The organism is Komarekiella delphini-convector SJRDD-AB1 (genome assembly GCF_014831675.1).
Taxonomy (GTDB): Bacteria; Cyanobacteriota; Cyanobacteriia; order Cyanobacteriales; family Nostocaceae; genus Komarekiella.
Genome location: NZ_VJXY01000016.1, coordinates 55,473 through 113,143, shown reverse-complemented (window position 1 = coordinate 113,143; position 57,671 = coordinate 55,473). Strand labels below are relative to the sequence as shown.

General features: G+C 41.2%; 54 protein-coding genes and 1 pseudogene (1 of these 55 only partly in view). 33 read left to right on the top strand and 22 right to left on the bottom strand.

The window, feature by feature from the left end:
• Together FNW02_RS16365 and FNW02_RS16360 are read left to right on the top strand one after the other, a co-directional pair.
• A protein-coding gene (locus tag FNW02_RS16365; RefSeq protein ID WP_191758570.1) for an aldehyde dehydrogenase family protein crosses the window boundary here: on the top strand, positions 1-965 show its 3' portion. Its footprint begins 532 nt before the window's first position; 965 of the gene's 1,497 nt are visible here — the last part of the coding sequence; its start codon lies beyond the left edge, outside the window; it ends in the stop codon at positions 963-965.
• 211 nt (positions 966-1,176) lie between these two features.
• The gene (locus tag FNW02_RS16360; RefSeq protein ID WP_191758569.1) at positions 1,177-1,542 is read left to right on the top strand and encodes a VOC family protein; all 366 of its coding nucleotides are present in this window, start codon (positions 1,177-1,179) and stop codon (positions 1,540-1,542) included.
• Positions 1,543-1,804: 262 nt separating this feature from the next.
• On the opposite strand, the gene FNW02_RS16355 is transcribed toward FNW02_RS16360, so the two are convergent.
• Positions 1,805-3,154 carry a hypothetical protein gene (locus tag FNW02_RS16355; protein WP_191758568.1) on the bottom strand — a complete coding sequence of 450 codons (1,350 nt, stop codon included), beginning with the start codon at positions 3,152-3,154 and terminating at the stop codon, positions 1,805-1,807.
• A 537-nt stretch (positions 3,155-3,691) separates the two neighbouring features.
• On the opposite strand from FNW02_RS16355, the gene FNW02_RS16350 reads away from it, so the two are divergent.
• The 3 genes from FNW02_RS16350 to argC all read left to right on the top strand — a co-directional run bounded on the left by FNW02_RS16350 (position 3,692) and on the right by argC (position 7,621).
• On the top strand, positions 3,692-5,014 hold the full coding sequence (locus FNW02_RS16350; RefSeq protein WP_191758567.1) for an acetyl ornithine aminotransferase family protein: 1,323 nt from the start codon (positions 3,692-3,694) through the stop codon (positions 5,012-5,014).
• Positions 5,015-5,149: 135 nt separating this feature from the next.
• Positions 5,150-6,061 carry a DUF1338 domain-containing protein gene (locus FNW02_RS16345; RefSeq protein ID WP_191758566.1) on the top strand — a complete coding sequence of 304 codons (912 nt, stop codon included), beginning with the start codon at positions 5,150-5,152 and terminating at the stop codon, positions 6,059-6,061.
• 591 nt (positions 6,062-6,652) lie between these two features.
• Positions 6,653-7,621 (top strand): N-acetyl-gamma-glutamyl-phosphate reductase, encoded by a 969-nt coding sequence (gene argC / locus FNW02_RS16340; protein ID WP_191758610.1) that lies wholly within the window; start codon positions 6,653-6,655, stop codon positions 7,619-7,621.
• A gap of 61 nt (positions 7,622-7,682) precedes the next feature.
• Here argC and FNW02_RS16335 read toward each other — a convergent pair whose 3' ends face one another.
• The 4 genes from FNW02_RS16335 to FNW02_RS16320 all read right to left on the bottom strand — a co-directional run bounded on the left by FNW02_RS16335 (position 7,683) and on the right by FNW02_RS16320 (position 9,769).
• Positions 7,683-8,240: a peroxiredoxin gene (locus tag FNW02_RS16335; protein ID WP_191758565.1), complete on the bottom strand. Its 558-nt coding sequence runs from the start codon at positions 8,238-8,240 to the stop codon at positions 7,683-7,685.
• Between the two features lie 57 nt (positions 8,241-8,297).
• Positions 8,298-8,540 carry a regulatory protein SipA gene (gene sipA / locus FNW02_RS16330; RefSeq protein ID WP_191758609.1) on the bottom strand — a complete coding sequence of 81 codons (243 nt, stop codon included), beginning with the start codon at positions 8,538-8,540 and terminating at the stop codon, positions 8,298-8,300.
• A 147-nt stretch (positions 8,541-8,687) separates the two neighbouring features.
• Positions 8,688-9,209 (bottom strand): Coq4 family protein, encoded by a 522-nt coding sequence (locus FNW02_RS16325; protein ID WP_191758564.1) that lies wholly within the window; start codon positions 9,207-9,209, stop codon positions 8,688-8,690.
• Positions 9,210-9,280: 71 nt separating this feature from the next.
• Positions 9,281-9,769, bottom strand: coding sequence for a Spy/CpxP family protein refolding chaperone (locus FNW02_RS16320; protein ID WP_191758563.1), 489 nt, complete (start codon positions 9,767-9,769; stop codon positions 9,281-9,283).
• A 311-nt stretch (positions 9,770-10,080) separates the two neighbouring features.
• Here FNW02_RS16320 and FNW02_RS16315 point away from each other — a divergent pair, with 311 nt between their 5' ends.
• Complete coding sequence (locus FNW02_RS16315; protein ID WP_191758562.1) at positions 10,081-11,349, top strand: sensor histidine kinase; 1,269 nt, start codon at positions 10,081-10,083, stop codon at positions 11,347-11,349.
• Complete coding sequence (locus FNW02_RS16310) at positions 11,346-12,008, top strand: response regulator (RefSeq protein WP_191758561.1); 663 nt, start codon at positions 11,346-11,348, stop codon at positions 12,006-12,008. The genes FNW02_RS16315 and FNW02_RS16310 overlap by 4 nt, the downstream gene beginning before the upstream one ends.
• A gap of 174 nt (positions 12,009-12,182) precedes the next feature.
• On the opposite strand, the gene FNW02_RS16305 is transcribed toward FNW02_RS16310, so the two are convergent.
• A complete protein-coding gene (locus tag FNW02_RS16305) occupies positions 12,183-12,608 on the bottom strand; it encodes a nucleoside deaminase (RefSeq protein WP_191758560.1) in 426 nt (141 codons plus the stop codon).
• An 88-nt stretch (positions 12,609-12,696) separates the two neighbouring features.
• Here FNW02_RS16305 and FNW02_RS16300 point away from each other — a divergent pair, with 88 nt between their 5' ends.
• Entirely contained in the window at positions 12,697-13,476 is a 780-nt protein-coding gene (locus tag FNW02_RS16300) for an ion transporter (RefSeq protein ID WP_191758559.1), read from the top strand.
• 167 nt (positions 13,477-13,643) lie between these two features.
• Here FNW02_RS16300 and FNW02_RS16295 read toward each other — a convergent pair whose 3' ends face one another.
• Positions 13,644-14,987: a hypothetical protein gene (locus FNW02_RS16295; RefSeq protein ID WP_191758608.1), complete on the bottom strand. Its 1,344-nt coding sequence runs from the start codon at positions 14,985-14,987 to the stop codon at positions 13,644-13,646.
• Between the two features lie 105 nt (positions 14,988-15,092).
• Positions 15,093-15,773: a hypothetical protein gene (locus FNW02_RS16290; protein ID WP_191758558.1), complete on the bottom strand. Its 681-nt coding sequence runs from the start codon at positions 15,771-15,773 to the stop codon at positions 15,093-15,095.
• Between the two features lie 1,773 nt (positions 15,774-17,546).
• Here FNW02_RS16290 and FNW02_RS16285 point away from each other — a divergent pair.
• Complete coding sequence (locus tag FNW02_RS16285; RefSeq protein ID WP_191758557.1) at positions 17,547-17,975, top strand: hypothetical protein; 429 nt, start codon at positions 17,547-17,549, stop codon at positions 17,973-17,975.
• A gap of 75 nt (positions 17,976-18,050) precedes the next feature.
• Here FNW02_RS16285 and FNW02_RS16280 read toward each other — a convergent pair whose 3' ends face one another.
• Positions 18,051-18,440 (bottom strand): hypothetical protein, encoded by a 390-nt coding sequence (locus FNW02_RS16280; RefSeq protein ID WP_191758556.1) that lies wholly within the window; start codon positions 18,438-18,440, stop codon positions 18,051-18,053.
• A 241-nt stretch (positions 18,441-18,681) separates the two neighbouring features.
• On the opposite strand from FNW02_RS16280, the gene rppA reads away from it, so the two are divergent.
• The 12 genes and pseudogenes from rppA (at position 18,682) to FNW02_RS38685 (ending at position 30,057) form a co-directional block, all read left to right on the top strand.
• Positions 18,682-19,356, top strand: a complete 675-nt coding sequence (gene rppA / locus FNW02_RS16275) for a two-component system response regulator RppA (RefSeq protein ID WP_191758555.1) — start codon at positions 18,682-18,684, stop codon at positions 19,354-19,356.
• Positions 19,357-19,383: 27 nt separating this feature from the next.
• Positions 19,384-20,670: a sensor histidine kinase gene (locus FNW02_RS16270; protein ID WP_191758554.1), complete on the top strand. Its 1,287-nt coding sequence runs from the start codon at positions 19,384-19,386 to the stop codon at positions 20,668-20,670.
• 349 nt (positions 20,671-21,019) lie between these two features.
• Entirely contained in the window at positions 21,020-21,271 is a 252-nt protein-coding gene (locus FNW02_RS16265) for a hypothetical protein (RefSeq protein ID WP_191758553.1), read from the top strand.
• A gap of 244 nt (positions 21,272-21,515) precedes the next feature.
• Positions 21,516-22,874 carry an amino acid permease gene (locus tag FNW02_RS16260; RefSeq protein ID WP_191758552.1) on the top strand — a complete coding sequence of 453 codons (1,359 nt, stop codon included), beginning with the start codon at positions 21,516-21,518 and terminating at the stop codon, positions 22,872-22,874.
• 125 nt (positions 22,875-22,999) lie between these two features.
• On the top strand, positions 23,000-23,650 hold the full coding sequence (locus tag FNW02_RS16255; protein ID WP_191758551.1) for a class I SAM-dependent methyltransferase: 651 nt from the start codon (positions 23,000-23,002) through the stop codon (positions 23,648-23,650).
• A 152-nt stretch (positions 23,651-23,802) separates the two neighbouring features.
• Complete coding sequence (locus tag FNW02_RS16250) at positions 23,803-24,612, top strand: glucose 1-dehydrogenase (RefSeq protein ID WP_191758550.1); 810 nt, start codon at positions 23,803-23,805, stop codon at positions 24,610-24,612.
• Positions 24,613-24,672: 60 nt separating this feature from the next.
• A complete protein-coding gene (locus FNW02_RS16245; protein WP_191758549.1) occupies positions 24,673-26,076 on the top strand; it encodes a glycoside hydrolase 100 family protein in 1,404 nt (467 codons plus the stop codon).
• A gap of 637 nt (positions 26,077-26,713) precedes the next feature.
• Entirely contained in the window at positions 26,714-27,268 is a 555-nt protein-coding gene (locus tag FNW02_RS16240; RefSeq protein ID WP_191758548.1) for a hypothetical protein, read from the top strand.
• 4 nt (positions 27,269-27,272) lie between these two features.
• A pseudogene (locus FNW02_RS38700) lies at positions 27,273-28,337 on the top strand (PAS domain S-box protein); the annotation flags it as partial.
• Between the two features lie 76 nt (positions 28,338-28,413).
• Positions 28,414-28,584: a PAS domain-containing protein gene (locus FNW02_RS39920; RefSeq protein WP_348535401.1), complete on the top strand. Its 171-nt coding sequence runs from the start codon at positions 28,414-28,416 to the stop codon at positions 28,582-28,584.
• On the top strand, positions 28,569-29,480 hold the full coding sequence (locus FNW02_RS38690) for a diguanylate cyclase domain-containing protein (protein WP_348535398.1): 912 nt from the start codon (positions 28,569-28,571) through the stop codon (positions 29,478-29,480). Before FNW02_RS39920 ends, FNW02_RS38690 begins: the two co-directional genes overlap by 16 nt.
• Positions 29,481-29,652: 172 nt before the next feature.
• Positions 29,653-30,057, top strand: a complete 405-nt coding sequence (locus tag FNW02_RS38685) for an EAL domain-containing protein (protein ID WP_225225691.1) — start codon at positions 29,653-29,655, stop codon at positions 30,055-30,057.
• A gap of 41 nt (positions 30,058-30,098) precedes the next feature.
• On the opposite strand, the gene FNW02_RS16225 is transcribed toward FNW02_RS38685, so the two are convergent.
• Positions 30,099-31,328: a TetR family transcriptional regulator gene (locus FNW02_RS16225; RefSeq protein WP_191758547.1), complete on the bottom strand. Its 1,230-nt coding sequence runs from the start codon at positions 31,326-31,328 to the stop codon at positions 30,099-30,101.
• 171 nt (positions 31,329-31,499) lie between these two features.
• Between FNW02_RS16225 and FNW02_RS16220 the strand changes: the two genes are divergently transcribed.
• The 4 genes from FNW02_RS16220 (at position 31,500) to FNW02_RS16205 (ending at position 35,149) form a co-directional block, all read left to right on the top strand.
• On the top strand, positions 31,500-32,357 hold the full coding sequence (locus tag FNW02_RS16220) for an acyl-CoA desaturase (protein WP_191758546.1): 858 nt from the start codon (positions 31,500-31,502) through the stop codon (positions 32,355-32,357).
• Between the two features lie 80 nt (positions 32,358-32,437).
• Positions 32,438-32,866, top strand: coding sequence for a hypothetical protein (locus FNW02_RS16215; protein WP_191758545.1), 429 nt, complete (start codon positions 32,438-32,440; stop codon positions 32,864-32,866).
• A gap of 182 nt (positions 32,867-33,048) precedes the next feature.
• On the top strand, positions 33,049-33,966 hold the full coding sequence (locus tag FNW02_RS16210) for a ribonuclease D (RefSeq protein WP_191758544.1): 918 nt from the start codon (positions 33,049-33,051) through the stop codon (positions 33,964-33,966).
• Between the two features lie 343 nt (positions 33,967-34,309).
• Positions 34,310-35,149, top strand: a complete 840-nt coding sequence (locus FNW02_RS16205) for a tetratricopeptide repeat protein (protein ID WP_191758543.1) — start codon at positions 34,310-34,312, stop codon at positions 35,147-35,149.
• Positions 35,150-35,277: 128 nt separating this feature from the next.
• On the opposite strand, the gene FNW02_RS16200 is transcribed toward FNW02_RS16205, so the two are convergent.
• From FNW02_RS16200 to FNW02_RS16190, 3 genes are all read right to left on the bottom strand, one after another.
• Entirely contained in the window at positions 35,278-36,933 is a 1,656-nt protein-coding gene (locus FNW02_RS16200) for a VC_2705 family sodium/solute symporter (RefSeq protein ID WP_191758542.1), read from the bottom strand.
• Positions 36,934-36,942: 9 nt separating this feature from the next.
• Positions 36,943-37,197 carry a DUF4212 domain-containing protein gene (locus FNW02_RS16195; RefSeq protein WP_191758541.1) on the bottom strand — a complete coding sequence of 85 codons (255 nt, stop codon included), beginning with the start codon at positions 37,195-37,197 and terminating at the stop codon, positions 36,943-36,945.
• Between the two features lie 499 nt (positions 37,198-37,696).
• Positions 37,697-39,088 carry a hypothetical protein gene (locus tag FNW02_RS16190; RefSeq protein WP_225225690.1) on the bottom strand — a complete coding sequence of 464 codons (1,392 nt, stop codon included), beginning with the start codon at positions 39,086-39,088 and terminating at the stop codon, positions 37,697-37,699.
• 345 nt (positions 39,089-39,433) lie between these two features.
• Between FNW02_RS16190 and FNW02_RS16185 the strand changes: the two genes are divergently transcribed.
• From FNW02_RS16185 to FNW02_RS16175, 3 genes are all read left to right on the top strand, one after another.
• Entirely contained in the window at positions 39,434-39,823 is a 390-nt protein-coding gene (locus FNW02_RS16185; RefSeq protein WP_191758540.1) for an agenet domain-containing protein, read from the top strand.
• Between the two features lie 160 nt (positions 39,824-39,983).
• Positions 39,984-40,373 (top strand): hypothetical protein, encoded by a 390-nt coding sequence (locus FNW02_RS16180; protein WP_191758539.1) that lies wholly within the window; start codon positions 39,984-39,986, stop codon positions 40,371-40,373.
• Positions 40,374-40,433: 60 nt separating this feature from the next.
• Positions 40,434-42,653: a tetratricopeptide repeat protein gene (locus tag FNW02_RS16175; protein WP_225225689.1), complete on the top strand. Its 2,220-nt coding sequence runs from the start codon at positions 40,434-40,436 to the stop codon at positions 42,651-42,653.
• Positions 42,654-43,086: 433 nt separating this feature from the next.
• On the opposite strand, the gene FNW02_RS16170 is transcribed toward FNW02_RS16175, so the two are convergent.
• From FNW02_RS16170 to FNW02_RS16155, 4 genes are all read right to left on the bottom strand, one after another.
• Positions 43,087-43,446 (bottom strand): DUF5615 family PIN-like protein, encoded by a 360-nt coding sequence (locus FNW02_RS16170; protein WP_191758538.1) that lies wholly within the window; start codon positions 43,444-43,446, stop codon positions 43,087-43,089.
• Positions 43,443-43,775: a DUF433 domain-containing protein gene (locus tag FNW02_RS16165; RefSeq protein ID WP_191758537.1), complete on the bottom strand. Its 333-nt coding sequence runs from the start codon at positions 43,773-43,775 to the stop codon at positions 43,443-43,445. The genes FNW02_RS16170 and FNW02_RS16165 overlap by 4 nt, the downstream gene beginning before the upstream one ends.
• Positions 43,776-43,949: 174 nt before the next feature.
• Positions 43,950-44,312 (bottom strand): DUF5615 family PIN-like protein, encoded by a 363-nt coding sequence (locus FNW02_RS16160; protein WP_191758536.1) that lies wholly within the window; start codon positions 44,310-44,312, stop codon positions 43,950-43,952.
• Positions 44,313-44,320: 8 nt separating this feature from the next.
• Complete coding sequence (locus FNW02_RS16155) at positions 44,321-44,551, bottom strand: DUF433 domain-containing protein (protein WP_191758535.1); 231 nt, start codon at positions 44,549-44,551, stop codon at positions 44,321-44,323.
• Positions 44,552-44,676: 125 nt separating this feature from the next.
• On the opposite strand from FNW02_RS16155, the gene FNW02_RS16150 reads away from it, so the two are divergent.
• Both FNW02_RS16150 and FNW02_RS16145 read left to right on the top strand, forming a co-directional pair.
• Positions 44,677-45,243 carry a Uma2 family endonuclease gene (locus FNW02_RS16150; protein ID WP_191758534.1) on the top strand — a complete coding sequence of 189 codons (567 nt, stop codon included), beginning with the start codon at positions 44,677-44,679 and terminating at the stop codon, positions 45,241-45,243.
• 321 nt (positions 45,244-45,564) lie between these two features.
• Entirely contained in the window at positions 45,565-47,493 is a 1,929-nt protein-coding gene (locus FNW02_RS16145) for an aspartate kinase (protein ID WP_191758533.1), read from the top strand.
• A gap of 180 nt (positions 47,494-47,673) precedes the next feature.
• Here FNW02_RS16145 and FNW02_RS16140 read toward each other — a convergent pair whose 3' ends face one another.
• Positions 47,674-48,762 (bottom strand): hypothetical protein, encoded by a 1,089-nt coding sequence (locus FNW02_RS16140; RefSeq protein ID WP_225225688.1) that lies wholly within the window; start codon positions 48,760-48,762, stop codon positions 47,674-47,676.
• Positions 48,763-48,943: 181 nt separating this feature from the next.
• Between FNW02_RS16140 and FNW02_RS16135 the strand changes: the two genes are divergently transcribed.
• Complete coding sequence (locus FNW02_RS16135; protein WP_191758532.1) at positions 48,944-50,995, top strand: tetratricopeptide repeat protein; 2,052 nt, start codon at positions 48,944-48,946, stop codon at positions 50,993-50,995.
• 1 nt (position 50,996) lies between these two features.
• Here FNW02_RS16135 and FNW02_RS16130 read toward each other — a convergent pair whose 3' ends face one another.
• The 4 genes from FNW02_RS16130 to FNW02_RS16115 form a co-directional block, all read right to left on the bottom strand.
• Entirely contained in the window at positions 50,997-51,635 is a 639-nt protein-coding gene (locus FNW02_RS16130; protein ID WP_191758531.1) for a restriction endonuclease subunit R, read from the bottom strand.
• A gap of 49 nt (positions 51,636-51,684) precedes the next feature.
• Complete coding sequence (locus tag FNW02_RS16125) at positions 51,685-52,044, bottom strand: DUF5615 family PIN-like protein (protein WP_191758530.1); 360 nt, start codon at positions 52,042-52,044, stop codon at positions 51,685-51,687.
• Positions 52,022-52,324, bottom strand: coding sequence for a DUF433 domain-containing protein (locus FNW02_RS16120; protein ID WP_225225687.1), 303 nt, complete (start codon positions 52,322-52,324; stop codon positions 52,022-52,024). The genes FNW02_RS16125 and FNW02_RS16120 overlap by 23 nt, the downstream gene beginning before the upstream one ends.
• Positions 52,325-52,478: 154 nt before the next feature.
• The gene (locus FNW02_RS16115) at positions 52,479-52,658 is read right to left on the bottom strand and encodes a hypothetical protein (RefSeq protein WP_191758529.1); all 180 of its coding nucleotides are present in this window, start codon (positions 52,656-52,658) and stop codon (positions 52,479-52,481) included.
• A gap of 208 nt (positions 52,659-52,866) precedes the next feature.
• Between FNW02_RS16115 and smc the strand changes: the two genes are divergently transcribed.
• Both smc and FNW02_RS16105 read left to right on the top strand, forming a co-directional pair.
• On the top strand, positions 52,867-56,490 hold the full coding sequence (smc, locus tag FNW02_RS16110) for a chromosome segregation protein SMC (RefSeq protein ID WP_191758528.1): 3,624 nt from the start codon (positions 52,867-52,869) through the stop codon (positions 56,488-56,490).
• Between the two features lie 58 nt (positions 56,491-56,548).
• Positions 56,549-57,538, top strand: a complete 990-nt coding sequence (locus FNW02_RS16105; RefSeq protein WP_191758527.1) for a PRC-barrel domain-containing protein — start codon at positions 56,549-56,551, stop codon at positions 57,536-57,538.
• Positions 57,539-57,671: the final 133 nt, after the last annotated feature.

Below are 57,671 nucleotides of genomic sequence, written 5' to 3'. Positions count from 1 at the left end.
CAGCTGAAGATACCCCTGCCTGTGCAACTAAATTGATTGAGATTTTTGCCCAAGCTGGTTTACCACCTGGAGTGATTAACTTGGTGCATGGGGTGGGTGAAGAAGCAGGGAAAGCTTTAGTTGAGCATCCTGATGTTAATTTAGTATCGTTTACAGGTTCTTCGGAAACAGGTGCTTTTGTCGGCGCAACTTGTGGACGCACTCATAAGCGTGTCTGTCTGGAAATGGGCGGCAAAAATGCTCAAGTGGTGATGGAAGACGCAGACTTGGAACTCGCTTTAGATGGTGCTGTTTGGGGAGCCTTCGGTACAACCGGTCAGCGCTGTACAGCCACTAGTCGTTTGATTTTACATCACGATATCAAAGAAAAATTCACTAATATGCTCCGTGAGCGTACCAGCAAGTTACGCTTGGGTGCTGGCACTGACTCCGATACAGATATCGGGCCGATAATTAATGAAAGACAACTCCAACAGGTGAGTAAGTATTTGGATATTGCTCGTGAGGAAGGCGCAAAAGTTTTAATTGGTGGGGATATTGCCAGTGAAGAGGCACTGAAAAACGGTTACTTTTTTCAACCGACAATTTTGGATGATATAACTCCGAATATGCGAGTTGCGCGGGAAGAAATATTTGGGCCAGTGGTGGCATTAATTGAAGTTAGCTCATTTGAGGAAGCGATCGCAATCCTCAACGATAGCAATTATGGTCTTTCTTCCTCTGTTTACACCCGCGATATTAACCGGGCTTTTACTGCTATGCGCGACATTGAGGCGGGTATCACATACATCAACGGCCCTACTATCGGTGCTGAGGTACACTTGCCCTTTGGTGGTGTAAAACACACTGGTAACGGACACCGCGAAGCTGGAACTACAGCCTTGGATGTGTTCACAGAATGGAAAAGTGTTTATGTTGATTTCTCTGGAAGTTTGCAACGTGCCCAGATTGACAATCGTGAGTAACAATATTTTTATCTTACTTCTCTTCAACGGTGGCACAATTAAGTAGTTGTCAAAATGTACTTATTTGAAAGCTTTTACTCATTTGGTGCAAGTACAGAAAAGATAAGTAAGATAGAAGAAAACTACACCAACGATAAACAAAAATATTTTTGTTATCGACTCTAATAAAGAATTGACTTAACTACTAACTAAATGAGAAGGGAGGTGTGACGTGACAATTACCCTAAATCACACTATAGTGCCCGCATACGACAAAGAAACATCGGCACGCTTTTTTGCACAAATTTTTGGTCTAAAAGTTGAGGCTCCCATAGGTCATTTTGCTGCTGTGCATGTCAATGATAAGCTGACGCTTGACTTTGCAGATAGAAAAGGATTTGAGTCGCATCATTATGCATTTCATGTTAGTGATGAGGAATTTGATGCTATCTTCGCACGGGTCAAAGAGGCAGGTTTAGAATATAGTAGCGATCCCATGCATCATAATAAAGGTCAGCTTAACTATAGAAACGGAGGTCGTGGCTTTTATTTCTACGACCTTGATGGGCATAACCTAGAATTGTTAACTCGTGCCTGATTGAATCTCTTGCAAGAATCAATATTTTGGAAATTAAATCACAGACGAACACAGATAAACACTAATGAATTATCTGTGTTCGTCTGTGTTTATCTGTGGTTAATTATACCAATTTAATTAATGATTGCAACAAATCCTTTGGTAGAGACGTTGCAATGTAACGTCTCTACATGTTCTGTCTGTCACTTATTTCAATACCTCACTGAAGTGAAAACCGCTAGCTATAATATTTTATTTTAGACTACTATATTCAGCTTAAGGTTCACTTTTTCACTAGGAAATAGGCGGTAGCATATTCAGGCAATTGTCTAATGTTTTGCCCAAAATCTTTTTGATTCCGAAAAATACCTGCTAAAAAATCGAGTTGATAAAGATTAGGCAAAAACGCTCCGCCTGTATCTGCAATAACTCCCATTTGTAGGTGTTTACGCCCACCTTTTGTATGTTCAATAATAACTACTCTACCTAAACCAATATTCAGAACATCTCCGGCAAAAGTAACTCCCGGTTTGATAGAAATTTTTGCATCTATCTTATATCCATAACCTTTGATAGCATCAACCTTTTTAAAATACCAATAACGCTTTTGGGCTGTTGCTTTTAACCCTCGAACGTAAGACATTCCATTGTTTTTATCTACATTAAAAAACGCCTTGGAGCCATCTGTAAAATTAACTAGTACAGTTCCCTGCATTAGCGCTTCTTCTAGTCCAGTACGGGTCAAATAAGCTAGAGGTTCAACTTTCCCAAATTCTTTTCCACCTGGTTCATAAATACCTGATAAAACATCCTGCTTTGTATATTTAGTATAAAATTTATTGTTATTATTTTGTTTTAAGCTATAAATTGGTGTGTTGTAAGTAGAAGTCTTTTTGCGAGAGCCTGTATGAGTAAAGACAGCATATTTTGTAATTCTTAATTGCTTTTGACTGCGAGCTTTTGGATTATAGGCAGACCATTTTATCACTCGGAAATGGGTATTAATAAAACTAGGATTTTGTAAACGAGTTGTTCGTTTATTGGAAATATCTTCTCTGAGAGTAGTAATCATAAAATCCAAGGTTTTGAGAATATCTTGGACAGTAACTCCTTTAGTAGTTAACAGACCTGGACGAAGAATATCTGGGTCTGCCGAAGCGTGGTCTTGGTAATATTTTCTGGTATTTACGAGAACAGTTAATAAATCTGTTTGATTAAAATTAACTTTAGTTGTTGGCAGTTTTATTTGATTTAAAATCTGACTGCCATTAACGCTATATTTATATTTTTTCCACTCATCAATGACTGGATAGGGTGTAGAAGCCGATATCGAATATTTTTCAGATGAAAATGCGGCTTGCTTACTTATAGCATCATTAGATTTTGGCTGAGAAATAGAATAATTTTGAAATGTGGATACAGGAGCAGTTTGATTTGAAGTCAGGGAAATCTGTGATTGAGGTGGTACAGAATTTTCCTGTTGAGTTAAGGATAAATTCTGTGGGGTCTGATGTTGTTGGGTTAGCTGTTTAGTTTTTGACTGCGTATATAAATTAAGAGTAGCTAAACTAATAACTGATAAGGCAGCAACACCTACTATGAGACGGAGTTTTTGGCTGAATAGGTTACTCATAAGTTGGCAAATAAATTACTGATACATAATAATTGTAGTGACCCAATATTAATATATTAATTTGCTCATGTATTAACGGTGAATACAATGGGAGCATCATTCTTCGTCTAGTTATATAGGGATCGGCTTAGCGGTGTATTATACCGCTGCACTTTAACCACGCTCGTAGTGAGAGATTCATCGCTCAAAACAAGGATTATCAGGACTAAAGTCCTTACCCTTTGGGTTCGTTAGTCGCTCATGGGGAGCCACCCCCTTGCGGAGGTTCCCTCCGTTGTGGGGAGTGGCGGGGAAACCCCCTTCGCGTAGCGTCTCGTAGAGAAGACCGCGCTAACTCACTACAAACTTTAATTTATTTACGCCTAGCTACTTACAAGGCTTGCTGCTAAATCTTACTGAGAGTTTCATAAAATTACTAACGTATATTTTGATTTTTCTATCAATGCGTAAATGTTACATAAATAGAATCAAATGATACTGTAAACGATCGCACTTCCCACTTTAATCACAAATAATCTTAAAAAAATGTAAAAAACTATGTTAAGTATCCCTGTTAGTCTAAATTTACCTCGTGTACCCCGCTTAGTGACTTCCTTGCCTGGGCCTCGTGCTTTAGCTATTGTAGAACGCGATCGCGCTGTAACTTCTCCTTCCTACACCCGCGATTATCCCCTAGTGGTGTCTCGTGGTGAGGGTTGTATGGTAGAGGACGTGGATGGCAATGTGTTCTTGGATATGACCGCAGGTATTGCCGTCACTGCTACCGGACACGCACACCCAGAAGTTGTTAGGGCAATTCAAGAACAGTCAGCGCGGCTGCTGCACATGTCGGGGACAGATTTTTATTATGAGCCGATGGTGGAACTAGCAGAACAATTAGCCATTCGCGCCCCCTTTCCCAATCCCCAAGATGGTAAAATTGCCTATCCAGCAAGGGTCTTTTTTACCAATTCTGGCGCAGAGTCCAATGAAGGGGCAATTAAACTAGCTCGATATTACACCAAGCGATCGCTAATTGTGGCATTCTTAGGAGCATTCCACGGACGCACTTATGGAGCAATGTCCCTCACAGGTTCCAAAGCAGTACAGCGAGCCAATTTTGGCCCTTTAGTTCCAGGGGTAACTCATATTCCCTACGGCACTCACGCTAGCCTAGATTATCTAGAAAAACAGCTATTTGCGACAATTTTACCACCGCAAGAAGTAGCGGCGATTGTTGTTGAACCGATTCAGGGAGAAGGAGGTTATATTGTCCCAGAAGATGGCTTCTTACAACGAATTCGGGAAATATGCGATCGCCACGGTATTCTGATGGTAGTCGATGAAGTGCAATCGGGGATGGGGCGTACTGGTCGCCTATTTGCGATCGAGCATTGGAGTGTACAGCCGGATATCATTACCACAGCTAAAGGTATCGCCAGTGGTCTGCCTTTGGGTGCGATTCTTGCCAGACCTGAGTTAATGACTTGGCCCCCCGGTTCTCACGCTACCACATTCGGCGGTAATCCCGTGGCTTGTGCCGCAGCTATTGCCACTTTGCAACTGCTAGAAAGCAATTTGATGGCAAACGCTTCTCAGATGGGAGAATTATTACAAGCTGGTCTTACCCAATTACATGGGAGATTTTTTAGAATGTCCCTGCCAAGAGGTAAGGGTTTAATGGTAGCTGTGGATTTATTAGATGAAGAAGGTAATCTTGATCATAAATTGCGCGATCGCATTATCCAAGAAGCTTTCTTGCGAGGTTTACTATTGCTAGGTTGCGGTAAAGCAGCAATTCGTTTTTGCCCGCCGTTGGTTATCGACAGCAACCAAATTCAGATAGCCCTTCAGATTATCAGCGAAATATTAAGTTCCTAAAAATAATTACTTACTTAGTGTCTTGGTGTCTCTGTGGTTAACAAATTAATTTTTGTCACCACAAAGACACAAAGACACAGAGGAAACTGAATGTTGAAGTTACACCTTGATAGGGCTATCCCTAACTCCTATCTTATGAAACCTGAAATTGCGCTTCATCTATATTCATTACTTTGGCAAGAATACAGCGCCAGAGTCAATTATGCGCGTACCTACCAGCAAATGATTACTGCTGCGGGTGGGACTGTCGCCAATGACCACATCGCCTTTCGGTCTTTGCGTCTATTAGTAGATAGCCCACAGGGTCAAGTTAACTTGGGAATTGATTACCTTGGACAACTTGCCGAAGCTTTGGGTTACGTGGTGGCTGGGGAGTATACTTTTGCTCAAACCCATCTCTACGCTCGACATTATTGCCATCCTCAGCAGGAAAAATTTGACTTACCCAAGCTATTTATCAGCGAATTGATTGTCGATGAATTGCCTGCTGATATTGCTCAACTCATTTTTAAAACGGTATCCTCATTTTCAAGCCAACCTGATATTACCTCTGTTTTACAATCAGAGGGGAACTGTGAAAGTATTGCCCAACAACTCCAGAAAATCTTTACTCGTCCTTGGCTACCTCCCCAGCGTTCTGTTGTAGAGGAAGTGAATCAGGTTACTCAGTATGGTGCTTGGGTGTTGCTGCATGGCTACGCAGTTAACCACTTCACAGGTTACGTCAACCGCCAAAATACAGCAGCATATCCAGATATAGATAGTACAGCCCGTGGTTTGGCTAATCTGGGTGTACCCATGAAAGCAGAGATAGAAGGAAATATTGCTTGTGGTTTACGTCAAACAGCAACTCAAGCAGTAACAGAGATGGTAACTGTGCTAGATAATATTAGTGGTGCAGAAATTCAGATTCCCTGGACTTACGCTTATTACGAAATTGCTCAGCGCTACCCAGTGGAAATAGAATCAGGAAAGCAGGTACTTTTTGATGCTTTTTTAGGAAGCAATGCCCAACAATTATTTGAAATGACTCGTTTGTCTAAGTAGTCAAGAGTTGTGAGTCAGAAAGTAGCCTTTCGTGTTCCGAACTCGGAGTTTCGTGTTCTGAACTCGGTCTTTTGTGTTCCGAACTCGGAGTTTCGTGTTCCGAACTCGGAGTTTGGTGTTCTGAACTCGGAGTTTGGTGTTCTGAACTCGGTCTTTCGTGTTCCGAACTCGGAGTTTCGTGTTCCGAACTCGGAGTTTCGTGTTTTGAACTCGGAATTTTGTGTTCTGAACTCGGAATTTCGTGTTCCGAACTCGGAGTTTCATGTTTTAAGAGTTTATATCAATTCACAAAAATCTTGATACATACAGATTTCTCGTAGGGGCACGGCATTGCCCATACGTGTCAACTTAACGTGAAATCCATATCCCGCAAGAAACTGAAGTTCCTTGCTGATAGCAAAAGTCATCTGAAGATGACTAAAAATATCCCCAAAAATCTTTAGTCTACTTTAGTAGACTTTCGCTATTAGCCAGAGAATTCATTCTCTTTTGGGTGAGGAGGTCAACAGTAAAGCTATTTTTGAAATGATATTATGTGCGAATACGGTTCAGTTAACGGTAGCCGTCACGCATAAGGATGCCGATCGCATGATTGCTAAACCTAAAATTTTTATTGATGGGGAATCGGGAACCACAGGCTTACAGATTCACTCGCGCCTCAAAAAACGGGATGATATTGAGTTAGTTAGTATTGAAGCATCTAAGCGTAAAGATGCAGCTGAGCGATCGCAATTAATTAATGCTGTCGATGTTGTCATTCTGTGCTTACCTGATGACGCCGCCCGCGAAGCTGTTAGTTTAGTTACCAATTCTACGGTTAAGATCCTTGATGCTAGTAGTGCCCATCGAACAACCAAAGGCTGGGTATATGGTTTCCCTGAACTAAATCCAGGACAACGAGAGAAAATCGTCAGCGCCCAGTTCGTCAGCAATCCAGGTTGTTATCCTACTGGATTTTTAGCTTGTATCCTGCCTTTAATCGCCAAGGGACTCCTTCCCAACGACTTGCCAATCACCATTAATGCAGTGTCCGGTTATTCTGGTGGCGGCAAAAATCTCATCCAAAAGTACCATACTTTCCATAAGCAGCAACCTGGAGCAACATCGCTTTATCCTTATGGCATCTATGGCTTGCAATTTGGACATAAGCACGTCAAGGAAATGCATCAGTACTCTGGGTTAGCATCACCGCCGCTATTCGTACCCGCAGTAGGCGACTTTGAGCAGGGGATGTTGGTTCAAGTACCTTTGCCGCTGCGGACTTTGAAGAATCCCCCATCAGGTAAGATGATTTATCAGGCGATCGCAGACTATTATCAAGGTGAAAAATTCGTGCAGGTTGCGCCCTTCCAATATTCTAATCTGCTACGAGATGGAATGTTTTTAGATGCAACAGCAATGAACGGCACTAATATTGTTCAGGTTTTCGTATTCGCCAATGACGCAACCCAAGAAGTGCTGTTAGTTGCTCGCCTCGATAACTTGGGCAAAGGTGCATCGGGAGCCGCTATTCAAAACCTCAACATCATGCTGGGTTTTCCAGAAGAGTTGGGATTGTGATGTTGAAGAGACGTTGCATTGCAACGTCTCTACGAAATAATCGGTTTTCTACCGCATATTACTAAGATTCGGTAGACTGCAACTTCTCTAATTGTGCCAGTACCTCTGTGCTGTGAATGGTTGGGTTGACTTTGACAAAAGTCTCACGCAAAATACCTTCAGGATCGATGATAAAACTGTGGCGCATAGACACAAAGCCGACCCAAGAACCATAAGCTTTACTCACTGAGCCATCAGTATCAGCCAACAAGGGAAATTTTAATCCCTCGGAATCGCAAAATTTGGCGTGGGAATCAATGTCATCAGCACTGACGCCAATAATCTGAGCTTTTTTTTCGAGATATTTGGGCAAGTCTTGCTGAAAACGACGAGCTTCGATAGTGCAACCAGAAGTGAAGTCTTTAGGATAAAAGTAGAGCACTACCCACTGACCGCGCAAGTCAGAGAGAGAAATTTTGCCATCGCCTGTGTTGGTTGGCAAAGTAAACTCTGGCGCTGGTTGATTAATTGTAGGAAGTTTGCCACCTAAAGCATCAGCAGCAGGTGCAAAATTCAACCAACTGATAACAGCAAAACAGCTGGCAAATAATGTGCTTAAAAAAGTGCGGCGAGAAATCATGGTGCAAACCAAAATTACAACTTGATAAAAGTTTACAATTCTTGGTTGCTGCTATTCTCATTCTGTATGAGATTCAGTAGGGGTGTCTGTACTTTCGATATACTGACTATCTAATAGAAAAGCTCCCCTAGCAAAGCGGATACCCCAATATCCACCCGGACGACGGTCAAGAACTATACCTTCTTCGCCAATATGAATTACATCGGGGGGACGCAACATGGGCATGGGGTCTGCGGTTTTGACGTAGGGCGGTAGTGCCACTACTCGGACTTTACTACCGATAGCAAATTCTTTGGACATTTTTAAACAATTAGGAGTTTTGATTAACTCATAACTCATAACCCCTAACTTTTACTAGGGGTTTGCTCAATTTTCTATTTTGGTGGGGAAAATAGGGAAAAGGAGAGGGAAAAAAATCTTCCCCTCTCCCCATCTTCTGCAAGAAGCCTATATCTTGACTGTGGAAAATGATGCTTGTACCTCAGTCAAGGGTAAGTGCCAAAGTAACTCAGGTTGCCAGGTATCTGGGTTGAAGAGGGAGTGACGACCGAGTTGGTATGCTTGCCAAAGTCTAGACCAGCTAAATTTTTGTTGATAATTCAAGTTTTTATGAATGACTCGCAACAGCCCTAACCCTAGCATCAAGTTAGTGAGTCTAAACTTTGCTCCTAACAAAAATGCTTGGACTTCCGCTTCACCAATGGGGTCTGTGCCATAACCTGTGAGAACATGAACGCCGTCATGGAGTTGTTTGCGACGGCTACCTGTGATGAAAGGTTTCAAGTTGTGTTCCTCAAGAAAATCTGCCCAGCTTCTACCAAAAGTACCAGTAGGAAGCGATCGCAATTTCTCTACATCCACAATTTGAGCAACACTTAATCCCTGTGCCTCAGCCATACTATCAAGTAAATCTAAAACTCGTTGTAGGCGAGGAGTGGGATTCAAAGAAGCAGTGAGGGGTTGCACCATAATCTATCTTGAGAGGAGATGGGCGATATTGCCCACCTCAGATTAATTAACTATTTTTGAAAGATTTGGGATTATTGGGAATTGCGTTGTTGCCAGCGCTGTCTTCTACTTTCCTGTAACTGCTTGAGTTTAGCTTGTTGTTCAGGAGTCAGCACTGCTTGCATCTGTTGTTTCGACGATTCCCAAACTTGTCGCATTTGAGTTTTTTGTTGTTCAGTTAGATTCAACTCAGCAAATTTATTCCTTGAACGTTGACCTGCTTGGCGCTGACCTTGACCTGCTTGGCGCTGAGCCTGACGTGCTTGTTTTGCAGCTTCCAATTGTGCCTTTTGCTCTGGGGTAAGAATACCTTCAATTTGAGCGCGAGTATTTTGGCGAATTGTTTGGATTTGATTTTTTTGGGCATCAGTTAGTCCCAGTTCTTGCCAACCGCCCTTTTTGGGAACTTGTGCAAGTAGCAGAGGTGAAGATGTGGTTGGTTCTGCCTGAACGGCAAAGGGAATTGTAGTTAAAGTTAAAGCGATCGCACCCGCTACCAGTGATAATGTCTTAAGTTTCATTGTTTATCTCGCGCTTCTTTCCTGCTTGGATGTCACCATCATAGAAACTTCTCTACACCAGCCACATGAGGAGAAAGTCACGGTTGTACCCATGACTTTAGTCACGATTTAATCTTGACAAATGTGACTGACAATAGTTAGGAGTTATGAATGACAATGTCATTGACAGTAGTTAAAAGTTATGAATGAGTAAGATTTTTATTACGATTAATTTATAACTCTACTCCGTAACGTTTCTGTACCTTGTACTTACTCTTAATTTTTTCCTTAAAACTAATAACTCATAACTCATAACTGGAGCGAAGCGACTAATGAGTCGTCCAATTAAAATTAAGAATCATCCTTTTCCATCTCTGCTTTATTTGGAATGGATACTACTAACAATCACTGCATTGACAGCATTTCTACCATCTCCATCGCCCCGATTTCGTCCTAAACCTCCAGAACTATCAATTTGTGGTATTTTCCCAGACTTATCCATTTGTAGTATATCCCCAGAAATATCAATTTTTAGCTTAGCTGCTTTCGCATTAATGGGCTTAATTTTGCCCAAAAAAAACAACATAACTAAGGTAATTTATACAGTTAGTGAAATTTTATTGATTTTAATAACTGGGCTTTTTGGTGGTAGGTTTGCTCGTCTTTTTCCCTTTCTTTACATCATCTTAGTTACTCGCAGTTGTCTAATTTTCCAGTTACCTGGACGTTTATTCGTTACAAGTCTATCCTTTACTTTATTTTTACTGACCACACAACTAAAATATCAGTTATTTAACTTTCAAGCATCACCGCAGGCTCAAGAGCGCTTTCGGTTTTTTAGCTTAAATTGGTCATTGGTATTTGGTTTAAGTTTAGTTTTTGTGTTGTTGATGATGAATGCGGTATTATCTGAACGCCAAAGTCGAGAAAAGCTAGCTATTGCTAACGAAAAACTCCGTCAATATGCCATGCGAATTGAAAATCAAGCTACCTTAGAAGAACGTAACCGTATTGCTAGGGAAATTCATGATTCTTTAGGACATTCTTTAACTGCTTTAAATCTCCAATTAGAAACCGCTTTAAAACTGTGGCAATCTAATCCAACTAAAGCTCAAACATTTCTAGCAAGAGCCAAGGAATTAGGTTCTAAAGCCCTAAAAGATGTTCGTCAATCTGTTTCGACTATGCGCTCTAATCCTTTGTCAGAGCAATCTTTAGAGCGGGCGATCGCAATTCTTTCAGAAGATTTTCACCGCTCAAATGGAATTTTACCAATTTGTCAAAACAATCTTGAATATTCTCTACCCCCTGAAATAAATACTGCTATTTATCGGATCATTCAAGAATCCTTAACTAATATTTCTAGATATGCTAGTGCAACAGAAATTAACCTATTAATAACTACGAATAAAGGAAATTTGCGCTTAATAATTCAAGATAATGGTAGAGGTTTTGATTTAAAGCAAAATACCACTGGTTATGGACTCCAAAGTATGCGCGATCGTACTTTAGCACTTGGAGGAGAATTTAATATTAAAAGTGCTCCTGGTTCTGGTTGCAAAATTACAGTTGATATTCCCTTACCTAGATTAACAGTATGATAAAAGTGTTGCTTGTAGATGACCAAAATTTGATTCGTCAGGGATTAAAAGCATTATTAGAATTAGAATCAGATTTAGAATTAGTGGGAGAAGCAGAAAACGGTCAACAGGCGATTAATCTAGTTGCAAAATTACAACCAGATGTAGTCTTAATGGATATTAGAATGCCCATTATGGATGGAGTTGCAGCCACACGAGAAATTCAAAAACGTTTTGCTGGAATTAAAGTTTTAGTGCTAACAACTTTTGATGATGATGAATATGTGACAGCAGCTTTGCAAAATGGGGCAATGGGTTATTTACTCAAAGATACACCCTCAGAAGAACTAGCTGTTGCTATTCGCGCCGTTCACAAAGGATACACCCAACTAGGCCCAGGAATAGTTAAAAAACTATTGACTCAGTTTTCTAACACCGCACCAACTCAGTCACCGCTTGCGCCACCTAGTTTAGCTGAACTGACTCCTAGAGAAAAAGAGGTTTTACGGTTAATTGCTACGGGTGCTAGTAATCGAGAAATTGCTCAGGAACTCTATATTTCTGAGGGGACAGTGAAGAATCATGTTACGAATATTTTAAACAGATTAGATTTGCGCGATCGCACTCAAGCGGCGATTTTCGCTAATACGTTTTTGTCCTATTTGAATGAGCTAGATTAAATAATTAAAATTTGTGATTTTACATCTAAATTGGCTACTAGATAAAATTTTGATATAGCATTACTAGAATATTTGTGACAGACAGAACATGTAAAGACGTTGCAATGCAACGTCTCTACCAAAGGATTTGTTGCAATCATTAATTAAATTGGTATTAAATAAAATTTTTAGAGATTATTTAAACAATTCCAAACATTCATTTTTTAAAATTCCTTTTGTTACCTTGATATTTCTAAATGATTGAGCGATCACCTCTTCACAAGAAATATTAATTTGCGACTGATTTACTGAAATTAAATCTTGAATTGAAGCACCATATACAATTTCTGAGACACCTGTCCAAACACAAGCAGTTGCACACATTGGGCAAGGTTCACCAGTTGTATATATGCTATAACCTTCTAAAGCAGGGTTTTTTAGTTTAGCTGTTAAACTGCGAATGACATTAATTTCCGCATGAGCCGATGGATCACTATCTCTCCTGACAGTATTATGAGCTACAGCAACAACTTCGTTATCTTTAACAATCACTGCACCATAAGGCGCATCGCCTTTTTTTGCTTCTGCCAGTGCTAAGCGCATAAAATATTCTTGGTTCATATTAGCGGGAGTTAAGAAAGATACTGGTTAATAATATCGTATTGCCAATGAAATTTATACAATATATTCTAATTGATTGTGGATAAATATGTTATTGAGCAGAAAACAAACAGAATTTTATTTAACAGACTTAGAAACACCAATAGGTAAAGTTATTAACTTAACTCTTGCTAGTTTTGTTCTATTATCATCAGTAATTTTTGTAGCAGAAACTTATAATATTCCTGATTCTGTTCGTTTTCAATTAGATGTAGCGGATACTGCGATCATTATAGTTTTCGCGGTGGAATATGTACTTCGTCTGTGGAGTGCAGAAAATAAAATTAAATATATTTTTAGCTTTTATTCAATTATTGACTTAATAGCAATTCTGCCATTTTTTCTGGGAGCAGTAGATATTAGCTTTATTCGTCTGCTACGATGGTTTCGGATTTTGCGGTTAATCAGGTTTATAGATAGAAAATTTTTATTCGCCAGTATCAGCACCGAAGATGGTGTGATTTTTGCAAGAATATTATTTACATTATTTGCAATTATTTTTATTTACTCTGGATTGATTTATCAAGTAGAGCATCCAGTTAATCCTCAAAATTACGGTACATTTTTGGATGCATTTTATTTCTCGGTTGTCACAATGACAACTGTAGGATTTGGTGACGTTGTTCCAATTTCAGAATTAGGTCGTTTGCTCACAGTATTGATGATTTTGACAGGGATTGCACTGATTCCTTGGCAAGTAGGGGATTTAATTAAGAGATTGGTGAAAACTGCCAATCAGGTAGAAACAGTTTGTTTGAGTTGTGGTTTGGCTTTCCACGATGTAGATGCTGGTTTTTGTAAAAGGTGTGGGACTAAGTTGCCTAATTAATTGAGGAGTTATGTAAGGCAGGCTTAAAAAACTGAATGTTTTAGGAAAACGCTACAAATATTAAAGAGTGTTTTAAAAAGAGATTGTAGGGTGGGCATTACAGTGCCCACCCTACTGTGGCTTATTCATATAAAACCCGCTGTAAAAAACTGAAAGAGTTATTTCACTTAACCGTTTGTCTTGATGGTTCGCTGTTTATAGCGAAGTATACTGAGCATAACAATTAGCAATATAAAAGCTTTGATCATTGATGGCTCTACCACCTTCTTCACTTCCGGTTGGGATGGTGGAACAACGGGGTTACATGGAACTTCAATAACCGGGTTATTACCAGAACCATTGCCACCGGGAGTAGGAATGCACTCATTTGGGTTAGGGACAAGCGGAGGTATATCCGTTACAGGGACAAGCGGAGGTATATCCGTTACAGGGATAGATGGAGGTATATCCGCCACGGGAACCGACGGTTGACCGGATGAGCTATCTCCACCGCCAGACAATAGAAGAAAAAGTAAAGGGACACCTAAAAGTAGAGGCCAGACTGGAAAGGATTCAGAACTACCAGCGACTAAGACATCTCCCAAAGAGCCGGGAGTGGCAATATCAAGACCTATCGCTTCTCCTTCTAATGCTAATGGATTAGCGCCCAGCACAGTATCTCCCGGAATATCTTCGCCAGAAAGCTGGCTCAACTCCTGCGGAATGGCATTATTTGGGCGTCCGAGTTCGCCACCATCTTCAGAATATGGATAAGAGAGTAGTTCAAAAATCCTTGTTTGGAGTTGGTTCTTATCTCCAGAACTCAGCGCATCTAAGCCTTTGGAGATGTTATTTAAATAAAACTTTGTCATATCTGGCGGCAGATTCAGAGATTGAATCTGTTGCTCAACGTTAGGAAGTTTTGAGGCTTCCTCATAAAGCAAACGTCCATAAGATAATTTCAAGTTCAGCAATCCATTACGGAGGCTGAGGGAGTCACCTACTCCCGAATACGGTGTCCAATAAAAATTTTTAGTTACAAGTCCAAGGCCTTCTACTGGGGTGCGTCCAAAATTTTGCCCCATGACGTATTGGTATCCGTCCATAATTCCAGGAGAATCTTGTCTCCAGAATGAAGCATACGGCGCTTGAGAAACATTGGGATTATTACCGTAAAAGCTAGCGAAATTCTGGAGGTTTTGTGTGCCGCCAGCTGCTCGCACTAGCAAGTCTTGATAACTAGGGCCGCCATTTAACTCAAGTAATTGCTGAACTACCGAGCCAGTTTTGTTGCAGCTCAGACCAAATCCCACATCACATGCAGGAATGACTCGCATCTGGTTGAGATTTTGGTTCTGGATTTGGTATTGAAGATACTCTGACTCCAGTCCTCGTTGGATACCATAGCGTCCAACATTTAGCTGTGCGGAAGCAGACTCGCATACAGCTAGTAATACTGCAACAGATGAGACGATGGTCGCAAAGCGAACCGCCTTCGGCATCGCAATCTTTTGGAAGGTTGATGACAACATCCATCTCCAGCAAACGAGGGAAGAAGCTTGTTTGGGCATCATGATTAGTCTTGGATTAAGTTTTCAAGTCTTTTTTCAAAGCAGTAGAAAGTTGATGTTAGAAGCTCAGGTTTTACTCTTGGGCAAGTAGATGTTAACTGTGATTGCAGTACCTTTAAGACTTCCTGATGAGAGCGTATGGTATAAGACCAATCCACGGTTCGGTTGGTCAAAAAGAAAGCCGCGACGCGTGGGTTTTATCTTTCCTTGCTCTACTAAGGAAATGAAAGCTTGCAGATACCTACGTATACCTTGACGATTCTCTTGGCTTGCATTCATATGACGCTCTATCAGCATCATAAATAAGTCCAAGCTACGGTTATCTTGTCCCTCAATCAGACTACCCTCGTCTAAAAAAGAACTTCCTATAAGCCTTCCATTCATCTCTTGAACTTTGAAGAGAGTAAAGTAACGCCCTTCCTTCTTCGGATCATTTGCATAACAGACCCAAGAACCTTCTTGATTTTGTGTAAAACCTTGCTCAGCTAGGTAGGAAAGCAAAGAATTACTTGATTTGCTTGGTAGTGGAGGTAATAAATCCTCAACTGGATCTAAAGAGCAAATCCTCTGAGTTGTTCTCTGTTGAGGAATAACAGGAATTGTTCTCTGTTGAGGAATAACAGGAATTGTCTGTGCATTAGCGATCGCGGAGCGTTCCGTTGGGAAGCTTACTAAAGGTATCGCCACCATAGAAAATGTGGATACTGGAAGAATAAATTCTCTAAACAAACGAACAATGATACTCATCTTTTTTCCTTTTACTCTTGCTGATGTTGTCAGTAATCAAGTTTTACTAAATAAATGTTGATATGTTAAATAGTTAGGCGCAAGTAAACATAATATTTTTAAGTCCCTATCCTATGGTTGAAAGTTGATAAATTTGTGTCACGCAGAGGAGGACACTTCCGTGCGGATAGAGGCGTAAAGGTTGAACGGAAGGTGTCACCCCATCTACCCCAATGGGGAAGCAAGCTTCGCGCAGCGTCTTTGTCAGTATAGGAAAGTGTCCCTCGCACAAATACGCAGAGAAAATAAGGAGTTTTAGACTTCAAGACATAAAATTTCATCCCTTGATTCAGCAACGCCCAATTTTTATTAGATGTATCTTCTTTGAGAATTGGTATAACGCTTATCCATGCTTAAACACTTAGATTATAGGGCAATACTTATACAAGTCAATCACAAATTAAATGCGTAACAGCTTAATGCAGAAAGTCAAATATTTTTGCTTTCAAAAATCTAGCTTTTCGAGATATTTGATATATCAAAAGCAAAGTAACATTCTGTCAAAATAATCTTATTTATCCTTGCTTTGCTATGTTAAAACAAGAATTTCTGGTTTACCTTATTGATTGGTATTATTTCTAAATAAGGACTTTGTTCCTATTTAGGGATTACCAAAAAATAAATCATCCAATCTTAATTTGTAGGGTGCGTTGTAGTAATAACGCACTATCTTGACTAATCTGTCACAGTGCGTTACCCAGAGGCATAACATACCCTACAAGTTGGATATTTTTTTAATTGGAAGTTCCTTAATAAATCGTTATATAACCATACTTGAAACAAAGGAATACCAATAGTTTGGCCAGGACTCTCTGTGTTGCAAGTTGGCGATCTTGTTGATTTCCCTGAGTGGGTTGAATAATTCTTTGTTTTTTGGAGATTGCACACCTAACTAACCCTTTCAGCACGTTTGCTATTTGATGTATAAAAGACATCTTTACTTAGTGGAATGATTCTACCACTAGGTAGAAGCACGAAACAATTATATGGACAGTTATAAAAGTTGAACACTGTGAATCGTCAATACCTCTCACACAAAAATATAGAGCAACTAGCTAAAACTAACTAACAGACAAAGTTAATTTATTTACACATTACTATGATTTTGGAACGTCATGTATTCATCATATACTTATCTTCTAACTAAGATTTGTGTTTAAATACTACTTAATTTTTAACCATTTTTACTTAGTATGAGGACACAAAAGAAGAAAAGATAGAAGTATTTAAAGCTGTTCTCAGCATGGATTTGAGGTTAAATTAACACTTATGCAGTATATTGTGCTCCTTGTGGTCTTTTCAATTGAAAACTGCTGTAAAACTAAAAGTTTAAACACATAGTGGCTTATCGTTAGACATCGCATCAAATAAAGCCGTAGCAAAATTTACAGTATAAACTTTAACATACATTAATTCGTTTCACTACACAGTATATAAGCGTTTGCTTTATTTTTTCTACATGATTTCTTTAACCTAACTTTATAAAGTCAGACTAAATTTCCTGGTGAGTTCCGAATTTAGGTAAAAGCGATGTTTCTGACAAAAACTTAGTTATACATAACACCTCGGTCAAATTCAGAGTATGTATAACGATTCTCATTTGAATGAGGTACATGGGTAAAGACGTCATAATGCCGTGTTTTGAGCAAATTTGCTATATCTAAAATTTAAGTTAGTAAGCTTTATTGACTAAGATTAAGATACGATTTCAGCAGCTTTCTAAGCATTAGTAATATGAATGTGGAATTTTTGCACAGGATGCCTCTGATGCCTCTGATATTACTCTGGCTAGCTTATGCTTTATTAGGCTGGGATCTTGCTGCTCATCACATTATTTGGCTGGCGGGAGCTTTTGTAGCCGCTGTTACTATAGCCATAGTGCGGAAAAGTTTTTCTTGGTTAGAGTATTTGGTTGCATTTGGGTCTAGAGCCTTAGTGCTCATTTTATTTTTAAGTGCATCAATTGCTTTAGTAGCAACTTGGTCGCTAATATTCAGCCTCTTTCTCATACCCATAGCAACTACATTGTTAGCTGATCTAGAAATGCGCTTTGCTGGCTTCAACAAACTAGATTCTTTTTGGATTTTAACAGTCTTAGCAGGATTGGGTTTGATTATGGGTGAAATAATTGATATTTTACTTTTACCCAGCAGCAGATACTAATCTAAATTTAACTTCAGGTTACTCAATAGAGCAGCGGAGGAGGTAATTTTTAGTTAGATTAAATATTCTTTATACCTATTCTATTATTTGATATCTCACAAGCTTTCGGATATCGTCAATTGACATTTCTAACCTTTTGGCGATCGCTATCTCTATCTGACTTATATCTGTGGTAGCAACTTGAAATTTCGATTTGTTTAGTGAGGCATTTATTGGTTGAACAAAAACTTTAGTAACTCCAGCATTTCTGTCAACTTCAGCTTGAATGAACAGCACATGCATTGACAGATAGAATTCTGGTTGAACATCTGCTTGAAGCTTATTCACCGTAGTGTAAGGTCTGCTCAACACCTTTTCTGTCAATTGGTTGCCGCCCAACCAAAAAGCAACACCCAAAATAGGAAGAGGAAGCCAAAACTCTAACCCCATAAAATGCAATAACTTCAACCAGTTACGTAAAAACATAAGAAGTTAAAAATTAAAAATTCATCATAGAAAAATTAAATTATGGAAGGTATCTAGGCAATTAATACTATTAAATACTTAAAAAGTTATGGTAACATTAACTAGTAATGAATCTGCTTGAGAGCCAGATTATCTATTACCAGTTATGCATTTTTTATTTGTTGAAAATCCCACTGTTGGAAGACGCATTATTGAGTCAGATATTCTATCTTAAATTTTAGAAAATCAAAACAAGCTAATAATGCGAATACTTCTAGTAGAAGACGATCAGGCACAATTAGAACCTCTGCAAACAGCATTGTCGCAAGCTGGACATATTGTAGACGGTATAGAAGATGGGGCGATCGCTCAGTGGGTTATCTCTCAAAGGGACTATGACCTATTAATTTTGGACTGGTTGTTACCGCAAATTAGTGGCTTGGATTTGTGTCGTCAATATCGGCAAGCTGGTAAAAAAGCACCTATATTGATGCTGACAGCAAAAGATACCACTATTGATAAAGTTATAGGATTAGATGCTGGAGCGGATGATTATCTCGTCAAACCTACGGATGTGTTTGAGCTATTGGCAAGAGTGCGAGCATTAGGTAGGCGATCGCCTCAATGGCAAGGTGAAACCCTCCAGCTTGCTGACTTGCAACTACACATTTCTACCCTAACGGTAGAACGAGGACAGGGGATTGTCGAATTATCTGCGCGTGAGTTTCAATTACTAGAGTACCTGATGCGTCACCCGCGTCATGTTTTAAGTCGTGACCAAATAGAACAGGCATTATGGCAGTGGGGAAATGAACCAGAGAGTAATGCAATGACAACCTTAGTACGTCGTCTACGGCAACGGTTACAGTTAGTAAGTGCAGCAGACTGGATTGAAACTATTTACGGTATAGGTTATCGAATTAGTCCTAAGAATTAATTTTTTATTATTAATTTTGCATTTTTCATGTTCAACCGTAGCCGTCGCAACTTGGCTCGTTGGTTTACCCTATCAATGGGTAGTATTCTAGCAGTTTTTGCTGGGACACTTTACTATCAAGAAGCGATTAAGCAGCTAGAGGTTATAGATTTACTACTTTATAAAAAAGCTAGAGTAATTGCCGGAAATGTGCAGTATAAAATGCAGCAAGGTCAAATGCGCGTGTTTATTAAAAACGTGCCACTCTTAGGAAGCAACCCACCACCGCCAGATAGTGAAATTATTTATGCCCGTTGGTACGATGCAAAAGGCAAACTAAAGCAATTTTTTGGCGTACCTCCACAAGAACATTTAAGTAAGACATTTGAATTTCAAACGATTAAGACCACCAATTACTTAATTTCCTCATCATCACCTGTTATTTGGCTGCGTCAAATCACCCTTCCAGTTCAGTATAGAGGTCAGTTAATCGGCTATCTGCAAATGGCAATACCAATGACTCGCGCTCAAGAGTCTCTAAGCAAGTTTCTGCTGTTGTTGGTGTTGACAGTGTTAATGGCTTTGGGAGTAACAAGTCTCACAGGTTGGTTCTTGGGAGGACTGGCCATGCAGCCAATCCGCTACAGCTACGAACAACTCCAGCGCTTCACCGCTAATGCTTCTCATGAATTACGCGCGCCTTTAGCGGCCATACTCAGTAATGCTCAGGTTGGATTGTTAGCAAACATTGACGATGCCGATAGCAAACATCTGCGTTTAGAAAAGATTGCAGAAGTTGCCAAGTCAATGAATACTTTGATTGGGAATTTGTTATTTTTAGCGCGTCAGGTGGGACGTTTAGCGCCTGAATCTCTACATGAAACTGACCTAAACGATTTGCTGCGGGAACTCATAGGCTCACAAACTACTCGAATTGCTGCTCAGCATTTGGATTTCAAGAGTGATTTACCAGAACAGCCAATTGTGCTCAAAGTAGACTCAGAACTGCTTTATCAGGCAGTTATGAATCTTCTTAGCAATGCCTGTAAGTACACTCCAGCAGGCGGTTTAGTGAATTTGCGCTTGTTTACAGAATACCATCGGGTAGTTATTCAAGTTGAAGACAATGGTATTGGCATCCCTGCGGCAGATTTACCCCACATCTTCGAGTGGTTCTATCGAGTGGATAAGCAGCGGACGCGTGCGGCTGGTGGCTTTGGTTTAGGATTGGCGATCGCTCAACAAATCATTGAAGCACATGGCGGACATCTGAGTGTTAAGAGCGAACTAGGACAAGGTTCTCTGTTTCAGATTGAGTTGCCATTAAATCAGTGAACAGTTATCAACAATAAAGAATGAAAATTTTACTCATCTTATGATGTTGCTTTTGTTAAGCAAAGTTTGATTACATACGAAAAATCTACTAAATGGTGGATTTAAAATCACGCATAAGATAGAAGACAAAAATAATTTACAAGACTATGTGTCATATTATTTTAATTTTGAATGCTTAAATGTCATTTTCACGTCACATTTATCTTCAATGATAAATATATAGATAAAACTCAGTACTCCCACCTCAAGTAAATAGATTAATGCTCTCTCAAATCTATTGCCTATAGATCACGTTCAAAAAACTTGTACCAACTTTCAGTTATTGACCAATGCTTCACAAGGATTATTCATGATTACTTATCTCCTTAAGAGAAGTTTTTATCTACTGGGTCTTACGACTGTAATAGTTGGTTTAAGTGGATTCCCCGCTACTGCTGAATCAACGAATACAGTTGTAACCAGCTCACAAGTAACGGTTCCTGACGCGAACGCGACTACCTCATCTACTGATTTGCAAGTTGACCCTAACGCTCCCCAAAATTCGACCCTGACTCCCCGCCTGCTCAGTAGTAGTGCAGACCAAGTTCCCTTAACGGGGTAAAGGGGTGCATATTTTTAATTCTTTTCCCTTTAACCTTTCCCCAGCCTTCACTCAGCATTTTTGAGTTGGCAGACCACCAGGCTAAATGTACCTGTTAAACGATTAACATGGCCCCAACCCAATAAAAAGTAGTGCTGAGTAGTGAGTTCCAAAGTCCTAATTATACAGAGGAGTAGTTTTTGAATGAAACAAAGCCAAGAGTTACCACTCAGCACTCAACAGTCAAAACTAGTGAGGAGCCAATGTGGGTAGACGTAAAGACCACAGTTTACTTGATCAAACAGTGACAACGGAAGCAGCAGCGCCTAAGCCATCGCTGACTTTACCAGACGCGATCGCGCTGATTGTCGGTATTGTCATCGGAGCGGGGATTTTTCAAACCCCTGCACTGGTAGCGGCTCAAGCAGGTAGTGATATTGCTGTACTGCTTTTCTGGCTACTTGGCGGTGTAGTGTCTCTTGTGGGAGCCTTATGCTACGCAGAATTGGCGACGGCTTATCCCAACGTAGGAGGTGTTTACTATTACCTGAAGCGGGCTTTTGGCAGAGGAGTCGCCTTTTTGTTTGCCTGGGCGCGGATGACAGTAATTCAAACTGGTTCCATTGCTCTGTTGGCATTTGTTTTTGGTGACTACGCCTCTCAAATATTGCGGCTCGGTACGCTTTCATCTTCTATTTATGCAGCCATAGCGATCGCTCTTTTAACTGCTCTAAACATCATCGGTTTGCAGCAGGGTAAGTGGACACAAAACTTGCTAAGTGCTGCGAAAGTCCTGGGTTTGTTGCTGGTGGTAATTATTGGGCTGATGGCTGTCCCTAATTCTGCCGCGCCTGTAGAATCTGCATCATCAGGAGCTTGGGGACTGGCGATGGTGTTTGTACTGCTATCTTACGGTGGCTGGAACGAGGCGGCCTATATTTCAGCAGAAATCCAGAATAAACAGCGGAACATCGTGCGATCGCTGCTCTGGAGTATTGGCATAATCACCGCCATTTACCTGCTAATCAATCTAGCTTACCTACGGGGACTAGGATTAGCAAACATGGCGCAGTCAGAAGCGGTAGCCGCAGATTTAATGCGATCGCTTTGGGGCGCGCCCGGAGCCTTGTTTATCAGCCTACTGATTGCAGTTGCTACTTTAGGAGCAACCAACGCCACGATTTTTACTGGAGCGCGTACTAATTACGCCCTGGGACAGGATTTTTCGCTATTCGGTTTTATGGGACGCTGGCAACAACGTCCCAGCACTCCTACCTATGCTTTACTGTTGCAAGCAGCGATCGCCTTATTACTGGTTTTTTTAGGCACTTTTACCCGTAAAGGCTTTGAAACGATGGTGGATTACACCGCCCCAGTTTTTTGGTTCTTCTTCTTGCTTTCAGGCATATCACTTTTAGTACTGCGAAACAAAGAACCCCAGATACTACGACCATTCCGTGTGCCATTTTATCCTTTCACCCCATTGCTATTTTGTGCCGTCTGCGGCTACTTGCTTTACTCCAGCTTGGTTTATACCGGCGTGGGGGCAGTTGTCGGGGTTGTAGTTGTAGCCGCAGGCATCCCAATGCTGCTTTGGAATAACTATCGCCAAGGCAGGGCGTGAGATGAGGGAAAAGGGGGGCAGGGGAAGCAGGGGGAGAATAAATACTGACTCAGGACTCAAGACTCAGGACTCAGCACTCTTAACCCTTAACCCTTGACCATTAACAGAGACAAAGGAGAAAATTCATGGGCTTCAGAAAAATTCTGTTTTTATTGGTTACAACAGCTAGCGTTACCAGCTTAGGAATTGCGGGATGTACGACGCAACAGCGCGACTTTGAAGCAGGGGCACAAGTACCTACTTCGACAACGGCTCCGACTACTGAAACACCAGCTTCCACAACTCAACCTCAAGAACGCCCTGGCGATGTTCCCTATGTACCCACACCCCAGCCAGTTGTGGATGCAATGTTGAAAGTGGCAAAAGTGGGCAAGAATGATGTACTTTACGACCTTGGTAGTGGTGATGGGCGGATCGTGGTTACAGCCGCGCAAAGGTATGGTACACGCGGAACTGGCATAGATATTAACCCCGAACGCATTCAAGAAGCTAACGAAAATGCCAAGCAAGCAGGAGTAACCGATCGCGTACGGTTTGTTCAACAAGACTTGTTCAACACTGATTTTAGTGATGCAACGGTAGTCACACTCTACCTGTTGCCTGATGTCAACCTCAAACTCCGCCCCAAAATCTTGAAAGAACTCAAACCCGGTACTCGAATTGTCTCCCACGCTTTCGATATGGGTGATTGGAAACCACAGCAGACATTAAACGTAGAAGGAAAAACCATTTACTACTGGGTGGTTCCCGAAAAAGTACCAGCGAATTTGCAATAGGGCTGACGCCATCAGCAATTTAAAATCACCGAAGTTCTGAGTGTCTAAAGTTAGCGCTCAGAATTTTCTTCAAATAATACAAATGCAATCATGACAAACTCTTGGCTTGTAACTGAATGCAAGTTAAAGCACAGACAGACGAGGGAAGAAATATGATAGGATTAAAGGGCAAAAACGCCTTAATTACAGGCGCAACGTCAGGTATTGGTCAGGCGATCGCTGTGAGACTTGCCCAAGAGGGGTGCAACATCGCTATTAATTACCGCAAAGACCCCGAAGGCGGGGTTGATACGGAAGAAATGGCAATGCAAAAAGCCTGCGGAAATATCGAAAATTGTGGTGTGAAGTCGTTTCTAGTCCAGGGAGATGTTTCCCAGGAATCAGACATTATTGAAATGGTCAACGCCGTAGTTAAGGAGTTTGGCAGTGTAGATATTCTCATCAACAATGCTGGTATTCAAACAGAAGCTTCATCTCACGAAGTTACTACGGCAGACTTTGATCGGGTAATTGCGGTAAATCTCCGGGGTGCTTACCTTTGCGCTCGTGAAACTATTAAACACCTCCTGTCCCAAAATCGTCCGGGGATAATCATTAACGTTTCCAGCGTCCACGAAATTATTCCTCGACCGATGTATATCAGCTATTCAATTAGCAAAGGCGGTATGGAAAACCTGACCAAAAGTCTGGCGTTGGAATATGCTAACCGAGGTATTCGTGTAAACGCCATTGGGCCCGGAGCCACAATTACGCCCATTAATCAAGACTGGACAGATAACCCCGAAAAAAAGGCGATCGTGGAAAGTCACATCCCAATGGGACGTGCAGGTACTTCCGAAGAAATGGCAGCAGTAGTAGCTTTTTTAGCTTCGGATGAAGCCGCTTACATCACTGGACAAACTTTGTTTGTAGACGGTGGACTAACTCTCTATGCTGACTTCCGAGAAGCTTGGTCAGCTTAAGAGTTCGGCTGGCGTGCTTTCCACAATTGAACCGAGACTAGTAGTGGAATTAAACGCTTTATGACTCGCGCGATCAACAAGAACAATTTACTAGAAACAGAAGCCTGGAAACTCCTAGAAAATTCCATAATTTATTACCAAGGAAAACCCATTGGTAGTGTAGCTGCACACGATCCAGAGTCAAATGCCCTCAATTATGACCAGTGCTTTCTCCGTGATTTTGTGCCTTCTGCTTTAGTGTTTCTCATGCATGGCAAAACAGAGATTGTCCGCAACTTTTTAATAGAAACACTCAAACTACAAAGCCATGAAAAGCAGATAGACTGCTTTGAACCGGGAGCCGGGTTGATGCCTGCAAGTTTTAAAGTACTATGCAGTGGAAGTGAGGAATTTTTGATCGCTGATTTTGGTGAGCAAGCCATCGCTCGTGTTCCGCCAGTTGATTCTTGTATGTGGTGGATTTTGCTGCTGCGGGCTTATGAAAAGGCGACAGGCGATTTAGATCTAGCGCGTCAGCCAAACTTTCAAGAAGGAATCAAGCTAATTTTGGATCTTTGCCTGGTACATCGGTTTTCTATGTACCCAACGATGTTAGTTCCCGATGGCGCGTTTATGATTGACCGTCGGATGGGAGTCTACGAACATCCTCTAGAAATTCAAGTATTATTTTATGCGTCTCTTAGGGCTGCTAGTGAATTGCTTTTGCCGGATGGAAATGGCGATCGCTATCTCCGCAACGTTGCTCAGCGATTGGGAACTTTAAAATATCACATCCGTAACTATTACTGGTTAGACTTGAAGCGATTGCGGGAAATATATCGCTACAAAGGTGATGAGTTTGGTAAAGAAGTTGCCAACAAATTTAATATCTACTCACAATCAATCCCCAGTTGGTTAACCGAATGGTTGCCCGAAACTGGAGGATATTTAGCAGGAAATCTAGGGCCGGGACGGATGGATTTTCGCTTTTTTGCCTTGGGAAATTTGATGGCAATTATATCTTCTTTAGCTTGTGAAGAAGAAGCTCAAAGCATCATGAATTTGTTTGCCCAACGCTGGGAAGACTTGATTGGCTATATGCCTGTTAAAATCTGCTTTCCTGCTTTGGAAGGTTTAGAGTGGCAGATTGTCACAGGATGTGACCCTAAAAATATCCCTTGGTCTTATCATAACGGCGGTAACTGGCCTGTTTTACTTTGGTTATTTACTGCGGCAGCACAGAAAACAGGTCGGATAGAACTTGCTCAAGAAGCGATCGCCATTGCTGAAAGCCGTTTATTTCAGGATCAATTTCCAGAATACTACGATGGTAATAATGGTCGTCTGATTGGTAAAGAAGCCCGGATTTATCAAACTTGGAGTATTGCTGGATTACTAGCAGCAAAACAGTTATTGGCAAACCCAGATTCCTTAGAATTAATCAGTTTTGCCGAGGGTCTTGAAGGGCCGGGATGTAGTCTGTAGGGACTAATATTAAATTTGGCATGTGGCTTTAGTGGGGGTGGAGCGATCGCTTTTCACCCCAAAACTATTTTAGAACTACCCCTTTCCAAAAATTTCCCAAATTTTGGGCTTTTCATCTTTGTGTCATTGTGCCTTAGTGGTGAAAAAATTTACTTTTGAACCACCAAGGCACTAAGACACCAAGGAAATATATTACACCTTAAAAGAGCTAGTCCTATATTTATTACAAATATTTGCCTCCTGCATCAACCCCAACAACCGCCTAAACGGTGAGGTTAATAAATCCACTATGCAACTGCGAAAACGGAAATTGTTAGCGTTGCAGTGGGTATGGGAATACTCAAGGAGGTAGGGGTAATGTTACTGAAACTCTTACAAGAGACAAAGTAACTTAATTTAACTTTTACAAGCATTTCAGGCTTAATACTGAACGAGAAATTTTCAATTTAACGATCATGTTTTGTCAAAACTAATTTATATGCGTTTGCCCTAAAGCATCAATCATTGGAAAAACAACCTCGCTCAGCCTTTCGACATCGCCTTGAAACTTTTAGAGGAGATGCGGCGAAAAGTGAGCGATTTTTTCAATGCGATTCGGCTTAACGCAGCAAATAATTTTTTTATAGGCATTTTCCAGATGAAAATTAGAGCAGCTACACAGGTGGAGATATACAACCAGATAGCGATCGCATTGGGTGGAATCGTCGCTTTAATTGGTTTGGTAGTCGTAATCGCGTGGCATTTCCACCTGACTCCACTTGTGCAGCTGCTACCTGGTGCTGCACCTATGCGTTATAACACCGCCCTTACTTTTCTACTCAGTGGGTTGGCACTGATGACGCTAGGATGCAAACAGCGAGCATTGGCAGGCGTACTCAGCATTATGGTTGCGGGATTGAGTCTGCTGATACTAGCTCAGTATGCATTTACAGTTGATTTTGGCATTGACCAACTGCTGATGCATGATTACCTTACTAAGACGCTCTATCCACCTGGAAGTGGTTCAGCAACCAGCGCTACAGACAGCAATCAACAATGGTTCATCCATATTAATCGCCCCCAACCAGGTCGCCCCGCGCCGAATACAGCTCTTGGCTTTGCTTTTGTGGGAATAGCATTAATGTTTGTAAATGTAGCCCTGCGAAAAAACCGCCCCTCTCTGGCTGGCAGCATTCGGTCAGTTTCTCTATGACCAGATGGGTCAGGCTGTACGCTGTGTTGGTATTCTCTTTGATATTAGTGATGTCTACGACGAGCTTCTCTACGAGAGGCTTTGCCAACGCTTACGCAAACAGGCAGAAGAAGCCTTACGACAGGCAAACGCCACCTTAGAAATCAAGGTAGCAGAACGAACTACTGAACTTGCCCAATCTAATTTTTACTTACAGGCAAGTGAAGCACGCTATCGTTCTGTGGTCAGCGCAATGGCAGAAGGCATTGTTTTACAAGACGAAAATGGAGTAATCCAAACCAGTAACGCCAATGCAGAGCGGATTCTGGGTTTGTCCCTAGACCAAATGATGGGACGAACTTACCTTGACCTTCGGTGGCGAGCGATTCATGAAGATGGTTCACCATTTCTCGGCGAGCAACACCCAGCCATGCTAGCGTTACGAACTGGAAAACCCTGTAATAACGTGATTATGGGAGTTCACAAGCCAGATGGTAACTTAACCTGGATTTCAATTAATTCCCAACCTCTATTTCCAACTGATGGCTCTGTTACTTATGCAGTTGTTACCTCCTTTGCCGATATCACCGAGCGTAAACGGGCAGAGGAACAAGTCCAGCTTTTACAAACCTTAGCGCTGGCTATTGGGGAAGCAGAGGATTTTAATGCTGCTTTGACAAGTATCTTGCAAACAATCTGTGAAACCAAAGGCTGGAACTATGGCGAAGCTTGGGTTCCTGATGGGAATGCAGCCGTTTTGCATTGTAGTTCAGCTTGGTATGGCGATCACGGCTCATCAGAACTCGCTCAATTCCGAACAGTGAGTGAGAAATTCACCTTTGGATTTGGGCTAGGGCTACCAGGACGGGTATGGGCATCTAAACAACTAGAGTGGTGTGAGGATGTATCACAATCAGAAACAGCTTTTTTACGTCACGAAATTGCTTTGGTGTGTGGCATCAAAGCAGGCTTAGGCATTCCCCTAATTGCTAACGACCAGGTGCTAGCAGTTCTGGTGTTTTTCAAGTTTGAATCCTGGCAAGATGACTCATATTTAATTCAAAGCATTACAGCGATCGCAGCGCAATTAAGTTCTGTGCTGCAACGTAAACGAGCCGAAGAAGCCCTTTTTCAAGAAAAAGAGCTAGCCCAAGTGACATTGCGAAATTGGCGATGCAGTTATTACTACAGATGTTCTAGGTCGAATCCAATATCTCAATCCCATTGCCGAAACACTGACGGGTTGGAGTCAGTCAGAAGCACAAGGATTGCCCATAAAAGAAGTTTTTCAGATCGTTAACGAAACCACTCTCGTGAGCCAGTGGCAAATCCGGTAGAACAAGCCCTACAAGAAGGTTGTATAGTCGGTCTTGCCAACTATACAATCCTGATTGCTCGCAATGGAGATGAGTTTGCTATTGATGATTCTGCTGCCCCGATTCGTGCTAGCGACAGTCAGGTGATTGGGGCAGTTATGGTATTTCATGATGTGTCTCACACCCGCAGTCTATCTCGGCAACTTACCTGGCAAGCTAGCCACGATGCTTTAACTGGACTGGTGAATCGTCACGAGTTTGAATATCACATAGAGCAGGCTATGAATCAAGCCAAGATGCATAATCAACAATATGCTCTTTGCTATCTTGACTTAGACCAGTTCAAAATTGTCAACGATACCTCTGGTCATTTTGCCGGTGATGAACTCTTGCGTCAAGTAACAGCATTGTTTCAAAGCCAAGTTCGTAAAACGGATACTTTAGCTCGTTTATGCGGAGACGAATTTGGCTTACTGCTCAATCAATGCCCACTGGAACAAGCACAACGAATTGCTAATACTCTGCGTGAAAAGGTTCAAGAGTTCCGATTTGTCTGGCAGGATAAACTTTTTACCATTGGAGTCAGTATTGGATTAGTCATCATTGACGCATACAGTCAAAGCATTACTAACGTCTTAAGTCTTGCAGATGCCGCTTGCTATGTAGCCAAAAATCGCGGGCGGAATCGGGTACATGTCTATCAAGCTGAGGATCTCGATTTAGCAAGGCAACAAGGAGAAATGCAATGGGTGACGCGCCTAGCTCATGCTCTGGAAGAAAATCGGTTTCGCCTCTATTATCAATCAATTGTTCCTGTTTCCCAGACTGAGTTGAGTGGGGAACATTATGAGGTTCTCCTGCGCTTGCTAGATGAAACTGGCATTGGTGTCACCGATAGCGTTTATTCCGGTGGCTGAACGTTACAACCTCATGCATTTAATTGATCGCTGGGTGATCCGCACTCTGTTTGCTACTCAAGGGTAACACTACCGGAACGCCTGGAACCATTGTCAAGCAGCAGATAATTGCCAAAGTTATCTTTATGCCATCAATTTATCGGGTGCGAGCATCAATGATGAGCAATTTGCTTTGCACCAAATCCCACCCCAAACGATCTGTTTTGAAATTACTGAAACTGTTGCCATTACTAACCTAAGTAAAGCTTCTCAATTTATCAGTGAATTAAGAAATATTGGCTGTCGTTTTGCTTTAGATGATTTCGGCAGTGGGATGTCCTCGTTTGCCTATCTTAAAAATCTGCCTGTAGATTTTTTGAAAATAGATGGCAGCTTTATTAAACATATTTTGGACAATCCTATTGATTCGGCAGTGGTTGAAGCGATTAATCAGGTTGGACAAGCGATAGGGATTCAAACTATTGCAGAATTTGTGGAAAATGATGCCATCTTAGAAAAAATTAAAGCGCTTGGGGTAAATTATGCTCAAGGCTATGGCATTGCGAAACCTTGTCCCTTTGACTTAGTTCTTTATTAAGCAATATTTTCTTAAAAAGTGTAGACAAATACCTTACACTCCTATCCAGTCTTATGATCTAAACGGATTGCTTGCTCTAGCGCTGCTTTTTCTCTGGCTCTTTTGGCATAGGGCTGTAACTGACTGCGATCGCAAGCAGTTAAAATACTCAAGTTTTCTAAGCTAATACCTCGCATTAACATTTCTACACACCAGGTTTGTTGGGCCTGAGCGATCGCTGGCGGTTGTCCTTGAGGAGTTAACAATCCCTCAGTCCATGTTCGCCAATGTACTTGAAGCTCTGATTCTGAAATTGGTTGACCAGATCCATTAAGGAACATGGCGGGTTGACTATCTTTACGGCTTTTCAACCATTTAGTTAAAGGATTGTTGGTGTAAGAACCGTAGCGGTTGCCCAAAATCCACTGATTCACAGGTACTTGGCGAACAAATCCTGGGGTTGTAATTTGCAGGAAATGCCCTTGAGTATCGTAAATTTGGTGCGATCGCTGTAAATTGACTATTTCTGTTACAGATAACCCACCACCAAACAACACATAAGCCAGTGCATAATCTTGTACTCCCGACTTCCTGGCTTGTCGCAAAATTTCGTGGACTAAACCAGCAGGTAAATCAGCCACTTCCCTAGTAATAAAGCTTCCTGATAAAGATTCCGTTGCTGATTCCGCTGAGAATGACATAGCACCGTGTAAAAACAACTCTACTAAATTCTCCAGAAAATCATCTCGATCTTCCCAAAGTTCGTGAAATTCACTGGTAAATTCAATTACGGCATATCCCAAAATCATCCCATTCAGCAAACTTGCTAATTTTTCTGCGGGTAAATAGGTATTTAAGTGTCCTTGCTGGATTACAGTAGCTAAATACTGTGCTACATAGCGGTTTGCTTCTGTTACTCCTCTTCCTAAAGCGCGGCGATTTTCTGCCGGGAATTGATCGGCTTCACCCACCACAGACCGGACAAACTCTGGTACTCGTTCTAATGCGTGTAAGCTATCACTTGCATAATCCTTTAGAGCTTGGTAGACATTCCCAGGAGGAGTTGCCCGTCGCACCAGTGACTCGCCTAAATTCTTGAAGGCTGCGGATTCTTCGAGCACAGCCAAAAGCAGTCCATGCTTATTACCAAAATTACGGAATAGCGTTACTTCGTTAACTTCGGCTTTTTCAGCAATTTGGCGGGTTGTGGTAGAACTTACTCCTTGAGCTGTAAACAACTCAAGTGCGGCTTCAATCAGACGTTGACGAGTTGAAAGGGGTTGAGACGACATAAAGAAAATGCAAGTGCCACTTGCATAAAAAAGGAAGAATTGGTAGCATAACAGATGTAAGTGATACTTGCTTTGCTTCACTGTAACAAACTAATATACAGAGCAGGTAAATCCCTGTAGGGTTGCACCCAAAAAAGCAAATCGCTTGATCATCCATAAACAGGAATTGTTATGACCGCAAATTTTCCGGCGATCGCCCCTGAGAGAGGAAATTCCCCTCGACTCAGATGGGTAAATGTGGTGTTTTTTACTGCATTTCATGCCTTAGCTCTCTTGGCTCCTTGGTTTTTCTCTTGGCCAGCATTAGGTTTATTGCTGTTTCTCCATTGGTTATTTGGCAGCATTGGTATTTGCCTGGGATATCATCGATTACTGAGCCATCGTAGTTTCCAGGTTCCCAAGTGGTTAGAGTATGTGATCGCCACCATTGGAGCTGTTGCTCTCCAAGGAGGGCCTATTTTTTGGGTTGGTGGACACCGCCAGCATCACGCTCACACCGAAGATATCAACCTAGATCCTTACTCTGCTCAGCGAGGCTTTTGGTGGAGCCACATGCTGTGGATTTTCTACCCTCGTCCAGAGTTTTTTGACTATGAAACTTATCAAAAATATGCACCTGATTTAGCCAGACAACCTTTCTATCGCTGGCTAGATCGCTACTTCCTACTCCTACAAATTCCCTTCGGGTTACTCCTATATGCCTTGGGAGGGTGGTCTTTTGTAATCTATGGCATTTTTGTCAGATCAGTCTTACTCTGGCACTCCACATGGTTCGTGAACTCTGCATCACACCTGTGGGGTTATCGCACCTTTGATGCTAATGACGGCGCTCGTAATCTTTGGTGGGTATCCCTAATGACTTATGGTGAAGGATGGCACAACAACCATCATACTTATCCCCACATGGCAAAATCTGGATTGTTATGGTGGGAAATTGATGTCACTTGGTGGAGCATCCAAGTCTTAAAGACTTTAGGTTTAGCTAAAAAAGTTGTCTCACATCCCCCTCAAGGCGCAGGGCAAAAATAAATTGCGACTGAACCATCATAGATTTTCTATGCCCATAGCGATCGCTGTGGGCTTAGCAATTTGTAACGAAATAGTGTAATATGACAAATCTTTTTAGCCTCCGTCAGAAGATTCTGCTAGCTATCATTACACTCAACCTGATTTCTACTTGGCTACACTACACAGACAATGCACTATTTTTGAGTCGATATCCTGGCCCAGAATGGTTTACTTCTGTTGGAGTAATTAGCGTTGTGATTGTGATGACTCCAGTAGGACTGTTGGGATATTGGTTATACACCAAAGGTATGTTTTGGTTAGCATATCTTTCTTTGGGATTGTACTCCATTACTAGTATTTCTAGCCCGGGGCATTATCTTTTCCCGATGCTTGCTCCAATGTCTTTGAAAATGCATTGTTTGATATGGCTAGATGGAGTTACGGGACTTTTACTTATAGGTTTTTTATTGTGGTCTGGTGTTGTATTAAAAGAGTGGCGTAGTACGTCTAATTGCCATCTAAATTTGTGATTCTACAACAGCCTCTCGCTATTATATTTGTAAGTAAACATCATCTGTAGTTGTTTACTAGCCTCAGCACGTCCAGATTCCGACTACTTCCTAGTAATGAATATGATTGTTTAGTTTTGAATGCTAATTTGGGAAACTATAACTGATTATCGATACCTCAAATTACGAGGAAATATTAGCCAATGCCATATATTAATTATCCTAATGAAATTCGTGCTATTGTTGCCGCATACACCACAGCTAAAACCTTGTGGATAGATACAGAAGTCGCTGATTATAAAAGTCGTAATCCCAGACTGTCGCTAATTCAGGTGTTAGATGATCCTCAAGATATGAGTGGCGATCGCGTTTATCTTTTAGATGTCCTAGATCAGCCTGATATCATCGCTGAGTTTATTCAGGAAATCATGATAAATCCTGCCATTGAAAAAGTATTTCACAATGCCAGTTATGATCTGAAATTTCTCGGCAATAAGCAAGCGAAAAATATTACTTGCACTTTGGACATAGCAAAAAAAATTCCCTATTATCTATTGCCATTACCAAACTATCAACTCAAAACCCTAGCTACAGCACTTTGTAACTTTAACAATATCGATAAACAAGAACAAGTAAGCGATTGGGGAAAGCGCCCCCTAACTGAAGAACAGATAGATTATGCTTATTTAGACTGTATTTATCTTGCTCAAGTACATTTGTGTTTGTTAAAATTACAAGCCCAAGTTAGCCCCAATCCTGCAACAGAAGACCTCACAATACTTGGTGCAAAATACATGCAACTTGAGGAGCAGTGGAAGCTGTTAAATTCAGAATTTGAGAATTTGCAAGAGCGAATTAAAAAAGCTATGCAGGCTCAAAATATCCCAGAAACTTCTTATTGCAAACTGACTAGTTACGATCGCACCACAGTAAAAGTTACGTTTACAGAATTGGCAAAACTAGCACAAACCCAAGATATTAATTTAGATTTTCCGATTACACTAACTCAAAAACTCCAAAAAGATTTAGGGCAAAATTTAGAACAACTATCTGTAGATATCGATAAAACTACTGCTTGGCGACTGACTCCAAAAACCCAAGAAAGTGATGTGGAGGATTGAAAAGATGCCCGACTTTTTTGAGAATTCGGGGATCTGGACACGCAAGAATTTGAAATATTTTTTAAAAAAGTATTATAAATAACATATTGAATACTTATAAGGTTCATAATGAACCTACTCCCAGAAAGCAGTAAGATAACAAGAGGAAAGATTAAATGAATAGTTTTATACTTAAAATTTATAAATCTATCTTATCGACGACCTTTAAATAAATCTAGTAAATATTAGGTAAGCTTATTAATTGATTTTATACTTCTACCGAAAGTTAGAATAATTCTTAAAATCAAGAAATAACTAATTGGTACTAATTTCATTCAGGTGTCATGGTGGTGTGTAGCAACTTATGAGATGGCGCTTATTTCAGCAAAAGCCAATAAGAGTAAGCAGAGCATTTACCATAGCTGTTTTTACCACATTAAGCGCAATTACAGGCTTTTCTTGTAGTAAAAACAAAGATGTATTGGTGACAGAAATAGGAGTTACTTCTCCTAACCCTCGCCCAGCTAAAACATCTAAAGCTGGGGAATTCTACATTCAGGGACAGAATCAACATGTTAAAGGCGACTTGCAAACTGCGATCGCTTCCTACAACCAAGCGATTAGCCTCAATCCTCAATATGGAGAGGCTTACAATAGTCGAGGACTAGCCTACTTTGATCTGGGAGACAAAAAAAGAGCGATCGCAGATTATGACCAAGCACTTAGTATCAATCATAACAATGCTGAAGCCTACAATAACCGGGGAAATGCGCGTGCTTCCCTAGGAGACAACAAAGCAGCGATTGAGGATTACAACGAAGCGATTCGCCTTGCTCCCAACTACGCCGAAGCCTACAACAATCGAGGGAATGCTCACGCCGCCAACAAAGACCAAAAAGCGGCGCTAAATGATTATGATCAAGCAATTCGTCTCGACCAGAAATATGTTATTGCCTACAATAATCGAGGAAATGCCCGCGCCGCCAATGGAGATCCACAAGGAGCGATCGCAGATTACAATCAAGCCATTCGCCTCAATTCCAACTTTGCCCCTGCCTACAATAACCGCGGAAACGCCCGCGCCGCCAACGGGGACAAACCGGGTGCGCTCAAAGACTTACAAAAAGCCGCAGCCATCTTTAAAAAACAAGGCAACAACGACTTATACCAACAAGTAATGAATAACATCCAAGAGCTTCAGTAAAGAAAACGCCGAGAAACACAGAGTTATCCCCCTTTGCGTTCCTCAGCGCTTCCCTTAGCGTTCCAACCCTGCGGTAAGGCGTTCGCGTAACGTCTCGTAGAGAAGCGCCTGTGCGTTGGCAAAAAACACTATTGTTCAATACCCGGACTACGTAAATCTTCCACCAACGCCTGAATGTGTGCTGGAGGGGGTGGCGTTAGCCGAGAAACTACCAGAGTCACTACTAAGTTAATAATCATACCTAAAGTCCCAATTCCTTCAGGAGAAACCCCAAAAAACCAGGGTTCCATACCCCCAAACTTGACGCCGACAATGTAGATGATTGTGAAAATCAAACCCGTCAACATGCCAGCGATCGCCCCTTCAGAATTGGTGCGCTTGTCGAAAATCCCTAAGAAAATCACTGGGAAGAAGCTAGCAGCGGCTAAACCAAAGGCAAAAGCCACCACCTCACTCACAAATCCCGGTGGATTTACCCCAAAGTATCCCGCGAGGACAAGAGACACCCCTACCATGATCCGCCCAACAAACACCCGTTTTTGTTCTGATGCTGTTGAATCTAATATGCGGTAGTAAATATCGTGGGCGACGGAACTAGAAATTACTAGCAATAGACCTGATGCTGTAGACAAAGCAGCTGCCAACCCACCAGCTGCTACCAAGCCAACCACCCAAGGAGCAAGTTTAGCCACCTCTGGGGTGGAGAGCACAATGATGTCTCGGTCAATCGTAATTTCGTTAGTTTCTTTATTTGGAGTTAATTGCAGACGCCCATCTTTATTTTTGTCATCGAAGGCTAGCAGTTTAGTTTTTTCCCACTTGGTCGCCCAGTCTAGCTGTTGCACTTCTGCGATTGTATGATTATGCAGAGAATCAATCAGATTATAGCGGGCAAACATTGAGAGGGCTGGAGCAGTTGTATAAAGAATGGCAATAAATAACAGTGCCCAACCCGCAGAGAAGCGAGCTGCACGCACACTTGGTACTGTATAAAATCGGACGATGATATGAGGTAAGCCAGCAGTACCTACCATCAGAGCAATGGTAGTGAACAGTACATCAAGCATCGACTTGTTCACAAATGGCTGAGTATACTCTTTGAACCCTAGGTCAAGCTGGATTTGATTGAGCTTGTCAGCAACATCACTAAAGGTAAATGCTAATTGAGGAACTGGATTCCCTGTGAGTAACCAGGCGATCGCAATAGCCGGAATCAAGTAAGCAAAAATTAACACACAGTATTGTGCCACTTGCGTCCAGGTAATACCTTTCATACCCCCCAATACGGCAAAAAAGCCCACAATCACCATACCGATGATCACACCCGTATTGATATCTACTTGCAGGAAGCGGCTAAAGACAATGCCTACACCCCGCATTTGTCCAGCAACGTAGGTGAGAGAGACGAAAATAGCTGCAACTACCGCCACCAAACGAGCAATGTTCGAGTAGTAGCGATCGCCCACAAAGTCCGGTACAGTATATTTACCAAATTTCCGCAGATAGGGAGCTAACAATAATGCTAGTAGTACATAGCCACCAGTCCAGCCCATCAGATAAATAGAACCGTCGTAACCCAAAAAAGAAATCAGCCCCGCCATAGAAATAAACGAAGCCGCGGACATCCAGTCTGCGGCGGTGGCTGCACCATTTGCAATTGAGGGTATTCCCTGACCTGCTACAAAGAAGTCTTTACTATTTTCAACTCGTGATTGCCAACCAATATAAATGTAGGCTAGGAAAGAAAGACCAACTAGCACAATAGTCCAAATTTCAACTGACACGATTTTCCCTCACTTCTTGAGATTATACTTGCGGTCTAGCTTGTCCATTTGGAAGGCATAAATGAAAATCAATGCCACAAATATTAGAATTGATCCTTGTTGTGCCATCCAAAAGCCAAACGGTACGCCAAAAAAACGTACCGCATTCAATGGTTGAACCAACAAAATACTGAAAACTAGGGAAACTAGTACCCAGACAATTAAAAGATTACGAATTAAAGCAGTATTAGCACGCCAATAAGAGCGATGTTGATGTTCATCCATTGTTTTTTATCGTTAGTGCATCACAAATAATACCAAGAAGCCGATATTATACTGTTTAATATGTGTTACTTTTTAATTATTTACTAAATAATATTTATAGTTAAAGTAATAAAAATAACTAAGTAATAAGCGTATTTTCAAAGCGATCGCGAGGCTAAAGCAACTTTACCCAGTTTGTCGCACTTTCACATTTTCGACAGTAACACTTTGCAATTGTGAGAAGCGATCGCATTTATAAAATTATGTTGTCGTTGCGGAATTTCTCGCAACTCGATAAAGCGGTATTGAAAGCAATGGATATTGATATAAGTACAAAATTGCTAAGAATACCTCAGAGGATGTTTGAAAAGTCCTCTTGTTGGTAGCAAAACGTTCTAGATCCCCCTAAATCCCCCTTTTTAAGGGGGTTAGGGGGGATCAACAAGTGCCTAAAATCACAGGTAACTACTTTTCAAACAACCTCTCAGCAATTTTGTATTTTTACTTGACTTTTTAAATCTTATGCTTCCACACTAACAGCAATCTTTTTGCTGTAATACTCAGTTTTTGCGTATACGCTGATAATACTATCGCCTACTACAAAAAATGTTCCCTTTTTCTCGTCTCTAGAAAACTGTAAATTGGGGTATTTGGCAGCTAATTCCTCAGCATTCATGGCTTTCACTGCCATTTCATCTGGCAACAATCCAGTAGAACCAATGTAGAATACCAAAGGACAAATTTTATCCCGGTAGATTTGTTTTGTATATTGCTCTAGCTTAGTATTCGCCATTGTTAAGGCTGCAATCATTTCCTGTTTGCTGAACTGCTTATCAGTGTATTTATCTTGCAATAATTGTGCCAAACTCTCAGCACCAACTTTTACGAGAATATCTGTAATAATGCCATTCTTTTCAAGTCCCAAAAATTCATCAAAAATTCGTTTCATGAACTCATCGACTTTAGCTAACTTGATACGGGATGATAGTAGCTTGTGCCTCAAGGCAAAATTTTCATTGAACGCTATATAAAAACTAGATTTAGTGAAAATCTCCCCAGTTTCTTGGTCATAAAGCCTATACATTTTGTTTAAGAACTTGTTCGCATAATGTAACTTACTGAGGTTGAGAATATCTTGGCTACCAATGTCTATTTTATAACTTACTCGTGAATCAAGAGTACCATTAGCAAGAGCTTCTGTGATGTCAGTGTATTCGTTGGTTGTAGGAAAGTTGATGTAGATGCTATTAGAAACATAGTGATTTTTTAACTCATCCAATTGTGCTGGTATAAATACATCTGACTCTCCTTTCAAGTGAGCAGAAATAATACTAGAAAGGACTTTGATTTCTGCTAGTTCATTGAACAAACCATCAATATTGCTGTAATGTCTATCAAAAGGGACAAGTGGCAAGTTATCTAGCTTGATGGTATATTCAATACAGAAATCGAATTCTTCTGTATCTATTACACCTTTTTGTTTGAGCAATTCAAAAAGGTTTTTACTACTAATTTTAACTTTTAAAGATTTTACGTTGATTTTTCCGTCACTTACAATCGTGTAATTATTAAAGGTATCTAAGTCATTTACTAACAAACCTGCAACTTCAAAAATAGGAGTTTGGTCTTCAATTTTGGCAAGTTTGACTTTACGTTTAACGAGCATATTGATAGTTGCGGTGTTGCGATTAAACTCAAACTCACCCATGCGAACATACTCGGCATTATCTATATTTTCTGTTCGCAGCCAAGGCTGAATGAGTTCCCCGTTTTTATCTCTAACACCTTTAACTCGCTTAATACTTGTTCTTTGATAATGTTCTTGTAGGTGTTTAATATTGATGATGATGTTATTGCGATATTCTGCAAAAATTTCGATAAGTTCTAGCAGAGATATTTGATTACTTGTCATATTGCCACCCTCCAGATAAAGGTTAAGTCAAATATTTTTTATAGTACAATTGTACTGCATATCATGGTTGCGATCGCTAACGAATTATTAATACATTGTAAAATTAAACTTTTTAATCACCGATATAGTGCAGATGAATATAAGTAATATCAAAAACTAGTGTTTAAATTAAATGCGGAACAGAACAGCGCTATCTTCACATACTGCGCGGTAAAATCGTGATTTTTGCTGAGGCGATCGCTAATTTAAATCCCTAAAAATAGTGAGAGTTAATGGCAATTTTTGAATTAGATTTCCATTAATCATCATTAAAATTTGATTTTCTCGATTAAGGATAAAAAAATAATGAAAAAGAACTTACTGTTTGCTGGGATTTTCATGGCAACCTGGGTAGGAACATTAATTCCCAGTGCTTTCGCTGCTTCACTATGTTCTGTGGGACAAAAAGCTGAGGTTCTTTGGAAAGGAAGATGGTATCCAGCAACGGTACTTAATGTTGATGTTAACAAGTGCTATATTACCTACGATGGTTATGATAGCTCCTGGAATGAATGGGTTGAAACTGCACGTTTCCGGGCATCCTTTAAAAAGGGAGATTCAGTAAGAATTTTGTGGAGAGGTAAATGGTATCAAGGGCGAGTTTTAGAAGTTAGTAAAAAACTTTATAAAATTACTTATGATGGCTACGATAGCTCTTGGGATGAGTGGGTTGAACCTGCAAGGGTAAGCAGATAAGTAATATTTCACTTTTAAAAGTTGAGAGGGACGATTTCACCTATAGAAGTCGTCCCTTAAATTGTTTTATAATTTCTTCTGCTATTTGCTCTTTATTTAACTGTTTAGAGACTGTTAGACTGAGAACCATAAGTAAAATCTTGTGTATTTTGGCAAACTTATGGAGCCAGTATCACTAACAGCAGCAGCGATCGCAACCTTGGTCATCACCAAAGCTTTTGAAAAAACTGGTGAAATCCTGGGCGAAAAGGCTTTAGAGCAAGGCGGTAAATTATTATCACTGCTGAAGCGCAAAGCACCCAACACGGCGAGTGCTATAGAACTAGCTCAAACACAACCGCTAGATTATGGTCAAGCTTCTCTGGTTGAGCAGGTAGAAGAAGTGGCAAACAAAGACCCTGAAATTGCTCAAGCTGTAGAGGCTTTGGCGGATACTGTTAAATCTCAACCTTCTATCATCCAGAATTTTACGAACACAGTTGATAAAAATTATGGTGGGAATGTCGGGAATGTTGCTAATGACAACCGCAATCAAACCTTTAATTTCTGACTAAAGTCGCCTGAAGGGGAACGGGTAAAGTTAAATCCCCCTACTGGAATACCGCAAAATTTGCCCCTGAGTGGGGTAGTTGATTTTGTCGGGCGTAAGGAAGAATTGCAAAAACTGCACCAACTTTTGCAGGATAATAAACAAGTTGCCATTGCAGCGATCGCTGGTATGGGTGGAGTTGGTAAAACAGAACTCGCCCTGCAATATGCCATCCAGCACCGCGAAACATACAACGGTGGACTTTGCTGGTTGCTTCCAAAAACTGGGGATGTGGGCATTCAAGTTGTGCAGTTTGCCAGAACGCAGCTTGATTTAAAGCCGCCAGAAGATTTTGATTTACTCGCGCAAGTGCAATATTGCTGGCGGCGTTGGCGTGAAGGTGATGTGCTGCTAGTGTTGGATGATGTCAGCGACTACGAGCAAGTCAAGCCTTACTTACAGTCGCTACCTTCTCGGTTTAAAGTGTTGATGACTACACGCCAGAAGTTGGGACGTATTGCACAGTTATTTTTGGATGTGTTGCAACCAGAGGCGGCGCTGGAGTTATTAAAGTCTTTACTGAAAGAAACACCGGGGCGAATTGAAAAAGAATTAGCTTTAGCAAATCAGTTGTGTGAATGGCTGGGATATTTACCTTTGGGTGTGGAATTAGTAGGGCGCTATCTGGCGCGGAAACAGGATTTATCTTTAGCAGAAATGTTGCGGCGGTTGGAGAACAAGCGACTAGATGAGTGTTCCCTCTCTAAATCTAAGTCGGAAGCTGACATGACAGCACAACGAGGTGTGTTAGCAGCCTTTGAGTTGAGTTGGCAGGAATTAGAGGAAGATGATAAGCAATTGGGTTGTTTGTTGAGTTTATTTGCCGCCGCACCCATAGCTTGGAAGTTGGTGGAACAGTGTTTACCAGAGGAAGATGTCGAAGATTTAGAAGAAATTAGAGATGATACCTTGTTGAATCTGCATTTAGTTCAACGCAAAGGTGAGGGAATTTATCAACTGCATCCACTGCTACGGGAGTTTTTTCAATATAAGCTTACAGGTTTAGACAAGGGGGAGGAATTAAAGCGATCGCTTTGCCGGGTAATGGTAGTAGTTGCTAAAAAGATTCCTGACACCCTCACCCTTAAGCAAATCACTGCTGTTTCCTCTGTTATGCCTCATTTAGCAGAAGTAGCTAAGAATTTGATTCAACACGTTAGCGATGAAGATTTAACCTGGGCTTTCGAGGGGAATGCTAAATTCTACAATGCTCAAGGGTTGTATGACCAGGCAGAACCTTGGGTTGAGCAATGTCTAGAAGTAACTAAAAAGCGCTTAGGAGAGGAACATCCTGATTTTGCACTTAGCCTCGATTACTTGGGGTTACTCTACGAATCCCAAGGACGGTACACACAAGCTGAACCGTTGTTACTGCAAGCTTTGCAAATAAGGCGACACCTGCTAGGAGAGGAAGATACCAATGTCGCCGCTAGCCTGGATAACCTGGCGTATCTCTACGACTCCCAAGGACGGTACACACAAGCTGAACCGTTGTTACTGCAAGCTTTGCAAATGAGGCAACGTTTGCTGGGAGAAGAACATCTTCATGTTGCACTTAGCCTTAACAACCTAGCGGAACTCTATAAGTCCCAAGGAGATTATAGCCAAGCTGAACCGTTGTTGCTGCAAGCTTTGCAAATGAGGCAACGTTTGCTGGGTGAGGAAAATCCTGATGTTGCAGCTAGCCTCAACAACCTGGCATCACTCTACTGCTTCCAAGGAAATTACGGCGAAGCCGAATCATTGTACCAACAAGCTTTGGAAATGAGGCAACGTCTGCTAGGTGAAGAACATCCTGATGTTGCAGCTAGCCTCAACAACCTGGCGTTTGTCTACTACTCCGAAGGAAATTACAGCGAAGCCGAACCCCTGTACCTACAAGCTTTGAAACTGTGGCAACACCTGTTGGGTGAAGAACATCCTCTTGTTGCAACTAACCGCAATAACTTGGCGGTACTCTACTCTTCCCAAGGACGTTACACTGAAGCCGAACCCTTTTACCTACAAGCTTTAGAACTAAGACAACGCCTGTTGGGTGAGGAACATCCCGACGTTGCAGTTAGCCTCAACAACCTAGCGAAGTTCTACTACTCCCAAAGAAGTTACAGCAAAGCTGAACCGTTGTACCTGCAAGCGTTAGATATTTTTGAGCGTCGGTTAGGGGTAGATCATCCTTCGACTATGAAGTGTTGTGAGAATTTGGCAAATCTTCGCGATCGCCTCTCCCCAAATCCAGAATAAGCTAATTTTGTGCAAAGCGTACCGTGATAAAACTGAAAAGCGCGATCGCTAAAATTTGGCTGTTGAAGTTCCAAGCAACAAATTTCATGTTTTGATCTCACAGTTTAGAGTTCAAAGTAAGAACTGTCGAGTTCAAAGTAAGAACTGTCGAGTTCAAAGTGAGAACTGTTGAATTCAAAGTGAGAATTGTCGAGTTCTGAAGCTCAAGCTTCGAGTTCAAAGTAAGAACTGTCGAGTTCAAAGTAAGAACTGTCGAGTTCAAAGTGAAAACTGTCGAGTTCTGAAGCTCAAGTTTCGAGTTAAAAGTGACAAAGTTCCGGGTTTTGATCTCGGAGTGTCGAGTTCTGAAGCTTAAATGATGTGTTGTAAAGACGATACCTTTGGTAAGCTGCGCTAACGCTCCCCTTTTGATTGTAAACTTACAAGCGATCGCCTAAAATGGAATCCACTCCAACTGATCTATCCATTCTTCTGCTTCGGTCGTCTCCCAAATTAACAAAAGTTCTTGTGCTAATTGTCCGATTGGTATTCTAGGACGCAGCCAAAATAATCCCCAAATATGTCCACCTTCTGCCCAATGTGCTTCTAGATGTGCTGGCATGCTAGCACGGTTATCTGTTACCAATAGCCGTTGAGATAATTGCAGATAACGCAACACATCAGGGTCTAAAGTTCCCAATGCTGATGCATTATTTTCGCCTACACGCAAAATATCTATCCCAGGATTAAGACGGAGAACAGCTATTTTCAGACGGGGTGACAAATTTTCATCGAGCAAAAAACGAACCTTCACAAAGCATTTACCTGACGTTCGTTTCTTTGAGCTTTTAAGATTCTCAGGCGTTGTACCAGGGATGAAGGATTTGCAACCGATTTTTGATAACGCTGTTCACGCCATGTTGCCAGACGCGACAAATAAGCTTCAATATTGGCGCGATTATGGAGATAGTAAGTAATAGTAGCGTGAATTTGCTCCAAACTCAAACTAGGTAGATTAGCAGCAATTTCTTCCGGCGTATATCCTTCCAAGTAATAATCAAGTACATTGTCGATGCCAATGCGGTGTCCTTTTAGGCGAATATCATCGGCTGATAAAAAGTCAAAATAATCTTCTAGTTGCATTGGTCTACCCCGAATGGAGTTTATAGCTATATTATCTCGCGTCCAAGCCAAGTTTAATGTTACGTTAAAAAATTGATTCCTCGTTGAATGATGGTGTTTCGCCACTTTGCGTTTACGCTCTACTTTAGAATGTAAATCTACAAGCGATCGCCTAAAATAAAATCCACTTTTTACTTATATGGGCAATCGCCTCACCCGGAAAGTTTCATTACTTACAGAAACAATTGCCCCTACCTCTAAATCTTTCTGACATTCACTCAAAACAGTTGTCAAACGTTCATTAATTGCATCATAGTTATCATTCCCTAACCTAAACAAAATGACACTGGGTAAACTATCCCCACTGACGGCTAAAAGTTGAGCAAAATCTAAATCTATAGTTAATAAAATTCTCCCTTCTGTACGGGCTTTAATTAAAATCTCATTATCGGGTAGTCTTTGCAAGCCTTCATCCCGCAAATGCACGACATCATAACCATCACCACGCAACCAAGATACAGTGCGTAGTGAAATTCCCATATCTGCCAAAAACTTCATTTTACTGGTTAAGCAATTTTGAATGGATAAACCCGTTCTTGAGTCAACCACGCTGCATAAAGTAAAGATTGACGAATATCCTCTGGTTCTAAATCAGGATATTCTTCTAAAATTTCTTCCACAAGTTTTCCATTAGCTACCAAATTAACCACTAAGGAAACTGGAACTCGCATCCCGCGAATGCAAGCTTGTCCACCCATAATACTAGGGTCAAATGTAATTCTGTCTAGACCTAACATAAAGTTCTCTCTCCAAAATCTCTTTTGTCTCTGTTGTTGGTTTTATTAATACTCAAAAACCAACTTCAATCAACAGCAAACGCTACCCTAGAAATCAGCATCACTCAAGCCTTGAAGTTTCAACCATGATAGCCTCGTCCCAGCAAAACTATCTTACTCCTGAAGAGTACCTCCAAATCGAGGAACAAAACCCTATCAAACATGAATACATCGACGGTTATATCTACGCAATGGCTGGAGCGCTTGACGCACATGTCACCATTGCTCTTAACCTTGCTACTCTCCTCCGTAATCATGTCCGTGGCTCTAATTGTCGTGTTTACATCGCTGATATGAAAGCGCGAATTGAATCTCTGAATCGCTTCTATTATCCCGATGTGATGGTTACTTGCGATCAACGAGATCAAGAAACGCCAGCTTATAAAAGATTTCCTCGGTTAATTGTCGAAGTTTTATCTAACTCGACTGAAGCTTTTGACCGTGGCGACAAATTCGCCGATTATCAAGTACTAGAAAGTCTCCAGGAGTATGTACTGATTAATACAAAGCGTCAACGAGTTGAATGTTTTCGACGGAATGAAGGGCTATGGGTTTTACAATCCTACACATCAGAACATAAATCATTTCGACTAAACAGCGTGGATTTTGAAGAAACAATAGCAGGACTTTACGAAGATGTAGTTTTTGAATAATATCACGCGATCGCATATTCATTGGTGCGTTTTATTGGTGAGCGATCGCTTATGAATTGTATGGGTATAATTATCGTTACATCTTTATGTGGCTGAGCAAGGAGTATACTCTTTTCTACTTTTGCTACTGGTAACAAGCCTACGAGGACTTAATGAGATTAGCTCGGTATGCGAAAAATCGCTAACAAAATATAAATTACAGGTTTTTCGTGTCAACTGATTCTGATAAGTTAGTAAACTATATAGCTGGTAATGCTTGCACAGCTTTTTGACCCGGCGGGGGCATTGATGAAAGCAGGCACAATTGATTGAATAAAAGTTATGGCGCTCATAGTTCAAAAATACGGTGGTACATCTGTCGGTTCAGTGGAACGTATTCAAGCTGTTGCACAGCGTGTTTACAAAACTGTGAAAGCAGGAAACTCGCTTGTAGTAGTGGTTTCTGCAATGGGCAAAACCACCGATGGACTTGTCAAACTAGCTAATGAAATTTCTACAAGTCCTAGCCGCCGGGAAATGGATATGCTGCTTTCTACTGGTGAGCAAGTAACTATTGCCTTACTTAGCATGGCATTGCAGGAACTTGGACAGTCTGCAATTTCGATGACTGGTGCTCAGGTAGGAATTGTTACTGAAGCTGAACACACCCGCGCTCGGATTTTGCATATTGAAACTGATCGCCTCAGCCGACATCTTAATCAAGGCAAAGTAGTTGTAGTAGCAGGATTTCAAGGGATATCCAGCAACGGAGAATTAGAAATTACGACTCTGGGGCGTGGCGGTTCTGACACTTCAGCGGTGGCTGTAGCAGCAGCAATACAGGCAAACTTTTGTGAAATTTATACAGATGTTCCAGGGATTTTAACTACAGATCCTCGCTTAGTTCCCGAAGCCCAGTTAATAGATGAAATTACCTGTAATGAAATGCTGGAACTGGCTAGCTTGGGGGCAAAAGTGTTGCATCCTCGTGCCGTGGAAATTGCTCGTAATTATGGTGTTCCTTTAGTAGTTAGGTCTAGCTGGACAGATGACCCTGGTACTTGGGTAACATCGCCCAAACCCCAAGGGCGATCGCTGGTAAATTTAGAAATTGCCCGTCCAGTAGATAATGTAGAATTTGACACAGATCAAGCAAAAGTCTCTCTGTTGCGCGTACCCGATAAACCAGGTGTCGCAGCCAGGTTATTTGGCGAGATTTCCCGGCAAAAAGTGGACGTGGATTTGATTATTCAGTCAATTCATGAAGGTAATAGTAATGACATTGCTTTTACTGTAACAACACCAATATTAAAGCGAGCAGAAGCAGTAGCCGCAGCCATCGCCCCAGCACTGAGAAGTCAATCTAACCCCAAATCGGAAGAAGCTGAGGTAATGGTAGAACATAATATCGCCAAAGTTAGTATCGCCGGTGCAGGGATGATTGGGCGTCCAGGTGTAGCTGCCAAGATGTTCGCCACCTTAGCAGAAGCCGGGGTGAACATCCAAATGATTTCTACTAGTGAAGTAAAAGTGAGTTGCGTAGTAGATGCTGCTGCGTGCGATCGCGCCGTCACCGCACTCCGCACAGCCTTTGAGATAGAAGCAGGGGGAGCAGAGGAGCAGAGGGGCAGAGGAGCAGGGGGGGCAGAGGAGCAGAGGGAGAAGAATAACTCACTACTCAGTACTCAAGACTCAGCAATCAAGACTCAGCACGGGATAAACGCCCCGCTATCGCTAACACTACTCAGCACTCAGTACTCCCCTCCCCCCGTGCGTGGCGTCGCCTTAGATATGAACCAAGCGCGTATTGCGATTCGCCAATTGCCAGATCGTCCGGGGATGGCGGCGAAGCTGTTTGGACTATTAGCGCAGCATAACATTAGCGTTGATATGATTATTCAATCTCAGCGCTGTCGGGTGATTGATGGTATTCCCCGGCGAGATATTGCCTTTACGGTTGCGCGGATGGATGGGGAAAATGCCAAAAAAATGCTCACCCAAGTGGCTACAGAATTAGGATGGGGTGAAGTTGTTTTAGATAGTGCGATCGCCAAGGTGAGTATTGTCGGTGCAGGGATGGTAGGACAACCAGGTGTTGCGGCTAAAATGTTTGAAGCGCTAGCCCAAAACCGAATCAATATTCAAATGATCGCTACCTCAGAAATCAAAATTAGTTGCGTAGTGGCACAAGAGGAAGGTGTTAAGGCTTTGCAAGTTATACATGCTGCCTTTGGACTGGCTGGGAGCGAGAAATTTGTCGTACCAGCCTAGACAAAGTAGTTAAGCTGTTATGCATTTAAATTGCACATTACCTCGATATTAAGGTTGACAGTTAACTGTTAACTGTCAACAGTTAACAACTACAAAGAGTAGTTATGCAATTTAGACGTGCATTAGCTTATCAATTACTTGTAATCAGTTCTCACTTAAAAAGTTAGGAATTCTTTATCTCTAACTTCCGGTTCCTGGCTCTTGGCTCCTAATTTCTTTTCTGGAATGCCATTTTTCCATCATGGCGATTATTTCCGAAATTCGGCGATCGCCACACCAAACTAAATCAAGTTTTTTGAGATGTTCGATACTAATAACACCATCTAAACCAGCAATGCGATGATATTCTGTATCTTCCATTGCTGCTAATAAATGTTGAAAAATGATAGTCTCATCGAACTCAGGATCGGTTTGAGGATCGTTGAGGATTGCCATTGCTCTTTCTGGCGACAAGCCTTTGAGAGTTCTGAAAATGAATAGTGTAGGGAAGTCCACACTTTGGAGTGCAGGATGACGCTTCACTAACCCAGCCAGCAGCACTCCCAGATAAGCTGCTGCTTGGGAATTATTTAGCATCTGTATCTGTTGAGTTGCAATTTCCGTCAAATTGGTAAAAAATGGACACCCCAATTGCTGTTCAATGGCGGCGACTGGACTTGGAACTGGGGAGGACTGCAATTGAGCCTCAAATGAGGGTATGCGTTCTTTTGGCAATTGGCTGAGTAAGATTTGCTGAGCGCGATCGCTTATTATAATCTCGCCACTTAACCCAAAGCTGAAGTCCTTACCCGGTTCTAAGCCTTCACCAATTAAAATTCTAAAAATGTTACTTTCGGCTTTTCGGTGCATCTGTGCATATTGGGATTGTCCAAAAAAAGTTTGACAAAACCAACTATGGCTATCAGAATCGCATTCGACCATTACTTCGTTAACAATCAAAGCAGTTAACTTTTCTGCTCCCAGAATCGTTTGCCACCGTGCAATTAAGCTATTAATAGCAGTTTTATCGCGGCAACTCAATGCTTTGAGTAATTGACGCTTCGCACTAACTGCCTGATCTTTGTTTTCTCCAAATCCGTTGATTTCCAATCTTTTATGTGGGGTTCTGGATAATTCAAATTGCCCTTTTTGTAACTCATTCTGGGAGCAAAAGTCATGAGTGAGATTGCTGAAGAATATGGAAAAAATTATTTGCATATTTAACTTCACATAAATTCGCCTGTTATTTGCTGCACATAGTCCACTCAAACCTGGTAAAATATTTCCCATTGAGCCTGTTATATTCCTCCAATATAGAAAAATAATTACCTAAAAATATGTGTAATTTAGCTAATTATTAATACTTGTAGTTTAGTGTAATGACCTTAATTTTTATGCTTGTATTTAATGAAACTCATTAATAACACTTACAAAATAATCAAATAATTAAAAATAAAACTTATTTATATTGATGAATAGTCATCTACTGAACGGACGTTACCGAATACTGACAGTTCTGAATACTGAGGAAGTAACACAAACCTATTTAGTTGAAGATACTAACCTTCCTAACAGTAAATTCGTATTGAAGCAGCTACGTCCTCCCAGTAAAAATCCTCAAACTTTAAAAATTCTGCGTCATTTGTTTATAAGTAAGGCGAGAACCTTACAACAACTAGGACAAGAACACAACCAAATCCAGAAGTTAATTGATTATTTTGAAGAAAAAGAAGAATTCTATATTGTTCAAGAATATATATTTGGTAATCCTTTAACGGAGGAAGTTTTACAGGGCAAGCCTCTGAGGGAAGACCAACTAATTACTCTCTTATTAGAAATCTTAGAAATTTTGGTGTTTGTACATGTTCGAGGAATAATTCACCGGGATATTAAACCAACAAATATTATTCGTAGACACTCAGATAAAAAGTTAGTTTTGGTTGACTTCGGTGTTGTTAAGGAAGTCATAATTACTAAGGTTGGAAATTCTGAATATCTACCAAATGAACAATCTCATGGAAACCCCAAATATAACAGTGATATCTACGCTTTAGGTATAGTTGCGATCGCAACAATCATGGGGTTACAAGCAAACGATATATCTAGATTAAAAAATCAGAAAAATCAGCTAACAGGCGAAATTATCTGGCGTAACAAAACCACAGAAGTTAGCAGAAAATTAGCCAATATTCTTAATAAGATGGTGCGTTTTAATTATCGCAAGCGTTACCAGTATGCAACCGAAGTTTTAGAAGACTTAAAACAGTTAACACATGAGTATGATCAAGAAAAACAGAATCAAAAAAAACTCTGGTTAATTCTGTCAGGGATAGCTGGTTGTATTACACTTGGTGTCGGAACTTGGTTTTTTCAGTCACCAAAACCTGTAAGTAATACTCAAAAACTGTACCAGCAAGGAGTAAATAAATATGAAGCAGGAAAGTTTCAAGAAGCAGTTGAAGATTTTACTAAAGCTATTCAATCAGATTCGCAAAATGCGCTGGCTTACAACAGGCGAGGTGATACTTTTTATCGTCTAGGAGATTATCAAAAAGCACAAGCAGACTCTAGTCAAGCAATCTTGCTCAATCCTCAAGATGCTAATGCTTATTATGATAGAGGATTTTCTCTTTATGAATTAGGTAAGTATAAAGAAGCGATCGCTGACTATACTCAAGCAATAAAACTTGATGCTAAAAACCCATTTTTTTATTATGGGCGTGGTCTTACCCGGATTAAACTAAAAGATAATAAAGGAGCAATTGGGGATTTTAGCAAAGCGATCGCCGTTAAACCTGACTATAGCGAAGCCTACTTACAGCGGGGTATTCTTCGTCGTCGCCTCAAACTTAGACAAGCAGCAATTCAGGATTTTGATGCAGTGATTGGGATTAATCCCAGTGATGCTAAAGCCTATTATCAGCGGGGTTTAACTCAAGTTGCTAATCAACAAAAAGATGCTGCGATTAAAGATTATACAAATGCAATTAGTATTAATCCCAAATATATAGAAGCTTATCTTAATCGTGGTGATATTTATAGTGATCAAGGAGAACAGCTAGAAGCTACTGAAGATTACAATAAAGTTTTACAGATTAATCCTAAATTAACAGCAGCTTACATCCATAGAGGTCTTCACCGCTTTTCTTTTGGAGATTATAAAGGAGCAATTGAAGATTACAACCAAGCGCTTGAATTAAATTCAAAAGATGCTGCGGCTTACAATAATCGTGGTAACGCCTATTTAGAAATGGGAAATAAAAAAGCAGCTAATGAAGATTATTCTCAGGCGATCGCCATTAATTCTAACTATGGTTTAGCCTACTATAATCGGGGGATAGTTCGTGCCAAAATGGGGAATAAAAAGGGTGCGATCGCAGATTTTAAAAAATCCGCCAAACTGTTTCAACAGAAAGGAGAAAAAGATAGTTATAAAGATGCACTTAAGGAAATTGCAAATCTGCAAAATTCAGTAACCGTTAAAACTACTCGCGCTACATCAGCGAAAAGAGAAAAAAATTAAACTATAATTTATAAATTGATTTGAAGACTTGCAACAACTCGATTGAAGATTCAGAGCGAGTTATATCTAGTTTTGGTAATAATTGATAAATTGGAGGATTTCCTTGTTGGATATAAACAAACTGGTAATCCATCCCGTTAGTAGTCACACCCCAAACTACTGTTTGATTTTCTAGACTTTTGTAAGTATAAGTAAGCAATTGTAGTAATCCTTCCAAAGTATTAAAACTACTATTTTTAGACTGAATTACTAAAATCCAAAAGAATGTAGTTACTTTTTTTCCTTGAGTCTTATTAACAGCTAAAATATCCATCCGTCCTTTGATGTTTGTATCTTCATCTTCAACGGAAATATCAGCAATATTTTCTTCTAAAGTAATCTTAATACTAGGCTGATAGAAACCAGCTAATTTCATTAATGGCGCGATGAAGAGAAACTTTATTTGCCCTTCAGAAATTTTACCTGCTGTATAGTAATTACGAAATAGATTGCGGATTTGTGAAAGTTCTTGTTGTTCAAAGTCTGTAATTGATTCTAGAGATAGTAATGATGTAAATGAGTTATTCAATTTCTCCTCAAATTTCAAAAGCTGTTGAACATCTTCTAAACTTAGATTTCTTGCATCGAAAGTAACGCTCATCAATTTAATCCTTTTTCATAAAATTTATATATTATAGACATTATTGGTATTAAAGCAGTGGTAAGTGAACAATTTGGTTTTGATATTCATCATTAAAAGGTGCTTGAGCAATTAAAATCAATTCATCAATAGTCTGACCAATAGTTAATTTATCATTCAAAATAAAAATACCTGGTGTATGACGCTCTTGGGCAACATGTTCAGCTAAATGTCCAGGTATAGATGTGCGATTTGTAACCAAAAGAAAGTTGTGTTCCTCACACCAGCGCAAGATTTCTGGATCTAATGTGCCTCTGGGAGGAGCGCCAGGATCACCAACCACCCACATGATTAATGTAGGGTTGCGCTGGACAAATTGTCGCTTGTAGACTTTATCGACATTTTCATCAAGAAGATATTTGAGAGTCATCTGCTTTTTTCATTACTTCTCTTTCAGCTTTTAGTTTCAGTAATTTAACTACAACTGGCGGTGGATTGCGTCGCTGTTCTTCTCGCATTCTGTGACTATGTTCTAGCCAATCAGCTATGTAAGCACTGACTGCTTCCTTGTTATGTAGGTAATAGAGAATAGTTGCATATACCTGCTCTAGAGTTACTGATGGATAACTTTGGGTAATTTCCTCTGGAGTCCGACACCGATGGATGAAATCATAAAGGATAGTTTCAATTCCTACTCTTGTACCTTTCAATCGAATATCATCAGGACGCTGAAAGTCAAAGTAATCTTCTAGTTACATAATTTACCTTATTATTTATCTACGCCTAATATAATCTTACATACTTGCAAAATGCTCTTGCAATAAATCGTGAATTAACTGATAGCTACTCAGCAAAGGATAATTATTATTCATTGTTTGCGATCGCCTCCAGCAGAGTGTAGCTCATCGCGCAGTTCTTCCAACTTATTATTAGTGATTTTCTACTAGGAAATTCTCGAATTATAGACCACTGATTAATCAAACATCCCCCAACATCTGCCAATAAATCAGTCAATAGCAGCGTGAAAAAACGATGATTGAACATTTTTACGACTAAGATTCAGATGGCTCATAGATGATTCAAACGATACCAACTGGTTCCAATTCGCTGCTAAACCCTCTTTACCTCCTCTGTGTTCTCTTGTTCTCTGTGCCTCTGTGGTTCGATAATCCTGAATTTCCTGCCCTACCCTCTTGCGAATCTGTAATTAATTGATACACTTGTTCTTCATTAGCCCAGTTAACCAGCGCCTATGGTTCATATCAAGCGCGTGGAACTTACCAACTTCAAATCCTTCGGCGGTACTACCTCTGTCCCTTTGCTGCCGGGGTGTACTGTCATATCTGGGCCAAATGGTTCTGGTAAATCTAATATTCTCGATGCACTGCTGTTTTGTCTAGGACTCTCTAGTTCTAAGGGAATGCGGGCCGATCGCCTGCCGGATTTGGTTAATAATACGCAAACGTCTAAGGGGCGGGCTTCTATTGAGGCTAGCGTTACGGTGACGTTTGATTTATCGGATGAAGTTTCGCGCAAAGGCGCAAAGTCGCAAAGTGAAGAAGGCGCAGAGGAAGTAGAGGAAGTAGAGGAAGATGGTGATTTTCGCCAGTCCGCGACTGAGTGGAGTGTAACTAGAAGGCTGCGAGTTACTCACCAGGGGACTTATACGTCGAATTACTATATTAACGGTGTAGGCTGCACGCTGACGGAGTTGCACGAGGAATTAAGTAATCTGCGGGTTTATCCTGAAGGTTATAACGTTGTGCTGCAAGGGGATGTGACTAGCATTATTTCGATGAATGCTAAGGAACGACGGGAAATTATTGATGAATTGGCTGGGGTGGCGGCGTTTGATCGCAAGATTCATCAAGCTAAATCAACTTTGGATGAGGTGAAGGAGAAGGAAGATAGCTGTCGGATTATTGAGACAGAATTAACTGTACAGCGCGATCGCCTCTCCCAAGACCGTGCTAAAGCGGAAAAATATCAAAAACTCCGTACGGAATTTCTCCAGAAACAATCTTGGGAAGCGGTTTTCTCATGGCGTTCTCTACAAGCACAACAAGAAAAGTTAGTTACGCAACTTCAAAGTGGCGATCGCAATTATGCTGAACTCACTACCCAACTCACAACTCTGAATTCTGAAATTGCCCAAAAAACCGCCGAATTGGAGCAACTCAATGCTCATGTGAAAGCATTAGGAGAAGAGGAACTTTTGGCGGTACAAGCTACTCTGGCTACCCAAGAGGCGGAACGTAAACAACTCCAGCGTCAGCAAACGGAGTTAGAAACAGCTTTGCAAGAAACTGCTAAGCGGCTGGCTCAACAAGCGCAAGAAATTCAACAACATCAAAATTCTTTAGAACAAATCGCCCAAACTCAGATTGTTGAAGGACAATCTATCGTCTATTGTCAGCAGCAAAGAGATGAGGCGCAACAAGCGCTACAAAATTCCCGCGAAGCAGCAGCGGAAATCGCCTCGGCTTCGGAAGCGTGGGTGCAGCAACAGACGGCGTTAAACCGTCAAGTTGAAACTTTGCTGCAAACTTTAGAACCGCAACGTACAGAACAAGCACAACTCAGGGAACGCAATCACCAATTACAGCAACTTATCCAGGAGCAAACTCAGTTAATTGAACGTGACGAACCCCAGCTAGCAGAAAAACAAGCTGAATGCAGTCGAGTTGAAACGGAATTTAATGCCTCTAGTGAACCCATCCAAAACTTAGCCCAAAATCTTGCAGCCACAGAACAAGAATTGCAAATTCAACAGGAAACCCAAAAGCGGCTCTTGCAAGAGCAACGAGAAAAACAACGGCAGTTGGATAAAATAGAGGCGCAAGCGCAAGCACAGCAGGAAGTGCAAGGTACTCAAGCTAGCAAAGTGATTTTGCAATCGGGAATGCCTGGACTTTGTGGCTTAGTTGTGCAGTTGGGACGGGTGGAACCACGCTATCAGCTAGCTTTGGAGATTGCCGCTGGTGGACGCTTGGGACATATTGTGGTGGAAGATGATGGTATTGCCGCAGCGGGTATTGAACTGCTCAAACAAAAGCGTGCAGGGAGAGCAACTTTCTTACCACTGAATAAAATACATGCTCAGAAATTTACTCAAGATGCAACACTACGTTTTGCTAACGGTTTTGTTAACTATGCTGTAAATTTAATTGATTGCGATCGCCGCTATAAAGATGTATTCAGCTATGTTTTTGGCAACACGGTAGTATTCGCCAGCCTTGAGGCGGCGCGGAAAAACTTAGGACTATATCGCATTGTCACCTTAGATGGGGAATTGTTGGAAACCAGCGGCGCGATGACTGGTGGTAGCAACACCCAGCGTTCGTCATTGCGGTTTGGCAATGCGGAAGCAGCGGAATCTGATGAAGCAATTGCTCTGAGAAATCGCTTGGTGGACATTGAGCGAATTTTAGAGCGTTGTACTGAAGCGATCGCTACTTTGTCAGCCAAGACAAAACGACTGGCGCAAGAGGTTACAGAAGCACGACAGGCGCGGCGAGAACAGCAGTTGCAATTGGAGCAGTTGCAGAAAGATATTAAGAATTTGACGGCGCAGTTGGCAGGAACGCGATCGCAACTCGCCCAAAACAGCGAAAAATTCGCGACGGCTCAATCTCGCCTAGAAGTTTTAGATCGGGAATTACCAGGACAAGAAAGTCAGTTGCAGCAATTGCGACAGGTATTAGCAGAGTTGGAAGCGTCGCAAACTCCTAGTGAATGGCAACAAATCCAAGCAACTATTAAAGAACAAGAGCAACAATTACAACAACGAGAGGCAGCATTACGGGAAGCCGAACAAAGATTAAAAAATTTGGAAAATCAGCAGCAACGGCTGCAAGAGAGAATCCAAGAAGCCGAACAACGGATTACTCAATATCATCACGAGCAAGAAACCCAACAAAATCAAATAACTTTACTCAGCACTCAGCACTCAGCACTCAGCACTCAAATTGCTGAAACACGCGCTACGCTGAGCCAAATGGAACAGAATTTGGGAGAAGAGAAACGAAAACGCGACGCCACAGAACAAGAAGTGCGATCGCATCTTTTGCGTCAACAACAATTGGAATGGGAACTGGAAAAACTTCAAGAAACCCAAGACAAGCGCCGGGAAGAACTCGTTGCTTTACAAAGCCAGTTGCGGGATGTCGGAGCAGAATTACCAAGTCCTTTGCCAGAAGTTCCAGATCAGGTAGATTTGGAAGAATTGCAAAAAGAATTGCGATCGCTTGCTAAACGCTTGCAGGCAATGGAACCCGTAAATATGCTGGCTTTGGAAGAATACGAACGCACCCAAAACCGTCTCCAGGAACTTACGCAAAAATTGCAGACATTAGAAGGAGAAAGGACTGAGCTACTTTTGCGAATTGAAAATTTTACTACATTGCGACAACTTGCTTTTAGAGAAGCTTTCGATGCTGTCAATGAAAACTTTCAATCAATTTTCGCCACTCTTTCCGATGGTGATGGCTACTTGCAACTCGAAGATCCCGAAGATCCGTTTAGCAGCGGTTTGAATTTAGTCGCCCACCCCAAGGGCAAACCCGTACAGCGCTTAGCTTCTATGTCTGGGGGAGAAAAATCACTTACAGCCTTGAGCTTTATCTTTGCCCTCCAACGCTACCGCCCATCGCCGTTTTACGCCTTTGACGAGGTTGATATGTTTCTGGATGGAGCAAACGTAGAGCGATTAGCTAGAATGATTAAACAACAGGCACAACAGGCACAATTTATAGTTGTGAGTTTGCGTCGTCCGATGATAGAATCAGCCGAACGCACAATTGGCGTTACTCAAGCACGAGGAGCTTACACCCAAGTTTTGGGTATTAAGTTACAATCCTCCAATACATCTGCTTGAGTTTTTGTTAATAATAGTGTATAGATAAACCGGATTCGAGATCAGGACTCGGTATAGAATGACCTCTGAACAGATAATTAGGCGTTCCGACATATTGAATACCCAGGTGATTACCCGCGACAACGGTAAGCGGCTAGGCATCATCAGTCAAGTCTGGGTTGATATTGATCAAAGAGAGGTTGTGGCTCTTGGTTTGCGAGACAGCCTGATCTCTATTTCGGGCATACCGCGCTATATGTACCTCAACAACATTAGCCAGATTGGCGATGTCATCCTGGTTGATAACGAGGATGTACTCGAAGATATTGAAATTGAAGTTTACGGCGACCTGATTAACTGGGAAGTAATTACAGAAACAGGTGAAGTATTAGGCAAGGTGCGAGGCTTCAAGTTTAATGGCGAAACTGGCAAGATTTATTCCATAGTGATTGCTTCCTTTGGATTACCACAAATTCCCGACCAAGTGCTGAGTACCTACGAACTCTCAGTAGAGGAAATCGTTAGTACTGGGCCCAAAAGGCTGATAGTGTTTGAGGGAGCTGAAGAACGGGTAAATCAGTTGACAGTAGGTTTGCTAGAACGTTTGGGTATTGGCAAACCCCCGTGGGAGCGTGATGCAGAAGAAGAATACGGCTATACTCCCCCTCGTGCAGTTGCACCATCCAATCAGCTACCCAGCGGAGTGCCATTGCAGCCACCTAGACCAAAAGTTCGCGCCCCCGAACCCGTAGCGCGGGAAGAAGAATGGACTGAAGACTATGTAGAAGAAGAAATACCGCAGCGTCAGGTAATGAAAGCGCGGCAGTATGAATCTATCCAATACGAAGAAGACGAGGAAGAAGATAATTGGAGTGAGGCAACGGGTAGAGATAAGTATCAACAACCGCCAAGATATGAATCTCAACCTTACAGCAAGCCATACACCGAAGATTATGACAATTATGATGATGTCGAGGGCGATGCTTGGGAAGATGCGCCAAAGCCAGTGAATATTCCCAAGAAAGTCAAGGAAAGACAGCCTGAATACGAAGAAGAAGGCGGATATTAACTAATTCGTAACTCGTAATGGGCTACGCCCCGCTACGCTAACGTAATTCGTAATTCAACTCTGAAATTACGAATTATTTTAAGATTATTCCAGCCTTCTCCTTGCAAGTAAGGAGAAGGCTAATTTTTTAGCT

Excerpts from the sequence above, each read along its gene's own strand:
- FNW02_RS16195 (WP_191758541.1), bottom strand. The coding sequence starts at position 37,197 with ATGGATGAACATCAACATCGCTCTTATTGGCGTGCTAATACTGCTTTA.
- FNW02_RS16350 (WP_191758567.1), top strand. The coding sequence starts at position 3,692 with ATGTTAAGTATCCCTGTTAGTCTAAATTTACCTCGTGTACCCCGCTTA.
- FNW02_RS16290 (WP_191758558.1), bottom strand. The coding sequence starts at position 15,773 with ATGAGTATCATTGTTCGTTTGTTTAGAGAATTTATTCTTCCAGTATCC.
- FNW02_RS16210 (WP_191758544.1), top strand. The coding sequence starts at position 33,049 with ATGCCATATATTAATTATCCTAATGAAATTCGTGCTATTGTTGCCGCA.
- FNW02_RS16160 (WP_191758536.1), bottom strand. The coding sequence starts at position 44,312 with ATGAAGTTTTTGGCAGATATGGGAATTTCACTACGCACTGTATCTTGG.
- FNW02_RS16355 (WP_191758568.1), bottom strand. The coding sequence starts at position 3,154 with ATGAGTAACCTATTCAGCCAAAAACTCCGTCTCATAGTAGGTGTTGCT.
- smc (WP_191758528.1), top strand. The coding sequence starts at position 52,867 with ATGGTTCATATCAAGCGCGTGGAACTTACCAACTTCAAATCCTTCGGC.
- FNW02_RS16250 (WP_191758550.1), top strand. The coding sequence starts at position 23,803 with ATGATAGGATTAAAGGGCAAAAACGCCTTAATTACAGGCGCAACGTCA.
- sipA (WP_191758609.1), bottom strand. The coding sequence starts at position 8,540 with ATGTCCAAAGAATTTGCTATCGGTAGTAAAGTCCGAGTAGTGGCACTA.
- FNW02_RS16310 (WP_191758561.1), top strand. The coding sequence starts at position 11,346 with ATGATAAAAGTGTTGCTTGTAGATGACCAAAATTTGATTCGTCAGGGA.
- FNW02_RS16220 (WP_191758546.1), top strand. The coding sequence starts at position 31,500 with ATGACCGCAAATTTTCCGGCGATCGCCCCTGAGAGAGGAAATTCCCCT.
- FNW02_RS16190 (WP_225225690.1), bottom strand. The coding sequence starts at position 39,088 with ATGACAAGTAATCAAATATCTCTGCTAGAACTTATCGAAATTTTTGCA.
- FNW02_RS16305 (WP_191758560.1), bottom strand. The coding sequence starts at position 12,608 with ATGAACCAAGAATATTTTATGCGCTTAGCACTGGCAGAAGCAAAAAAA.
- FNW02_RS16320 (WP_191758563.1), bottom strand. The coding sequence starts at position 9,769 with ATGAAACTTAAGACATTATCACTGGTAGCGGGTGCGATCGCTTTAACT.
- FNW02_RS16215 (WP_191758545.1), top strand. The coding sequence starts at position 32,438 with ATGACAAATCTTTTTAGCCTCCGTCAGAAGATTCTGCTAGCTATCATT.
- rppA (WP_191758555.1), top strand. The coding sequence starts at position 18,682 with ATGCGAATACTTCTAGTAGAAGACGATCAGGCACAATTAGAACCTCTG.
- FNW02_RS16335 (WP_191758565.1), bottom strand. The coding sequence starts at position 8,240 with ATGATTTCTCGCCGCACTTTTTTAAGCACATTATTTGCCAGCTGTTTT.
- FNW02_RS16180 (WP_191758539.1), top strand. The coding sequence starts at position 39,984 with ATGGAGCCAGTATCACTAACAGCAGCAGCGATCGCAACCTTGGTCATC.
- FNW02_RS16295 (WP_191758608.1), bottom strand. The coding sequence starts at position 14,987 with ATGTTGTCATCAACCTTCCAAAAGATTGCGATGCCGAAGGCGGTTCGC.
- FNW02_RS16245 (WP_191758549.1), top strand. The coding sequence starts at position 24,673 with ATGACTCGCGCGATCAACAAGAACAATTTACTAGAAACAGAAGCCTGG.
- FNW02_RS16155 (WP_191758535.1), bottom strand. The coding sequence starts at position 44,551 with ATGTTAGGTCTAGACAGAATTACATTTGACCCTAGTATTATGGGTGGA.
- FNW02_RS16165 (WP_191758537.1), bottom strand. The coding sequence starts at position 43,775 with ATGCAACTAGAAGATTATTTTGACTTTTTATCAGCCGATGATATTCGC.
- FNW02_RS16255 (WP_191758551.1), top strand. The coding sequence starts at position 23,000 with ATGGGCTTCAGAAAAATTCTGTTTTTATTGGTTACAACAGCTAGCGTT.
- FNW02_RS16115 (WP_191758529.1), bottom strand. The coding sequence starts at position 52,658 with ATGTTCAATCATCGTTTTTTCACGCTGCTATTGACTGATTTATTGGCA.
- FNW02_RS16205 (WP_191758543.1), top strand. The coding sequence starts at position 34,310 with ATGAGATGGCGCTTATTTCAGCAAAAGCCAATAAGAGTAAGCAGAGCA.
- FNW02_RS16185 (WP_191758540.1), top strand. The coding sequence starts at position 39,434 with ATGAAAAAGAACTTACTGTTTGCTGGGATTTTCATGGCAACCTGGGTA.
- FNW02_RS16285 (WP_191758557.1), top strand. The coding sequence starts at position 17,547 with ATGAATGTGGAATTTTTGCACAGGATGCCTCTGATGCCTCTGATATTA.
- FNW02_RS16140 (WP_225225688.1), bottom strand. The coding sequence starts at position 48,762 with ATGGGAAATATTTTACCAGGTTTGAGTGGACTATGTGCAGCAAATAAC.
- FNW02_RS16125 (WP_191758530.1), bottom strand. The coding sequence starts at position 52,044 with ATGACTCTCAAATATCTTCTTGATGAAAATGTCGATAAAGTCTACAAG.
- FNW02_RS16265 (WP_191758553.1), top strand. The coding sequence starts at position 21,020 with ATGATTACTTATCTCCTTAAGAGAAGTTTTTATCTACTGGGTCTTACG.
- FNW02_RS16135 (WP_191758532.1), top strand. The coding sequence starts at position 48,944 with ATGAATAGTCATCTACTGAACGGACGTTACCGAATACTGACAGTTCTG.
- FNW02_RS16145 (WP_191758533.1), top strand. The coding sequence starts at position 45,565 with ATGGCGCTCATAGTTCAAAAATACGGTGGTACATCTGTCGGTTCAGTG.
- FNW02_RS16270 (WP_191758554.1), top strand. The coding sequence starts at position 19,384 with ATGTTCAACCGTAGCCGTCGCAACTTGGCTCGTTGGTTTACCCTATCA.
- FNW02_RS16315 (WP_191758562.1), top strand. The coding sequence starts at position 10,081 with ATGAGTCGTCCAATTAAAATTAAGAATCATCCTTTTCCATCTCTGCTT.
- FNW02_RS16240 (WP_191758548.1), top strand. The coding sequence starts at position 26,714 with ATGAAAATTAGAGCAGCTACACAGGTGGAGATATACAACCAGATAGCG.
- FNW02_RS16300 (WP_191758559.1), top strand. The coding sequence starts at position 12,697 with ATGTTATTGAGCAGAAAACAAACAGAATTTTATTTAACAGACTTAGAA.
- FNW02_RS16225 (WP_191758547.1), bottom strand. The coding sequence starts at position 31,328 with ATGTCGTCTCAACCCCTTTCAACTCGTCAACGTCTGATTGAAGCCGCA.
- FNW02_RS16345 (WP_191758566.1), top strand. The coding sequence starts at position 5,150 with ATGAAACCTGAAATTGCGCTTCATCTATATTCATTACTTTGGCAAGAA.
- FNW02_RS16325 (WP_191758564.1), bottom strand. The coding sequence starts at position 9,209 with ATGGTGCAACCCCTCACTGCTTCTTTGAATCCCACTCCTCGCCTACAA.
- FNW02_RS16280 (WP_191758556.1), bottom strand. The coding sequence starts at position 18,440 with ATGTTTTTACGTAACTGGTTGAAGTTATTGCATTTTATGGGGTTAGAG.
- FNW02_RS16150 (WP_191758534.1), top strand. The coding sequence starts at position 44,677 with ATGATAGCCTCGTCCCAGCAAAACTATCTTACTCCTGAAGAGTACCTC.
- FNW02_RS16130 (WP_191758531.1), bottom strand. The coding sequence starts at position 51,635 with ATGAGCGTTACTTTCGATGCAAGAAATCTAAGTTTAGAAGATGTTCAA.
- FNW02_RS16105 (WP_191758527.1), top strand. The coding sequence starts at position 56,549 with ATGACCTCTGAACAGATAATTAGGCGTTCCGACATATTGAATACCCAG.